The 55,903-nt window shown below is 66.9% G+C and carries 53 protein-coding genes; 20 read left to right on the forward strand and 33 right to left on the reverse strand.

Annotated features, from left to right (window positions below; genetic code table 11):
• Positions 1 to 141: 141 nt before the first annotated feature.
• Both yedA and rarD read left to right on the forward strand, forming a co-directional pair.
• Entirely contained in the window at positions 142 to 1,047 is a 906-nt protein-coding gene (gene yedA / locus AB4Y98_RS06580) for a drug/metabolite exporter YedA (protein WP_442244022.1), read from the forward strand.
• Positions 1,044 to 1,943 carry an EamA family transporter RarD gene (gene rarD, locus AB4Y98_RS06585; protein ID WP_025878342.1) on the forward strand — a complete coding sequence of 300 codons (900 nt, stop codon included), beginning with the start codon at positions 1,044 to 1,046 and terminating at the stop codon, positions 1,941 to 1,943. Before yedA ends, rarD begins: the two co-directional genes overlap by 4 nt.
• A 136-nt stretch (positions 1,944 to 2,079) precedes the next feature.
• Here the strand turns inward: rarD and AB4Y98_RS06590 are convergent, their stop codons facing one another.
• The 5 genes from AB4Y98_RS06590 to AB4Y98_RS06610 form a co-directional block, all read right to left on the reverse strand.
• Positions 2,080 to 4,938, reverse strand: a complete 2,859-nt coding sequence (locus AB4Y98_RS06590; RefSeq protein WP_442244023.1) for a TonB-dependent receptor plug domain-containing protein — start codon at positions 4,936 to 4,938, stop codon at positions 2,080 to 2,082.
• Between the two features lie 425 nt (positions 4,939 to 5,363).
• Complete coding sequence (locus tag AB4Y98_RS06595; protein ID WP_442244024.1) at positions 5,364 to 6,680, reverse strand: ABC transporter permease; 1,317 nt, start codon at positions 6,678 to 6,680, stop codon at positions 5,364 to 5,366.
• 13 nt (positions 6,681 to 6,693) lie between these two features.
• A complete protein-coding gene (locus AB4Y98_RS06600; protein WP_032978283.1) occupies positions 6,694 to 7,851 on the reverse strand; it encodes an ABC transporter permease in 1,158 nt (385 codons plus the stop codon).
• A 14-nt stretch (positions 7,852 to 7,865) separates the two neighbouring features.
• On the reverse strand, positions 7,866 to 8,555 hold the full coding sequence (locus AB4Y98_RS06605) for an ABC transporter ATP-binding protein (protein WP_025878346.1): 690 nt from the start codon (positions 8,553 to 8,555) through the stop codon (positions 7,866 to 7,868).
• A gap of 117 nt (positions 8,556 to 8,672) precedes the next feature.
• Entirely contained in the window at positions 8,673 to 9,920 is a 1,248-nt protein-coding gene (locus tag AB4Y98_RS06610) for an efflux RND transporter periplasmic adaptor subunit (RefSeq protein ID WP_442244025.1), read from the reverse strand.
• Between the two features lie 202 nt (positions 9,921 to 10,122).
• Here AB4Y98_RS06610 and AB4Y98_RS06615 point away from each other — a divergent pair, with 202 nt between their 5' ends.
• From AB4Y98_RS06615 to AB4Y98_RS06625, 3 genes are read left to right on the forward strand one after another with little or no spacing between them, the layout of a single operon-like run.
• Complete coding sequence (locus tag AB4Y98_RS06615; RefSeq protein ID WP_301868676.1) at positions 10,123 to 10,458, forward strand: ATP-binding cassette domain-containing protein; 336 nt, start codon at positions 10,123 to 10,125, stop codon at positions 10,456 to 10,458.
• Positions 10,459 to 10,464: 6 nt separating this feature from the next.
• The gene (locus AB4Y98_RS06620; protein ID WP_442244026.1) at positions 10,465 to 11,679 is read left to right on the forward strand and encodes a sensor histidine kinase; all 1,215 of its coding nucleotides are present in this window, start codon (positions 10,465 to 10,467) and stop codon (positions 11,677 to 11,679) included.
• A complete protein-coding gene (locus AB4Y98_RS06625; protein ID WP_442244027.1) occupies positions 11,676 to 12,278 on the forward strand; it encodes a response regulator transcription factor in 603 nt (200 codons plus the stop codon). Before AB4Y98_RS06620 ends, AB4Y98_RS06625 begins: the two co-directional genes overlap by 4 nt.
• Positions 12,279 to 12,859: 581 nt before the next feature.
• Here the strand turns inward: AB4Y98_RS06625 and AB4Y98_RS06630 are convergent.
• The 10 genes from AB4Y98_RS06630 to AB4Y98_RS06675 form a co-directional block, all read right to left on the reverse strand.
• A complete protein-coding gene (locus tag AB4Y98_RS06630) occupies positions 12,860 to 13,396 on the reverse strand; it encodes a cytochrome b (protein ID WP_025878352.1) in 537 nt (178 codons plus the stop codon).
• On the reverse strand, positions 13,393 to 14,499 hold the full coding sequence (locus tag AB4Y98_RS06635) for a catalase family peroxidase (protein WP_442244028.1): 1,107 nt from the start codon (positions 14,497 to 14,499) through the stop codon (positions 13,393 to 13,395). The genes AB4Y98_RS06630 and AB4Y98_RS06635 overlap by 4 nt, the downstream gene beginning before the upstream one ends.
• A 168-nt stretch (positions 14,500 to 14,667) precedes the next feature.
• Positions 14,668 to 16,035: a leucyl aminopeptidase family protein gene (locus AB4Y98_RS06640; protein WP_223497514.1), complete on the reverse strand. Its 1,368-nt coding sequence runs from the start codon at positions 16,033 to 16,035 to the stop codon at positions 14,668 to 14,670.
• A 3-nt stretch (positions 16,036 to 16,038) separates the two neighbouring features.
• Positions 16,039 to 16,767: an HAD family hydrolase gene (locus AB4Y98_RS06645; protein ID WP_025878355.1), complete on the reverse strand. Its 729-nt coding sequence runs from the start codon at positions 16,765 to 16,767 to the stop codon at positions 16,039 to 16,041.
• 69 nt (positions 16,768 to 16,836) lie between these two features.
• Positions 16,837 to 17,304 carry a hypothetical protein gene (locus AB4Y98_RS06650; RefSeq protein ID WP_442244029.1) on the reverse strand — a complete coding sequence of 156 codons (468 nt, stop codon included), beginning with the start codon at positions 17,302 to 17,304 and terminating at the stop codon, positions 16,837 to 16,839.
• Between the two features lie 70 nt (positions 17,305 to 17,374).
• Positions 17,375 to 18,481, reverse strand: coding sequence for an AI-2E family transporter (locus AB4Y98_RS06655; protein ID WP_442244030.1), 1,107 nt, complete (start codon positions 18,479 to 18,481; stop codon positions 17,375 to 17,377).
• Between the two features lie 67 nt (positions 18,482 to 18,548).
• Positions 18,549 to 18,986 carry a protein sip-5 gene (locus AB4Y98_RS06660; protein WP_363734339.1) on the reverse strand — a complete coding sequence of 146 codons (438 nt, stop codon included), beginning with the start codon at positions 18,984 to 18,986 and terminating at the stop codon, positions 18,549 to 18,551.
• Complete coding sequence (locus AB4Y98_RS06665) at positions 18,983 to 19,453, reverse strand: phage holin family protein (RefSeq protein ID WP_025878358.1); 471 nt, start codon at positions 19,451 to 19,453, stop codon at positions 18,983 to 18,985. The genes AB4Y98_RS06660 and AB4Y98_RS06665 overlap by 4 nt, the downstream gene beginning before the upstream one ends.
• Before the next feature lie 8 nt (positions 19,454 to 19,461).
• Positions 19,462 to 19,824, reverse strand: coding sequence for a hypothetical protein (locus AB4Y98_RS06670; RefSeq protein ID WP_025878359.1), 363 nt, complete (start codon positions 19,822 to 19,824; stop codon positions 19,462 to 19,464).
• Between the two features lie 104 nt (positions 19,825 to 19,928).
• Positions 19,929 to 21,362, reverse strand: a complete 1,434-nt coding sequence (locus AB4Y98_RS06675) for a Do family serine endopeptidase (protein WP_025878360.1) — start codon at positions 21,360 to 21,362, stop codon at positions 19,929 to 19,931.
• 489 nt (positions 21,363 to 21,851) lie between these two features.
• Between AB4Y98_RS06675 and AB4Y98_RS06680 the strand changes: the two genes are divergently transcribed.
• Both AB4Y98_RS06680 and AB4Y98_RS06685 read left to right on the forward strand, forming a co-directional pair.
• On the forward strand, positions 21,852 to 22,766 hold the full coding sequence (locus tag AB4Y98_RS06680; RefSeq protein ID WP_363734342.1) for a histone: 915 nt from the start codon (positions 21,852 to 21,854) through the stop codon (positions 22,764 to 22,766).
• Between the two features lie 137 nt (positions 22,767 to 22,903).
• Positions 22,904 to 23,593 (forward strand): hypothetical protein, encoded by a 690-nt coding sequence (locus AB4Y98_RS06685; protein ID WP_394196843.1) that lies wholly within the window; start codon positions 22,904 to 22,906, stop codon positions 23,591 to 23,593.
• A 15-nt stretch (positions 23,594 to 23,608) separates the two neighbouring features.
• Here the strand turns inward: AB4Y98_RS06685 and AB4Y98_RS06690 are convergent, their stop codons facing one another.
• On the reverse strand, positions 23,609 to 23,968 hold the full coding sequence (locus AB4Y98_RS06690) for a DUF1428 domain-containing protein (protein ID WP_223497518.1): 360 nt from the start codon (positions 23,966 to 23,968) through the stop codon (positions 23,609 to 23,611).
• A 279-nt stretch (positions 23,969 to 24,247) separates the two neighbouring features.
• Here AB4Y98_RS06690 and AB4Y98_RS06695 point away from each other — a divergent pair, with 279 nt between their 5' ends.
• Positions 24,248 to 24,820 carry an OmpO family porin gene (locus AB4Y98_RS06695; protein WP_025878364.1) on the forward strand — a complete coding sequence of 191 codons (573 nt, stop codon included), beginning with the start codon at positions 24,248 to 24,250 and terminating at the stop codon, positions 24,818 to 24,820.
• Between the two features lie 191 nt (positions 24,821 to 25,011).
• Positions 25,012 to 25,689, forward strand: coding sequence for a response regulator transcription factor (locus AB4Y98_RS06700; RefSeq protein WP_223497519.1), 678 nt, complete (start codon positions 25,012 to 25,014; stop codon positions 25,687 to 25,689).
• 5 nt (positions 25,690 to 25,694) lie between these two features.
• On the opposite strand, the gene AB4Y98_RS06705 is transcribed toward AB4Y98_RS06700, so the two are convergent.
• Positions 25,695 to 26,084, reverse strand: a complete 390-nt coding sequence (locus AB4Y98_RS06705; protein ID WP_223497520.1) for a DUF6165 family protein — start codon at positions 26,082 to 26,084, stop codon at positions 25,695 to 25,697.
• Positions 26,085 to 26,249: 165 nt separating this feature from the next.
• Between AB4Y98_RS06705 and AB4Y98_RS06710 the strand changes: the two genes are divergently transcribed.
• On the forward strand, positions 26,250 to 26,948 hold the full coding sequence (locus AB4Y98_RS06710; RefSeq protein ID WP_363734345.1) for a TorF family putative porin: 699 nt from the start codon (positions 26,250 to 26,252) through the stop codon (positions 26,946 to 26,948).
• Here the strand turns inward: AB4Y98_RS06710 and AB4Y98_RS06715 are convergent.
• Positions 26,945 to 28,093, reverse strand: coding sequence for an MFS transporter (locus tag AB4Y98_RS06715; RefSeq protein WP_394196932.1), 1,149 nt, complete (start codon positions 28,091 to 28,093; stop codon positions 26,945 to 26,947). The two genes, AB4Y98_RS06710 and AB4Y98_RS06715, sit on opposite strands and share 4 nt — an antisense overlap.
• A 144-nt stretch (positions 28,094 to 28,237) precedes the next feature.
• Between AB4Y98_RS06715 and AB4Y98_RS06720 the strand changes: the two genes are divergently transcribed.
• Positions 28,238 to 29,125 (forward strand): LysR family transcriptional regulator, encoded by an 888-nt coding sequence (locus tag AB4Y98_RS06720; protein ID WP_442244031.1) that lies wholly within the window; start codon positions 28,238 to 28,240, stop codon positions 29,123 to 29,125.
• Here the strand turns inward: AB4Y98_RS06720 and AB4Y98_RS06725 are convergent.
• A complete protein-coding gene (locus AB4Y98_RS06725) occupies positions 29,094 to 29,561 on the reverse strand; it encodes a DUF1456 family protein (protein WP_033832824.1) in 468 nt (155 codons plus the stop codon). The two genes, AB4Y98_RS06720 and AB4Y98_RS06725, sit on opposite strands and share 32 nt — an antisense overlap.
• A gap of 85 nt (positions 29,562 to 29,646) precedes the next feature.
• Here AB4Y98_RS06725 and AB4Y98_RS06730 point away from each other — a divergent pair, with 85 nt between their 5' ends.
• Positions 29,647 to 30,141: a hypothetical protein gene (locus AB4Y98_RS06730; protein WP_312786446.1), complete on the forward strand. Its 495-nt coding sequence runs from the start codon at positions 29,647 to 29,649 to the stop codon at positions 30,139 to 30,141.
• Between the two features lie 88 nt (positions 30,142 to 30,229).
• Positions 30,230 to 30,982, forward strand: coding sequence for an SDR family NAD(P)-dependent oxidoreductase (locus AB4Y98_RS06735; protein ID WP_442244032.1), 753 nt, complete (start codon positions 30,230 to 30,232; stop codon positions 30,980 to 30,982).
• 86 nt (positions 30,983 to 31,068) lie between these two features.
• Here AB4Y98_RS06735 and AB4Y98_RS06740 read toward each other — a convergent pair whose 3' ends face one another.
• From AB4Y98_RS06740 to AB4Y98_RS06755, 4 genes are all read right to left on the reverse strand, one after another.
• A complete protein-coding gene (locus AB4Y98_RS06740) occupies positions 31,069 to 31,962 on the reverse strand; it encodes an SPOR domain-containing protein (RefSeq protein WP_442244033.1) in 894 nt (297 codons plus the stop codon).
• A 21-nt stretch (positions 31,963 to 31,983) separates the two neighbouring features.
• On the reverse strand, positions 31,984 to 33,672 hold the full coding sequence (gene argS / locus AB4Y98_RS06745) for an arginine--tRNA ligase (RefSeq protein ID WP_442244034.1): 1,689 nt from the start codon (positions 33,670 to 33,672) through the stop codon (positions 31,984 to 31,986).
• Between the two features lie 114 nt (positions 33,673 to 33,786).
• Complete coding sequence (gene radC / locus AB4Y98_RS06750) at positions 33,787 to 34,491, reverse strand: RadC family protein (protein ID WP_312111696.1); 705 nt, start codon at positions 34,489 to 34,491, stop codon at positions 33,787 to 33,789.
• 71 nt (positions 34,492 to 34,562) lie between these two features.
• Positions 34,563 to 35,189, reverse strand: a complete 627-nt coding sequence (locus AB4Y98_RS06755; RefSeq protein ID WP_313251263.1) for a response regulator transcription factor — start codon at positions 35,187 to 35,189, stop codon at positions 34,563 to 34,565.
• Positions 35,190 to 35,414: 225 nt separating this feature from the next.
• Between AB4Y98_RS06755 and coaBC the strand changes: the two genes are divergently transcribed.
• From coaBC to AB4Y98_RS06770, 3 genes are read left to right on the forward strand one after another with little or no spacing between them, the layout of a single operon-like run.
• Positions 35,415 to 36,680 (forward strand): bifunctional phosphopantothenoylcysteine decarboxylase/phosphopantothenate--cysteine ligase CoaBC, encoded by a 1,266-nt coding sequence (gene coaBC, locus AB4Y98_RS06760; RefSeq protein ID WP_313251261.1) that lies wholly within the window; start codon positions 35,415 to 35,417, stop codon positions 36,678 to 36,680.
• Complete coding sequence (gene dut / locus AB4Y98_RS06765) at positions 36,677 to 37,165, forward strand: dUTP diphosphatase (protein ID WP_442244035.1); 489 nt, start codon at positions 36,677 to 36,679, stop codon at positions 37,163 to 37,165. Before coaBC ends, dut begins: the two co-directional genes overlap by 4 nt.
• 12 nt (positions 37,166 to 37,177) lie before the next feature.
• A complete protein-coding gene (locus AB4Y98_RS06770; RefSeq protein WP_394196825.1) occupies positions 37,178 to 39,526 on the forward strand; it encodes a phosphomannomutase/phosphoglucomutase in 2,349 nt (782 codons plus the stop codon).
• A 195-nt stretch (positions 39,527 to 39,721) separates the two neighbouring features.
• On the opposite strand, the gene AB4Y98_RS06775 is transcribed toward AB4Y98_RS06770, so the two are convergent.
• The 8 genes from AB4Y98_RS06775 to pyrE form a co-directional block, all read right to left on the reverse strand.
• A complete protein-coding gene (locus tag AB4Y98_RS06775; RefSeq protein WP_080150427.1) occupies positions 39,722 to 40,435 on the reverse strand; it encodes a response regulator transcription factor in 714 nt (237 codons plus the stop codon).
• Entirely contained in the window at positions 40,416 to 43,076 is a 2,661-nt protein-coding gene (locus tag AB4Y98_RS06780) for an ATP-binding protein (RefSeq protein WP_442244036.1), read from the reverse strand. The genes AB4Y98_RS06775 and AB4Y98_RS06780 overlap by 20 nt, the downstream gene beginning before the upstream one ends.
• A 51-nt stretch (positions 43,077 to 43,127) precedes the next feature.
• The gene (kdpC, locus tag AB4Y98_RS06785) at positions 43,128 to 43,772 is read right to left on the reverse strand and encodes a potassium-transporting ATPase subunit KdpC (protein ID WP_223497533.1); all 645 of its coding nucleotides are present in this window, start codon (positions 43,770 to 43,772) and stop codon (positions 43,128 to 43,130) included.
• The gene (kdpB, locus tag AB4Y98_RS06790) at positions 43,769 to 45,829 is read right to left on the reverse strand and encodes a potassium-transporting ATPase subunit KdpB (protein ID WP_025879421.1); all 2,061 of its coding nucleotides are present in this window, start codon (positions 45,827 to 45,829) and stop codon (positions 43,769 to 43,771) included. The genes kdpC and kdpB overlap by 4 nt, the downstream gene beginning before the upstream one ends.
• A gap of 9 nt (positions 45,830 to 45,838) precedes the next feature.
• Positions 45,839 to 47,548: a potassium-transporting ATPase subunit KdpA gene (gene kdpA / locus AB4Y98_RS06795; protein ID WP_223497535.1), complete on the reverse strand. Its 1,710-nt coding sequence runs from the start codon at positions 47,546 to 47,548 to the stop codon at positions 45,839 to 45,841.
• A gap of 12 nt (positions 47,549 to 47,560) precedes the next feature.
• A complete protein-coding gene (locus AB4Y98_RS06800; protein ID WP_005407770.1) occupies positions 47,561 to 47,653 on the reverse strand; it encodes a potassium-transporting ATPase subunit F in 93 nt (30 codons plus the stop codon).
• A 174-nt stretch (positions 47,654 to 47,827) separates the two neighbouring features.
• A complete protein-coding gene (locus tag AB4Y98_RS06805; RefSeq protein ID WP_442244037.1) occupies positions 47,828 to 48,502 on the reverse strand; it encodes a hypothetical protein in 675 nt (224 codons plus the stop codon).
• Positions 48,503 to 48,521: 19 nt separating this feature from the next.
• Positions 48,522 to 49,181 (reverse strand): orotate phosphoribosyltransferase, encoded by a 660-nt coding sequence (gene pyrE, locus AB4Y98_RS06810; protein WP_089241329.1) that lies wholly within the window; start codon positions 49,179 to 49,181, stop codon positions 48,522 to 48,524.
• Between the two features lie 163 nt (positions 49,182 to 49,344).
• Between pyrE and AB4Y98_RS06815 the strand changes: the two genes are divergently transcribed.
• From AB4Y98_RS06815 to AB4Y98_RS06825, 3 genes are all read left to right on the forward strand, one after another.
• On the forward strand, positions 49,345 to 50,145 hold the full coding sequence (locus AB4Y98_RS06815; RefSeq protein WP_312108738.1) for an exodeoxyribonuclease III: 801 nt from the start codon (positions 49,345 to 49,347) through the stop codon (positions 50,143 to 50,145).
• Positions 50,142 to 51,446, forward strand: coding sequence for an AmpG family muropeptide MFS transporter (locus tag AB4Y98_RS06820; RefSeq protein ID WP_428704059.1), 1,305 nt, complete (start codon positions 50,142 to 50,144; stop codon positions 51,444 to 51,446). Before AB4Y98_RS06815 ends, AB4Y98_RS06820 begins: the two co-directional genes overlap by 4 nt.
• Before the next feature lie 77 nt (positions 51,447 to 51,523).
• Entirely contained in the window at positions 51,524 to 51,754 is a 231-nt protein-coding gene (locus AB4Y98_RS06825; RefSeq protein WP_223497538.1) for a hypothetical protein, read from the forward strand.
• A 55-nt stretch (positions 51,755 to 51,809) separates the two neighbouring features.
• Here AB4Y98_RS06825 and AB4Y98_RS06830 read toward each other — a convergent pair whose 3' ends face one another.
• Both AB4Y98_RS06830 and AB4Y98_RS06835 read right to left on the reverse strand, forming a co-directional pair.
• Positions 51,810 to 52,937, reverse strand: coding sequence for an anhydro-N-acetylmuramic acid kinase (locus AB4Y98_RS06830; RefSeq protein ID WP_312108734.1), 1,128 nt, complete (start codon positions 52,935 to 52,937; stop codon positions 51,810 to 51,812).
• A gap of 64 nt (positions 52,938 to 53,001) precedes the next feature.
• A complete protein-coding gene (locus AB4Y98_RS06835; protein ID WP_223497540.1) occupies positions 53,002 to 54,471 on the reverse strand; it encodes a M23 family metallopeptidase in 1,470 nt (489 codons plus the stop codon).
• A 167-nt stretch (positions 54,472 to 54,638) separates the two neighbouring features.
• Between AB4Y98_RS06835 and tyrS the strand changes: the two genes are divergently transcribed.
• Entirely contained in the window at positions 54,639 to 55,847 is a 1,209-nt protein-coding gene (gene tyrS / locus AB4Y98_RS06840; RefSeq protein WP_032977018.1) for a tyrosine--tRNA ligase, read from the forward strand.
• Positions 55,848 to 55,903 lie beyond the last annotated feature (56 nt).

The following is a 55,903-nucleotide window of genomic DNA, read 5'->3' on the forward strand; positions in this document are numbered from 1 at the left end:
CTTGGTACTGCAACCCACGTCAACGCCGGGTGCCGGAAGGGCGGGCGGGGCATGGATGGATGACAGCGTGCCACTACATGGGCTGCCGGACCATAACCAAAACGTCCTAAAATCCGTGTTCCCCCAGCTCCCTGGTGTGTCATGTCGGCTCCCCCCGTTCCGTCTGCGGCTGCCCCACGGGGCGGCCTTGTCGTGCTGGCACTGCTGCTGGTCTACGTGGTCTGGGGCTCGACCTACCTGGGTATCGCCAAGGCCCTGCATGGCGGCGCGCTGCCACTGACGATGGTCTCCGGCAGCCGGTTCATCATTGCCGGCGGCCTGATGTACCTGGCGCTGCGCCTGTTCTGGAAGATGCCCAGACCCACCCTGCGGCAGTGGCGCAACCTGGTCATCATGGGCGTGACCATGCTGGTGCTGGGCAACGGCATGGTGGTGCTGGCCGAACGCGAGGTGTCATCCGGCCTGGCCGCTACCGCGGTGGCCTCGGTACCGCTGTGGATGGCGCTGTTCTCGGCCCTGCGCGGGCAGCATGCCAGCAAGGGTGAATGGCTGGGCATCGCCGTTGGCTTCGTCGGCGTGGTCTGGCTCAACGCCGGCAGCAGCCTGACCGCATCGCCCACCGGGCTGGTGTTGCTGCTGATCGCGCCGGTCGGCTGGGCGTTCGGCTCGGTGTGGGCACGCGGGCAGGACCTGCCGGGACCGTTCATGACGGCCGCCGGGCAGATGATCTGCGGTGGCGTGCTGCTGGTGGTGATCGGTCTGGTCGTCGGCGAGCGCCCCACCACGCTGCCCGATAGCGGTGGCCTGCTGGCGATGGCCTACCTGTGCGTGTTCGGTTCGCTCGTGGCGTTCACCGCCTACGTCTGGCTGCTGCAGAACGTGCGCCCGGCGCTGGCCGGCAGCTATGCCTACGTCAATCCGGTGATTGCTGTCCTGTTGGGGGCTGCATTGAATGGTGAACGCTTTGGTTGGCGCGACTTCCTGGCCATGGCGGTGATACTTCTGGGTGTGGTGGTACTGACGATGGCAAGGACACGCAAGCGATGAGCATGGACGAGAAAGAACAGCGACGGGGCCTGTTGATCACTGCCTCCACCTTCGTGCTGTGGGGGTTGGTGCCGGTCTACTGGCATCTGCTGAACGAAGTGCCGTCGTTCCAGATCATCGCCCACCGCATCATCTGGAGCACCGTGCTGGTGGTGGCCTGGCTGCTGATCGCATCACGGCTGGGCTGGTGGAAGAAGATCGCCGCGCAACCGCGCGCGCTGCCGATCCTGGCAGTATCGAGCCTGACCATCGCCTTCAACTGGGGCCTGTACATCTGGGCGATCAACGCAGGGCATGTGATCGAAACCAGCCTGGGCTACTTCATCAACCCGCTGGTGAACGTGCTGCTGGGCGTGCTCGTGCTGAAGGAGCGCCTGCGCCGCGTGCAGTGGCTGGCAGTGGCCATCGCAGCGGTGGGCGTGGCCTGGCTGACCATCGATGCGGGCACGCCGCCGTGGATCGCGCTGGGCCTGGCGTGCTCGTTCGGCCTGTACGGCCTGCTGCGCAAACTGGTGTCGGTCGATCCGGTGGCCGGGCTGGGCGTGGAAAGCCTGTACCTGTTCCTGCCCGCGCTGGGCTTCGCGCTTTGGTCGGAAAACGGCCATGGCGGTGGCTTCTTCGGTGGCTGGGGCTGGGCCAACGACCTGATGCTGATCTTCGGCGGGGTGATCACGGCGGTGCCGCTGATCGGCTTCGCCTACGGAGTGAAGCGCATTCCGCTGTCGCTGGTCGGCATCCTGCAGTACATCGCGCCGAGCCTGCAGCTGCTGCTGGGCGTGTTCTTCTTCCACGAGGCCTTCGACACCGGCAAGGCGATTGGTTTTGCGGCGATCTGGGCCGGGTTGGTCCTGTACGTCGGTGACAACGTACGGGCGATGCGCGGCGCGAAACGATAGCGCCTCCGGGGTCAGATCGCTTCGCGATGCGAAGGGAGCCGATCTTGTAAAAAAAGAACGGCGCCCCGAGGGGCACCGTTCTGCTTCCATCCACGGCCAGGAGAGAGTTGGCCGGGGCGGGAACGCGGTTGCAGGCTTAGAAGCGCTGCTGGTACTTCATGTACATGAAACGACCGATGTCGAAGCCACCGTAGTAGGTGAAGCTGCTGTTCGGCTGGCTGTACATGATCGGACCCTGGTGGTCGAACACGTTGTTCAGGCCCAGCGACACGGTGCCATCCCACGGCAGGCTGTAACGCACCTGCAGGTCGTGGAAGGTGTTGGAACCCACCTTGCGGCTCGGCTGTGCATCGGTATACGGCGAAACGAAGTCGGCCATGTTGCAGTCCGGGCCACCGCCCAGGTCGTACGAGCAGGCTTCCTTCATGCCCGAGTAGTAACGGGCGGTCCAGCCGATGCCCAGATTGCCGTACTGCCAATCCAGGTTGAAGGTCGAACGTACGCGGAAGTCACCGGCCCAGCCCACGCGCTGCTCCACCGGGGTGGTGGCGGCGCTGTCGTTGCGCTGCTCCAGGTAGTCGGTGTAGGTGGTGTTCCAGTTGATGGCGAACTTGCCGTATGCGGTTTCCGGCAGGCGGTAACGCACACCGATGTCATAGCCGGCGGTTTCGCGGTAGCCGGCGTTGACCAGCGAACGATCCAGCGCCGAAACCTGGCCGCGGGTGGCCGCAGCAGTGGAACGGGTGAAGCGACCGCATGCCGAATCCACGCCCTGCACGTAGCACTGGTTGAGGATGTCGGTAGCCGACTCGCCCACGATGGCGTTGTCGATGCGGATCTTCCACCAGTCCAGGCTGACGTCCAGGCCCTGCACGAATTCCGGGCTGTAGACCAGGCCGACGGTCCAGGTCTTGGCGGTTTCCGGCTTCAGTTCCGCGTTGGAACCGGAGTTGAAATCGGAGGTGGCCTGCTGGCCCGGGCGGTTGRCAAGGTTGCCATCCGAACCGGTCTGCTGACGGAAGTTGGCGGGCACGTTCAGCGCCTGGCAGCGTGCTGCCACGGTCGGGCTGCTGGCGGCGATGCCGAACTTCGTATCGCACGGATCGGTGAACGAATCGCGGCTGGAAACCGCGCCGCCGTAGAGATCGTCCACGGTCGGTGCACGGAAGCCGGTGCCGTAGGTGGCGCGCACCAGCAGGCTGTCGATCGGCTTCCACTTCAGGCCGAACTTGCTGTTGGTGGTCGAACCGAAGGTGTTGTAATCGGTGTAGCGACCGGCCAGGTCCAGCGACAGCTCGCGGGCGAAGGCCATGTCGGCCAGCAGCGGCACCTGCATTTCCAGGTAGACCTCGTTGAGCGAGTAGTCGCCACGGGTCGGCTGGCCGGTGGTGCCGGCGATCTGGCCCTTCTGCACCATCAGGTCCGGGGTGTAGCTGGCTTCTTCGCTGCGGTGCTCAAAGCCCATCGCGCCCATGATGTCGCCGGCCGGCAGGGTGAACAGCGAGCCGGAGATGTTGGCGCTGGCGACCTTGGTGGTGCTGCGCATCTTGTCGACGAAGCGGGTGAACAGGTAGTCCTGCACGTCCTGGTTGCCCAGCGAGCCCGGGCCGGTGTAGCCCATCGGCGCAGCCGGATTCCACGGCACGCAGCCGGCGATCACCGCACCCGGCGTACCGCAGCGGGCCACGTCGCCGTCCATGAAGGACGGGCCGACGGCGAGGTTGACGTTCGGCTGGTACATGCTGCCGGTGCCAACGCGCTCGCCTTCATTGCGGTTGTACATGTAGCTGACGTTCCAGTCCCAGTAGCGCGAACCGGTTTCGAAGCTGCCTTCCAGGCCGAGGCTGGCACGCTTGGTTTCCAGCGTGTTCTCGGTACCGCGCGGCAGCTCTTCGGTGCGGTGCGAGAACAGCACGTCCTGGCCCCACTTGTTGAAGGTGCTGTCCTTGGACAGCGCAGCGCGCGTGCCGTTGCGCGACTGCGCAGCCGAGACCGAGTACGGGTAGCCGGCCAGGTGCTTGGTCGACTCGCGCTTGCTGTACAGCGCGTCGGCGACGATGCGCAGGTTGTCGGTGATCGAGAAGCCGCCGTTGGCGAACACCGAGGTGCGCTCCAGGCCGCTCAGCAGGCTCATGTTGGTCTTGGCGTTGGCGCCGTCAGCCGGATCCGGCGTGTGGAAGTTGCCGGCGCTGCTCGGGTCGCCGCCCGGGCCCACGGTCAGCGGCTTGCCACCGACGGTGACCGTGCCCCACTGGGTGGTCGGGCTCAGCGCGTCGACGTCGTCGGCATGGCGCGGGCCACCCGGGTAGCGGCTGAACTCGCGCGCATCGCCGAGGATCTCGTCTTCCTTGGTGCGCTCGGCGCCGACGCTGAACCAGCCGCGGTCGAAGGTCTTGCCGAAGGTGGCGCTGTAGGAGCGCTTCTGGCCGTCGCCTTCACCGTACTGGCCGACATAGACGCTGGCTTCGCCACCGTCGAAGTTCTTGCGGGTGATGATGTTGACCACGCCGGCGATGGCGTCCGAGCCGTACAGCGCCGAGGCGCCATCGGTCAGCACTTCCACGCGTTCCACGATCGCCGACGGAATCGAGGCCAGGTCGGAGTAACCGCCGGCGCTGACGCCCATGCGGCGGCCGTCGATCAGCACCAGGCTGCGTTCCGGGCCGAGGTTGCGCAGGCTGACATACATGCCGCCGAAATCGCGCGAGGAGCTCAGCGAGGACGAACGGCTCAGGCTCGGTGCGCCGGCTGCCGTGACGTCCTGCAGGATGTCGGCGACGTTGACGTAGCCCTTCTTCTCGATGTCGGCGCGGTTGAGTGCCACCACCGGCTGCGCGGTCTCGACACTGGCCTGGCGGATGCGCGAGCCGGTGATCTCGATGCGGTCGAGGTTGGTGGGGGTATCGCCGGCTTCCTGTGCGAAAGCGGGCGTGGTGCAGCTGGCGGCCAGCGCGATGACGATCGCGTTGCGCAGCGGGGTGGTCTTCAGGGACATCCGTGAAATCTCGTGTTTCAGAAAAAACATGCGTCCGTTCTATGGACGCGTGGGGTGCTGCAAACCAACGTGGGGGCCGGATTCTAGAGTGTTTTCATCGGTAACTGTTTGCCCGCGCGCGCTGTAACGCCGCGAAAATGAATCGCAACCAACAATCCACAGGTGCACTGTGCGCAACGTCACGCGCGATGCGTTTGCGATGGGCAGAGGCACCAATAGCGGCGGTGTTTGCGCAATCTGTAATCGTTGTTGCGTGCGTACACGCATCCATCCACGCATGGCGTGGATCTACTGCAACAACGTCGGCGTCCACACCATGCGGATGGGCCAGTAGATCCACGCCATGCGTGGATGACGTGCAAAGAAAAAGGGACGGAGCCTTCGCTCCGTCCCTGCAGGGTGCGCGTTGTATCGCTGCGTGATGCTCAGGTCTCGCGCAGCGCCGTGGTGATTGGCAGCCGCGCGGCGCGCAGCGCCGGGAACAACCCACCCACCAGGCCGATGCCCAGCGCCCACTTCAACCCACTCCACAGCAGTTCCGGCGATACATGGAACTTGAACACCACCGCGCTGAAGTTGCTGCCGATGGTGGACACGCTGTAGCCGTTGAACAGCAGCCACGCCACCGCACATCCCAGCAGTCCACCGAGCAGCGCCAGCAGCATGGTTTCCAGCATCACTGCAGTCACCACCGGCAGGCCACGGAAGCCGATCGCACGCATGGTGGCGATCTCGCGTGCGCGTGTGGCCACGGCGGCATACATGGTGTTGAGCGCACCGAACACGGCGCCCACTGCCATGATGGTGCCGATCACCTTGCCGAGGATGTCGATCAGCTTGGTCAACCCACCACCCTGCTTGCTGTAGTAGACGCGGGTGGTTTCCACGTCCAGCTTCAGGCGCGGATCGGCGGCCACGGCGGCTTTGAACTGCTCGAAGCCAGCCTTGCCGTCGGTGCGCACGCTGATCGATTGCCAGGCACTGCGCTGGTAGGTGGTGGCCAGCGTGTCGGCGTCGGTCCACAGTTCCGAGTCATGCGCATCGCCGGTAGCGAACACGCCCACGACCGTCCAGGTCTGGTTGCCCAGGGTGAGCGTTTTGCCAACATCCATGTCGCGGAACTGGCTCCTGGCGCCCTGGCCGACCACGATCTCGCGCAGGCCGGCGGCGAACCGGCGACCTTCGACGATCTTGACCTTGTCATGCACGGCCCACGCCTGCGGGCCGACACCGCGGAACTGCGCGTTGACGTCGGTGCCATCGGCCTTGGACACCAGGTTGACCACCTGCGAGAGTTCCGGCGACAGCAGCGGCCGCCCCTGCGCATCGCGGGTGATGCCGGGCAGAGTGGACAGCGTCGGGACCTGTTCGCGGGTGATGACCGAGTTGGTCTCGGCCTGCGAACCGCCGCGCAGCACGATCGCGGTGGTGTCATCGCCGGTGTTGTTGAGCGTGGCCTGGAAGCCTTCGCCCATCGCCAGCATCGCCACCAGTACGCCAACCACGCCGGCGATGCCGACCACGATCACCGAGGAGGCACCCCAGCGCTGCGGCAGGCTGGCGATGCCGATACGGGTGGCGGCCAGGGCCAGCCGACCACTGCGGGTGAGCGCCAGCCACAGCCCCAGCAGTACCGCGATGGCGGCTACGCCGATCCACGGCAGGCCGATCCAAACCACCAGGCCAACGGCCAGCAGCACCACGGTCACCGCGTTTCCCAGCCACTTCTTGAGCTTGTTCATGTCGGTGTCCTCTTCAGCGGCCGGCGAGCGCGTCGACGATCTTCAGGCGCTTGGCGCGCAGTGCGGGCAGCAGCCCGACCACGATGCCGATCACCACGATCAGGACGATGCCCACCAGCCAGGTCGGCGTCGGTACGTGCGGCGGCAGCATGCCCATGCTCTTGGGGCTGATGGCCGGCAGGATCAGCGCCGCCAGGCCCATGCCGATCAGCCCACCGAGGCCGATCAGCAGCACCGATTCGACCATCACCAGGGTCAGCACCGTGCTGTCCTTGAAGCCCAGCGTCTTCAGTGTGGCCAGTTCCGGAACGCGCTCGCGCACCGCCTGGGCCATGGTGTTGCCGGTCAACAGCAGCAGGGTGAAGAACACCGCGCCCATGATCGAGGTGACGATCATGCCGATGTCGGCGAACTGTTTCACGAACGCCTGCTGGAACGCCGATTCGGTCTGGGTCTTGGTTTCGTGGTCGGAGTTGGCCGAGATCGCATCGATGGCCTGCGCCACCCTTGATGACTGCTCCGGGTTGTCCAGCGTCACCGTGTACCAGCTGACCTGGTTCTTGATGTAGTCGTTGGACTCATCGAAGTACTTCCAGTTCATCATCAACTGGCGTTCTTCATTGGCCGCCAGTGCGCGATCCTTCGAGCGGTAGATGCCCTTCAGTTCCAGCGGCCAGTCGTTGCTGCCGCCACGTGGGAAGATGGTGGCTTGCAGCGGGATGGTGTCGCCGATCTTCCAGCCGAACTGCTTGGCCAGCGTCTCGCCGACGATCGCGCCGGTACGGGTCTGCTGCCAGTCCTGCAGCTGCGCCGGGTCGATCTGCAGCTCGCGGTAGACATCGAAGTAGTTGGGCGCCACCGAGAAGTTGGGGAAGAAGTTCTTCGGGTCCTGGTAGATGCCGCCGAACCACATGCCGTAGGTGACATCGCGCACGCCGCTGACCTGGCGGATCTGCGTTTCCAGGCGGATCGGCAGCGACTGGGTGATCGACAGGCGCGAAGCCACCACCAACCGGTTGGCACCTTCCACACTGCCACCGGACGAGAACGCCACGCGCACCGAGTCGAGCATGCCGAACAGCAGGAACGCGGCCACCACCGACAGCAGGGTCAACAGGGTGCGGGTGCGGCTGCGGAACAGCTGCGCCCAGACCAACGAGAAGTATTTCATCGCTGTGGCCTCCGTCAGTGGGCCAGCGGCGCGTCGGCCAGCTCGCCCTTGTCCAGGTGCACCGTGTGGGTGGCGTACTCGGCGGCCTTCGGGTCATGGGTGACCATGATGATGGTCTTGCCGTGTTCGCGGTTGAGCTGCTGCAGCAGGCCCAGGATCTCTTCGGCGGACTGGCGGTCAAGATCGCCGGTAGGTTCGTCGCAGATCAGGAAGGTCGGGTCGGAGACGATCGCGCGGGCGATCGCCACGCGCTGCTGCTGGCCGCCGGACAGTTCGTTGGGGCGATGGCTGCGGCGGTCTGCCAGGCCGACCAGGGTCAGCGCGATCTCGGCATTGCGCTTGCGCTGCGCCGCGCTGAGGTGGGTCAGCAGCAACGGCAGTTCCACGTTCTTCTGTGCGGTCAGCATCGGCATCAGGTTGTAGAACTGGAACACGAAGCCGACATGGTGGCTGCGCCACGTCGACAGCTGGCCGCCGCTCATCTGGTCGATGCGCTCGCCTTCGATGCTGATCTCACCGCCGGTGGGGTTGTCCAGCCCGCCGATCAGGTTGAGCAGGGTGGTCTTGCCGGAACCGGACGGGCCCATCAGCGCGACGAAATCGCCGCTGGCGATATCCAGGTCGATGCCGTGCAGTACCTGCACCTTTTCGGGGCCACGCTGGTAGGTCTTGGTGATGTTGCGCAGTGAAACCAGGGTCGACATGGGTGGTTCTCCACGAAAGGCGGGAAACGGGGATGCGTCCCGGCCAACGGCCGGCACGCGTCGAACAGTGGTGCATTCCAGCGGTACTGCCGGTGGCGCCATGCGGGCGCCGGGCCGTTACTGCGCTTGCTTCTGCTTGACCCTGGTGCCGTCGCGCAGGGTGTCCGGCGGGTTGACCACCACCGACTCCCCTGCGCTCACGCCCTTGAGGATCTGGCGGTCCTTGCCCATCGCCTGGCCCGCCTCGACCGTGCGCTGCTGCACGCGGTTGTCATCGCCCAGTGCGAGGACCACCGACGCGCCCTCACGCTCGACCACCGCAGTGGCCGGAACGCGCACGCCCTGCGGCTTGGCTTCGGTCTGCGGCTTGGCCTGTTCCAGGAAGCTGACCCGCACGCCCATCTCCGGCACGATGCGCGGGTCTTTCACCTTCAGTGCCACCCGCACCTTCACCGTGGCCTTGCCGCGGTCAGCGGTGGGAACGATGGCGATCACCTCGGCCGGGATCTTCCAGTCCGGGTAGGCGTTGAGCGTGGCTTCCACCGGCATCTTCGGCTGCACGCGGCCGATGAACGCTTCGCCGACCTCGACTTCGATCTCCAGCGATTCCATGTCGACGATGGTGCCGATGCCGGTACGGGTGAAGCCACCACCGGCCGACAGCGGCGAGACGATTTCGCCGGGCTGCGCGGCCTTGGCGGTGACCACGCCGGAGAACGGCGCGCGCACGATGTTGTTGTCCACGCCAAGGTCGGCGATGGACAGCTGGTCGTTGGCAACCTTGACGTTGCGTCGTGCGGTTTCCAGCTGCGCACGCAGGTTGTCACGCTGGGCCACTGCCTGGTCGTACTGCGAACGCGAGACCAGCTGCTGGCCGACCAGCGCCTGCAGGCGGCTGGCTTCAGCGGCGGCCTGCTTCTGCTGTGCTTCCAGGCCGACCACCTGGCTGCGTGCGGCCTGCAGCTGCGAGGCGTACAGGTTGCGCTGCGCGTCGGCATCGATCGGGTCCAGGGTGGCCATGATCTGCCCCTGTTCCACCCGCATGCCTTCTTCGATCATCACCTCACGCACCTTGCCGGTGATCTTGGCCGACACCGTGGCCATGCGCCGGGCGACCACGTAGCCGCTGGCGTCGAGCACCGAACTGCTGGCGCTGCCCTGCTGGATGGCCACCGCCGGTGCGGTGTCCACTTCCACGGTGGGCGCGCGGCCGAACAGTGCGAATGCACCACCGGCCAGCAGCACGATGATCACGGCCACGGCGATCCACAGCCAGCGGCGGCCACCACTGCCGCCACTGGAGGCGGGCGGCGGCGACTTGCGGTCGATACGGAGTTCCTTCAACAGCTCGGCAGAAGCGTTCATTCGTTCCATCACAGGCGTTCGGGCGGGTGTGACCGGAAGGGCAGGCAGCGGCGGTTCCGGCGGTGGAGCGTGCGGCACAGCATGAAGGCAGGTGCATCGGCGATGGCAGTGACAGCTGTCATCCGATGTCATTGACGGCGGCAACTGCGAAATGTGACCACGGCGGCACAGGATGGCAACGTCCCCGCTACCGGTACCGCACATGGATACGATCGCCCCGTCGCTGGCCCGCCTGCAGCAGGTGCAGGTGCGTTACCGCGACCATACCGCCCTGCACGGCATCGACCTGCAGGTGCGCGCTGGCCAGGTACTGGCCCTGCTAGGCCGCAACGGTGCGGGCAAGAGTACCGCGATCAGCGTGCTGTTGGGTTTGCGCCGTGCCGACGCCGGCCAGGTCGAGCTGCTGGGTGGTGATCCGCAGCAGCGCGATCATCGGCTCGGCCTTGGCGTGATGCTGCAGAGCACCAGCCTGCCGCCAATGCTGCAGGTGGATGAACTGGTGGCGCAGGCGCGTCGCCGCCTGCGCCGGGTCGGCTGAACTGGCATGATCGGCAGCGATCGTCCCCGCCTGGAATCTTCCGTGCCACCGAGCTGGCTTGCGTCCCTGCTGCGCCCTGCCCCGGATTCGGCGGTGGCCGAACTGCTGCGGCGTGGCAAGTCGCCCTGGAGTGGTGCGATCCACCTGCTGTGGTCGGTCTGGATCTTCCTCACTCCAGTGCTCGGGAACGGCTTCACGCTGCGCTGGCTGCTGCTGACCCTGGCCAGCTATCCGTTGTTCCTGCTGTTCTATGCCAGGGTGATGCTGGCGCCACGGCACCACGCCTGGCGCTACGCCCTGGGCATGATCGTGATGGCCCTGGTGCTGCTGCCGTGGTATCCGTCGGGACTGAGCTACTTCGTGTTCGGCTGCGTGATGATCCGCATGAGCAGCCGCGGCGGCTGGTGGGTGTACCTGTTGCAGCTCACTGGCCTGAATCTCCTGTTCTGCAGCACCGCGCTCTACTTCGGTTATCCGTGGCAGGCCATGGTGTGGATGCCGGCGGTGTCGTTCATTGTCGGGCTGGTGGTGAACGTGGAGGCCTTGAGCCATCAGCGCGACGTCGCCCTGCAGCTGTCCCAGGATGAGGTGCGGCGCCTGGCAACCACCGCCGAGCGCGAGCGCATTGGCCGTGATCTGCATGACCTGCTGGGCCACACGCTGTCGCTGATCACGCTGAAGCTGGAACTGGCGCGCAAGCTGTACGACCGCGATGACGCGCGTGCACGGCAGGAGATCGGTGAAGCCGAGGCCATCGCCCGCGAAGCGCTGGCACAGGTACGCAGTGCGGTGACCGGCATCCGTGCCAGCGATCTGGCCGGCGAACTGGCATCGGCGCGGCTGCTGTTGGAATGCCAGCAGGTGCACCTGCAGTACATGCCGCCGCCGCCGATGCCAGTGGAAGTAGAGCGTGGGCTGGCACTGGTGCTGCGCGAGGCGGCGACCAACATCGTGCGCCACGCGCAGGCGACCCGGGTGCAGGTGGATTTCATGCTTGAGGACCGACAGTTGGTAATGCAGATACGCGATGACGGCCGTGGTGGCGTGCAGGCCGAGGGCAACGGATTGTCTGGCATGCGTGAGCGGGCAGCAGCGCTGGGTGGCCAGTTGACGCTGCAGTCGCCGCGCGGGGAAGGCACGCTGCTGACCGTGCGCGTGCCCCTGGTGGCCGCGACTACGCCGCTGTCGCCGGCATCGCTGGCACAGGGAGGCGCGGCATGATCCGCATCCTGCTGGCCGAGGATCAGGCGATGGTGCGTGGCGCATTGTCGGCGTTGCTGGGCCTGGAACCGGATATCGAGGTACTGGGCAGTGCTGCCGACGGCGAAGCCGCCTGGCGCATGCTGCAGCAGTTGCAGCCGGACATCCTGGTCACCGACATTGAGATGCCGGGGCTGAGCGGGCTGGAACTCGCCCAGCGCATCGCCCGTCATGAACTGCCGATCAAGGTGGTGATCGTGACCACCTTCGCCCGTGCCGGTTTCCTGCGCCGCGCGCTGGAAGCGGGCGTACTGGGCTATCTGTTGAAGGATGCACCGGCCGAGAAACTGGCCGAAGCGCTGCGCAAGGTGAAGCAGGGCATCCGCGCGATCGATCCGCAGCTGGCGCTGGATGCGTGGTCGCAGGCCGACCCGCTGACCGACCGCGAGCGCCGCGTACTGCGCCTGGCGGGCGAGGGCCGCACCGCCAGCGAGATCGCCGAGCAGCTGGGGCTGTCGCATGGCACGGTGCGCAATTACCTGTCCGAATGCATCGGCAAGCTGGGCGTGGCCAACCGGATCGAGGCGTACCGGCTGGCGCGGCAGAAGGGGTGGTTGTAGGGGGGCGTCACTTTTCTTTTCGCGCGAAAAGAAAAGTAACCAAAAGAAACGCGCCGCCAGCCGCGAGCCGGTGCTGCGCACCGGTGCCCTGTGCTCCTCGGTCCGTCGAGGGAGGGCGCGGGAACTCGCTGCGCTCAGACACCCGCGCCTCTTCGCCCTCGCCGGACCTGTGGTGCTCGGCTCGCTCAAGGCGGAATGGAAGGTCAAGATCAACGGCAAAGGCATCCACGCATGGCGTGGATCTACTGGGTGCAGCTGCGGCTTTTGACGTTGGGTCCGCCTTGTAGCGAGCCGAGCATCGCGGGGGAATCAGGGGCGAAGAGGCGCCGATGTCTGAGCGCAGCGAGTTCGGCGCCGTCCCCTGATTCACCGAGAAGCGCAGGGTACCGGTGCGCAGCACCGGCTCGCGGCCGGCGGCGTGTTTCTTTGGTTACTTTCTTGATGGCGCACATCCATGTGCGCCACCCTACGGGCCGGCTACGCCGTTCCGCGCTGCTCCTGCAGCGCGGTGCACGAGCAAAGAAAGCGACACCCCTCCGCGGTCGCGGAAAAGGGCAGCCGGGAACCCCCGGCGAACCCATTCAATCCTTCCCGCGTGCCATCGCCTGGAACACGCCATCGCGGCGCACCCACAGGTGGAACAGGGCCGCACCCACGTGCATCAGCACCGTGGCGAACAATACGTAGGCCAGCAGGCTGTGCGCATTGCGCAGCGCGGCGTATAGCGCTGGCGTGTGCGGCACGATCGGCGGCAGGTGCAGGCCACCGCCCAGCACGATCGGGTAGCCGCCGGCCGACAGCATCGCCCAGCCGATCAACGGCATCGCCAGCATCAACGCGTACAGCATCCAGTGCGAAGCCTTCGCCGCCAGCACCTGCCACGCGGGAAGGTCCGCTGGCAGCGGCGGTGGGCGATGGCGCAGGCGGTTGTACAGGCGCAGCACCGCCAGCAGCAGGATGGCGATACCCAGCGGCCGGTGCAGGTCGATCAGCATGGGGCGCAGGTGCAGCGAGGCGACCATGGTCACGCCGATGAACAGCATGGCGATGATCATCAGCGCCATGGACCAGTGCAGCACCCGGGCGAGCAGGTTGAAGTGGCCGTTGCCGGTGCTCATCGTGCCTCCCCCTTCGTTTGTGCCGCCGCACCGCTGGCGCGCTCGCGCTCGCGGCGGTTGAACGACTGCGAATACACCGCCGAGCGCGCAGCCAGGATCGGGTCATCGCTGCCGCGTACGCCGCTGGGCACGATCAGCGGATCGAAGTTGAGCTGGCCGCAGGCGCCTTCTTCCTGCGACTGCATGCGGTCGAGGCTGAGCACGCCGGCCACCACCTGTTCGCGCGATTCAGGCCACGGCACCGAGGGATCATCGATGGCATCGCCCGGCGCGGCCAGGCTGACCACCAGGTTCCAGCGCACCGGGCCGGTGGCTAGGCGCTGCCGCAGTTCCTGGCTGAGGAAATCGACATTGGCCTGCTTGCGTGCCTCTGCATCCATCTCCACCAGCGGCGCCTGCGGCTGCCAGCGCCAGCGCACCGCGCGTTTCTGTCCCTGCGCGTTGGTGAACCAGAAACTGTTGACGCTGTTGAACGTGGTGTTGGCCCAGCTGCTGGTCCACGGTGCGCTCTTGGCCCATTGCTGGAAGGCCTGTGCGCTGGGGTACCTGGCCAGCACGGCCGCCATCTTCTGCGGGTCGGGCTTGCCGGTGGCCGGGTCCGGAATCTGCGCGCGGGTCTGCTCGTAGAACGCCTCGGCGGTGGGCACGGCGAAGAACGGGAAGCTGTTCATCGCCATCCGCCATTCCTGCCCGTCATCGCTCACCAGCTGCACGGCGATGCTGCGCACGCGCGCGCTGCCATCGGCGCCGTGCGGATCACCACCGCCGATCGACAGCCGGCCCAGCACCGGAACCTTCGCCTGCGAGAACACCCGCGCGCTGGACAGCGTGGGCGCCTGCGCGCTGGGTTCGAACCAGCCGCTCACGCACACGCCTTTGCTGTGCGCGCGGCGGAAGCCGGGATGCGCAGGGCCGGTGGCCTCGATGGTGTCGGTGAAACGCTGTGCGGTCAGCCGGTCGCGCCCGATCCAGCCGGCCAGCCAAGCGAAGGCGAGGGCGACGATGCCCAGGATCAGTGCGATCAGCGCGATCCAGGGCAAGGGTGAATGCCGGCGCGGCGCGCCCGGCTCCTGGCCGGCGCGGGTGTAGCGGAAGAGCGACATGGTCGGATTCCTGCCTTCACGGATGTGTGGGTGGGCGACCACCACATCCTCGCAGAACCCGACCGGGGCCGAAATTCAATTTTTCGTCAGATTTGCAGGGTGATGCAGTGCCGACCAAGGTCGGCACCCACTGGCATGGGTGGCGCCGGGCCATGCCCGGCAGCTCCATCAGCCGTAACGTGCCTTCAGCATCGTCCAGGCCGAACGCAGGGCCAGGGCTTCGCCACCGGCCGGGCGGCCCGGGCGCTCGCCATCGTTCCAGGCATACACGTCAAGATGTGCCCAGCGCTGTCCGTCTTCCAGGAAGCGTTCCAGGTACAGCGCGGCGGTGACCGAGCCGGCCATGCGCGAACCGGCATTGGCCAGGTCGGCGATACCGCTGCTCAGGTAACGCAGGTACGGACGCCACAGCGGCATGCGCCACACCGGATCACGGGTGGCATCGCCGGCCTGCAGCCACTGCTGGGCCACCGTGTCATCGTTGCTGAACAGCGCCGGCAGATCCGGACCCAGCGCGATGCGCGCCGCGCCCGTCAGGGTAGCGAAGTCCAGCACAAGGTCCGGCTTCTGCTCACCGGCGAACGTCAGCGCGTCGCACAGGATCACCCGACCTTCGGCATCGGTGTTGTCGATCTCCACGCTCAGGCCCTTGCGGGTGGCGATCACTTCGCCCGGACGGAAGGCATCCGGGCCGATCGCATTTTCCACGGCCGGTACCAGCAGGGTCAGGCGCACCGGCAGCTGCTGGGCCATCACCAGCCCGGCCAGGGCCAGCGCGTGGGCGGCGCCGCCCATGTCCTTCTTCATGTTGCGCATGCCATCGGCCGGCTTGATGTCCAGGCCGCCGGTATCGAAGCACACGCCCTTGCCGACCAGCGCCAGCGCCGGGTCGGTCTCCTTGCCCCAGCGCAGCACGATCAGCCGCGGCGCACGGTGCGAGGCACGGCCCACCGCATGGATGGCCGGGAAGTTCTGCGCCAGCAGTTCGTCGCCGGTGATGGCTTCCACCTGCGCGCCATGCGCTTCAGCCAGGGCACGCGCGGCGTCTTCCAGCTGCTGCGGGCCCATGTCTTCGGTCGGCGTGTTGACCCAGTCACGCACGCGCAGGCTGGCGGCGATCAGGTCGGCCACCTCACCGGTCGGTGCGGCAACAAGCTGGGCCGGCGCGCGGTTGCGCTTGCGGTAGCGGTCGAAGCGGTAGCTGCCCAGGCCCCAGCCCAGCTGCAGCAGTGCCTGCTCGGCGGCCGGCAGTTCGCTGGCCAACTGCCACACGCTGCCTTCCGGCAGGGCATGTGGTGCATGGGCGTAGCTGTAGGCATCGGCACGATCGCCAACGCCGATCACCGCGCCAGCCAGGCCATCGGCGCCGGGCAGCAGCGCAACCGAATGCGCGCCCGCAGTGAAGCCCTGCGACTTCAACCACGCCTGGGTGGCAGCGGATTGGCTGTTCTTCCACGCCTCGAACTGGCTGCGGTCCAGCACGTGCAACGGCAGCGCGGCGGTGGTGTCGGCGGTGAAACCAGTGATCTCGCTCATGCGTCAGGTACTCCGGGATGCGTCAGCGTCGGCGGCGTCGAGGTTGGCATCGAGCCAATCGGCCAGGCCGGTGAGGGTGTCGAACTGCAGGTCAGGCTGCAGCTGCGGATGGTTCCAGGTGGCCGCTTCACGGTTGATCCAGCAGCCGCGCAGGCCGGCAGCCATCGCGCCGGCCACGTCCATCTCGACGTGGTCGCCCACGTGCAGCACCTGCGCCGGGGCGACGCCCAAGCGGTCGCAGGCAGCGTGGAAAATGCTCGCTTCCGGCTTGGCCGCGCCATGCTCGCGCGCGCCCAGCTGGAAGCTGAAGTGATGGGCCAGGCCGATCCGTTCCAGATCGGCGTTGCCGTTGCTCAACGCGGCCACCGGCACCCGCGCGGCGATACGCGCCAGTGCGTCGAGCGCATCGGGGTAGCACTCCACCTGATTGCGGGCGGCGTAGAACACTTCATATGCCGGTTCCAGAAGGTCCAGGCTGGCGCCGCTGTTTTCCAGCGCCTCCTGGATCGTCAGCCGGCGCAGCGCGCTCAGGTCGAAATGCAGGTGGGGGTTGTCGCGGAACGAGCGCTCGCGCAGTTCGCGCATGGCCGCCACCGGATACATCGCGGCGGTGGCGGGGCTGTGTTCACGCATCCAGTCGAACAGGACCTGGTCGATGCGGGCGCCGATCGGAGCGAACGGCCACAGCGTATCGTCGAGGTCGAGGGTGATGGCTAGGACAGGAAATTTCACCCCGCCATTCTACGCCTGCCCGCGCGGGCTTTCATGCGCCGCGGCGGGCTTGGGTCACTGCAGGGTGCGTCAGCGCAGGTCGTAGGAGCAGCCAATGGTGGTCTGGCCGTCGAACCGCTGCACATCCAGGTTGTGCCGGCCCACTTCCCGCGAATAGGTACCTGCCACCGGATTGGACAGCTTCGCCAGTGCCGCGATCTGTTCGACGCTGGCAGTGCTGAAGTACGCGGTGAAACTGTCGACGCCATCCTCGCCGCTGTCGCCGTCGTACACCTGCAGGCGGGTCACGGGCTGGCCCAGCACCATCAGTGGCGTGGTCAACCGGAACTCGCCGCTGGACTCGCCGTTTTCCGCCCGCAGCGGGGGCGGCGCCAGCAGCTGCGCCATGGCTTCGAACTGCTTGGGGGTGAGGTGGCGCTTGCAGGTGACTGCTTCGACCAGCTGGGTACGCGCCTGGTCGGCAGCCGGTGGCGTCGCGGCGAAAGCAGGGGTGGCAAGGCAGGCGAGGGCGAGGCAGCGTGTGGCGAACGAGGTCATCCGAACGGATCCATCCGAAAAAAGGGGGAGTATTCTGCCAGTTCTTCCCTTGTTTCCGGTCCTGGCCCGCTCACTCCAGCAGGCGCGCCCAGCCCTGCATGCCCTCCAGTCGTGCCAGCACCAGCTTGATGCAGACCAGCAGTGGCACCGCCAGCAGCAGGCCGATCATGCCCCAGGCCCAGCCGAACACCATCAGCGCCAGGATCAGCACCAGCGGTGACAGTTTCATCTGCCGGCCAAGCACGATCGGGGTCACCAGCTGCCCTTCCAGGGTATGCAGGGTCAGGTAGGCGGCCGCAGGCAGCAGCGCCTGCAGCGGGTCGCGGAACTCGACGAAGCCCATCAGCAGCATCAACGCGACGCCGAGCAGCGGGCCGACATAGGGAGCGAAATTCAGCAGCGCCGCCACGGTTCCCCACAGCAGCGCCTCCTGCAGGCCGATGCCCAGCAGCATCAGCACCCCGGCCAACAGCAGGCCGACCACGGTGTTGATCACGCTGATGGTCAATACGTAGCGCGATACCTCATGCTCGATCGAGCGCAGGATGTCACTGGTGAAGCGCTGCTGCTGCCGGTTCGGGAACAGCGCGATCGCTGCACGCTGCAGGCTCTGGCCGTAGATCATGAAGAACAGCGTCAGCAGCACGACGGCCAGCACCGAGGCGGCCAAGCGCGGCGCACGGGTGAGCATGCGGTAGGGGTCGTCCAGCTGGGTGCGGATCACCTGCACCTTGCGGTTACCGTCGCCGCCGGCCACGCGCGCGAAATTCTCTGCGGCCTGGTTGGCCTGCTGCACCGGCTTGGTCAGGTCCTGCACTTGGCGGGCGACTTTGCGTAGCTGCTGCGGTGCTTCCTGTGCCCAGTCCATCGCCGGGCCGATCAGCTGCACCGCCAGCGCACCGGTCACGCCCAAGCCGGCGCCCAGCACCAGCAGGGCGCCGAGCGCGCGCGGAATCCACAGTTTCTGCAGCAGGCGCAGGATGGGGTTGCCGACCAGGGCGAAGAACATCGCCAGCAGGACCGGCAGGATGATGTCCTGCGCCGCCCACAGGGTGAACGCCACGGCCAAGGTCGCCAGGATCACCAGCGACATCGGGCCACGTGGGCGCGAGGGGGGCGGCAGGGGTGCGGACTCGTCCGGCGCAGGCGACGACGGGGACAACAGGGACTCGCTCATCGACGCACCGACCAGAAAGAGAAGCCCATTATCGGCCCGCCGCGATCAACGCGGCGGGTAAGGTTCGTCAACGTTCGGACAACTCGGTCGCCGCTTCGGCGGGACGGGGCTCATGCAGCTCGGGCTCGGCCACCGGGCGTGCTGCCGGTCGTGCCGCGGCAGCGGATGGCGGCCCGGCCGCTTCATCCACCTGGTCGGCGGCATCGTCTGCGGTTTCCGCCGCCTGCGCCGCCACCACCGAAGCAAACGCGGCCTGGGCGCTGGCGAACAGGCTGGACACCGAACCGACCATCTGCAGCCAACGCGCTCCGTTGACCTTGCCCGGAACCTCCAGCTTGCCGGCGATGAACCCGCCGGCCAGACCCACCACCACGATGCGCAGTGGCGACCAGCCCTGTCGCCAGACCTGGCTGAGCACGTTCCAGTGGTCCTGGGTCTCGCCGAGGCGCACGGCCATCACCTGTTCGCAACGTTTCACACGCCGCTGCAGTGCACCGAACTTCATGGCTTGCCCTCCGGGATCTGCACGCCGGCATCGGGATCATCATCGGTGGGCTCATCGAACAGGCCCAACCGGGACAACTGACGCCGGGTGGCGTGCATGCCGGTGTGGTGGAAGAAGTACGAAACGCGCCAGATCGCATAGCCGGTAACGGCCAGGCTCAGCAACGAGGTGATCAGCAGGGCCTGCAGCCAGCTCAGGCCGAAGCTCTGCAGCAGGGCGATGAGGGTAGCGGCCAGCAGCAGCCAGGCCGACGCACCGAACACGATGGCGACGCCGGCCCAGGCCAATGCGCGGCCGAATGCGCTGCGCGCCAGCGCGAAGTCCGCCGACGCCAATCGGCGCAGCGAACGCAGCGAGTGCTTGGCCGAATCGGCAGTCGCCCGGCCGGCTGCGCCGACCTGGCGGATGCTTTCGTCCAACGGCGGCGTGGCCGCCGGATCAGGACGTTGCGTGGTGTCTTCGCTCACGCCGCAGCTTACTTGTCGCTGCCGCGGGCCAGCTTGGCGATGATCCAGCCGGTAGCGAAGGCCACGCCGAACGAGGCCAGCGGACGTTCGCGGATCAGCTCAGCAGCGCTGTCGATCAGGTCCTTGCCCTTGTCCATCAGCGCGTCGACCTGTTCCTTGGCGGCGGCACCACCGAACTCGGCAGCAGCCAGGCCCGACAGCGCGCTGTCGGAAAGTTCAGCCTTGACGTTGGCCTTGCCGATGCGCAGTTCATCGGTCGCGGCGCCGGTAGCGCCCTTGATCGCACCGCCGGCAGCGCTGGCGGCCTGCTTCAGGTGGGAACCGGCTTCACCCAGGTGGTCCTTCAGGTTCTCGGTATTGGTGGGGCTCATCGAATCACTCCTGTTGCGATGGGGGAACGGGCGATCGGCGCTTGGCCGACCTGGACGTACAGCAATAGCATCACGTGGGTATAGGGGGCGTTACGGCCAGGCGATCAGCGCATCACCAACTGGCCCTGCTGCTGCCCATTGTTGCGCAGCACGCGCAGCACCAGGGTGGGCGGGCGCTGCTGGAAATTGGCGCGCCAGCTGGCCAGGTCGGCGAACTCGCCCACCGTGGCATCGGTGATGATGTCGCCCTGCTGCAGGCCGTTGGTCGCAGCGCGGCTGCCGCGCTTGACCTCGCTGACCAGCACGCCGCCCACCCCGGACTGGCGCAGCGATTCCGGCAGGTCGACGAAGCTGGCACCGGTCAGGCGCGGGTCCAGGCTCTCGCCGCTGACCACGCGTGCCTGTTCCTTCAGCGTTGCCTTGATCTGCAGCGGCTTGCCTTCGCGGCGAACGTCCAGGGTCAGCACGCTGCCCACCGCCGCCAGGCCTTCCACGTTGTGCAGTGCTTCGGCACTGTCCACACGCTGGCCGTTGGCCGAGACCACCACGTCGCCCGGTTTCAATCCCGCAGCGGCACCGGCCGAACCGGCCAGCACGCGGGTTACCAGGGCGCCACGGGTTTCGCCCAGGCCCAGGCCCTGCGCGATCTGCGCGCTCAGGTTCTGGCTTTCGATGCCCAGCGTGCCGCGCACCACCACGCCATGCTTGACCAGCTGGTCCACCACGCTGCGGGCCAGGTTCGAGGGAATGGCCAGGCCCAGGCCGATGTTGCCGGCCATGCTGCCCTGCGGATTGAAGCTGGCGGTGTTGATGCCCACCAGCTGGCCCTGCAGGTTGACCAGCGCGCCACCGGAATTTCCCGGGTTGATCGATGCATCGGTCTGGATGAAGTTCTGGTAGCCCAGCCCGCGGATGCCACTGCGGCCCACCGCCGAGACGATGCCCGAGGTGACCGTCTGGCTGAAACCGAACGGATTGCCGATGGCAACCACGAAGTCGCCCACCCGCAGCTGGTCGCTGTTGCCCAGCTTGATGTCGGTCAGGTTCTGCGCCGGAATGCGGATCAGCGCGATGTCGGTGTCGCGGTCCGAGCCGAGGAACTCTGCCTTTACCGTGCGCCCATCCGCCAGTGTCACCTGCACGTCATCGGCATTGTCGATGACATGGTGGTTGGTCAGCACCAGCCCTTCGGTGGCATCGATGATGACGCCCGAACCGAGTGACTCGTTGATCCGCTCCTGCGGGATGTCCGGGAACAGGCGTCGGAAGAACGGGTCGTTGAAGAACGGGTTGCGTACCCGCACCACCTGCTTGGTGTTGACGCTGACCACCGCCGGCATCGCTTTTTCCAGCATCGGTGCAAGCGAAGGCACCGCCTGCCCGGCGACTGCGGCCGGCAGCGCTGCGGACGTGGGCAGTACCGCCGGCAGCGGAGCGGCGTCGGCACGGTTGTCCAGGTGCGCATTGAGGCCGGTGGCAACGAAGCCGCCGAAGGCAGCGGCGATTGCGAGCGTAAGCAGGGTGGGAAGCGGTCGCATGGGAGTCGGTTCGCAGGCTGAGGTAGGGGCCATTGACGCATACGGTAGAACAAGCTGAATGAGTGTGTCGCGATCTGGATAAATGCCCCATGAAAATCCGACCCGCGCCGAGGGCGCCGGACAGCCGACGCGCGCACCACAACGCTGTTCGCGACAGCCGCGATCGCGCGCCGTCAGGCATGCCGGCAGCGCCTTGATACACCGTGACACTTGCGCAGTTCCGCGCATCCCGACCTTGCGATGACGCTCAGTGCTACGCGGATGTGTGGCTGCCGCCAGTGCCTGCATCGGTACCCCAGCAACCGGCAGGCTGTGCAGCACACTGCTTAAAAAAAGGGATTTCCTGACTGCGGGGCGCGTCAGCGGCCGCCATCGCTTACATCAGTTGCGTCGCACCGGATGCGATTGACCAGGCGTGCCCGTTCCACGATAGCCATTGTCGGTATAGCATCGCCCCGTTTTGACAATCCAGGCCCCTAGGAGGGCAACATGAGCAACGGTAATGGTGTGTCGGTCGTGACCGACGCCGTCGAGAACGTGAAAGAAACCGCCACCAACGTCGGCGAGACCATCGCCCACGCCGCCGAAGACGCAGTGAAGTCGGTCAAGAAGACCGTCAAGCGCGCCCGCAAGGCTGCCACCACCCGCGTCGCCAAGGCCAAGAAGGTCGTGGCCAAGGTCGAGAAGACCGTTGCCAAGAAGGCCGAGAAGGCCGCCAAGTCGGTCGGCAAGACCGTCGCCAACGCCAAGAAGAAGCTGGAAGCGGCCAAGAAGAACGCCAAGGCCGAAGCTGCTGCCCTGAAGAAGGAAGTGGCCAAGAAGAAGGCGGCTGCCGGCAAGACCGTGACCAAGAAGGCTGCTGCTGCCAAGAAGACCACCAAGGCTGCCGGCAAGAAGGTCGCCACCGTGAAGAAGGCCGCCACCAAGAAGGTTGCGACCGCCAAGAAGGCTGTGGCCAAGAAGACCGCTGCTGCCAAGAAGGTTGTCGGCAAGAAGGTCGCTACCGCCAAGAAGGCTGTAGCCAAGAAGACCGTGGCCGCCAAGAAGGTTGCCGGCAAGAAGGTCGCTACCGCCAAGAAGGCTGTGGCCAAGAAGACTGTCGCTGCCAAGAAGGTCGTCGGCAAGAAGACCGCTGCTGCCAAGAAGGTTGTCGGCAAGAAGACCGTCGCTGCCAAGAAGGTTGTCGGCAAGAAGACCGTCGCTGCCAAGAAGGTCGTCGGCAAGAAGACCGCCGCTGCCAAGAAGGTTGTCGGCAAGAAGACCGCCGTCGCCAAGAAGGTTGTCGGCAAGAAGGTCGCCGCTACCCGCAAGACCGTCGCCAAGAAGGCTGCACCGCTGAAGAAGGCTGTGGCCAAGAAGGCTCCGGCCAAGAAGGCCGTGCGCAAGGCTGCCAAGCGCAAGTAATCGCGCGTGGTTCGAAGGCCCTTCCGCTCATCGGGCGGGAGGGCCTTCTGCGTTTTCGGGGGCGCTCATCCGCGCCTGACGTGGATCTGCGGCAGCAGGCTGGGGCAAGATGAAGGTCTTCCGCAGGAGCTGTAACCATGGGCGGTATCGATTTCAGTTCCTGGCAGGGCGTGCTGTCCACCCTGGCCGGGTTGGTCCTGATCACCCTGCTCGGCGTGGGTATCCGCCTGCTGGTGATGCAGACCCTGCAGCAGCGCCGCGAACGCGAGAACCGCCAGATCAACGAGCGGCTGCGTACCTTGATGGCGGCCTACAAGACGCTGGGCGGCTCCTTCACCGGTGAGCTGGGGGTCGATCCAACCCACCTGCGCGACCTGCGCCAGCGGGCCCACGAAGAAGGCATCGCCGAGCCGGGCTCGGATCGGGCCCGGCGCATCCGCGATGCGGTCGAAGCGGCCTTGTCGGACATCCTGCTGCTGGGCACCGACGAGCAGGTACGGCTGGCCGCGCGCGCTGCCAGTGAACTGGCACAGGGGCGTGCGGTGCACACATACGAACTGGTGATCTCGCTGCGCGACTTCGTCCGCGAGGCGCTGGACCTTGCGCCGGTACCGGCCGACCTGGAGATCCCGCGCCAGGGGCCTACCCGCCCTGCGGGCAGCGGTGGCGGAAGTGGCAAGGGCCGCAACGAGGGCGAAGCCAAGGGCGGTCGCACCGGTGGAGGTGGCGGCGGCATGGGTGCCGGAATGGGCGGGCTGGGTGTTGGTGCAGGTGCTGCGCTGGGTGCCGGCCACGCGGCCGGTGAGGATGAAGCGGGCGCCCGCTGAGGACGCCCGCGCGGGTCAGCGCTTGAGTTCGAAGATCGGTTCGAATCCGCCGTAGATCATCCGTGCACCGTCGAACGGCATGGGATTCTTCGACGGGTCCAACCGCGGGTCTTCCATCATTTTCTGCATGCCTGCATCGCGGGTGGCCTTGTCCGGCCACTCGATCCAGGAAAACACCACTGTTTCCTCCGCCGTGGCTTTCACCGCGCCGAAGAAGTCGGTGGTCTTGCCGTGCGGCACGTCATCGCCCCAGCACTCGACCACGCGCAGTGCCCCATATTCCAGGAACACCACGTCGCCGGTACGGGCGTGGGCGAGGAATTTCTCCTTGTTGGCGGTCGGCACCGCCAGTACGAAACCATCGATGTAGCTCATCGCTTGCCTCCGGAATGGACCGTGCCAGGTGCACGGCCTTCATTGAGTCGACGCTTCACGGTGCGGCAAATCGACATCGGCTGCCGTCTCGTTGATATCGAAGCGCGTGCGCGTACCGCGCGCGTATGCCTGAGCCTTGCTGAATCAATGCAAAAAATTCAGCAATGCGAAGACTGCTGTTTTCAGGGAGCGTTGTGGCGAATAACGGAGAATTTACATTCCCGATGCGATGGCGCCCTGGCGCTGCTGCACACCATAAGAAAGTAAAGGTGTACCCCCATGAAGAATTCGCTGATTGCTCTGGCTCTGGCCGCTGCCCTGCCGTTCACCGCTTCGGCCGCCGAGAACCTGTCCTACAACTACGCCGAGGCCGACTACGCCAAGACCGACGTTGACGGCATCAAGGCTGATGGCTGGGGCGTGAAGGGTTCCTACGGCTTCCTGCCGAACTTCCACGCTTTCGGCGAATACAGCCGTCAGGAAGTCGACCACACCAACATCAAGGTTGACCAGTGGAAGGTCGGTGCCGGCTACAACGTCGAAATCGCTCCGTCGACCGACTTCGTTGCCCGCGTCGCCTACCAGAAGTTCGACCAGAAGCACGGCCTGGATTTCAACGGCTACAGCGCTGAAGCCGGTATCCGTACCGCGTTCGGTGCCCACGCTGAGGTCTACGGCCTGGTCGGTTACGAAGATTATTCGAAGAAGCACGGCGTCGACATCGACAGCCAGTGGTACGGCCGTCTGGGTGGTCAGGTCAAGCTGAACCAGAACTGGGGCCTGAACGGCGAGCTGAAGATGAACCGCCACGGCGACAAGGAATACACCGTCGGCCCGCGCTTCAGCTGGTAATCGCACCGCGGCGCAGTCCTGCGCTGCTTGTGCCTCGACAGGCCCGGCTCATGCCGGGCCTGTTTCGTTGTGGGGAACTGGAATGCCATCTGACTGCCCGGTGCGGAAAGATGTTGCGTTGCAATAAATTGGATTCCGCTGCCTGCGATCCCGACCTACGGTGGGCTTTCCGTACATCCGGATCTGCCGCAATGCCGCTTGTCGTTCCCGCTCTGCTCCCTGACCAGCCTTGCCGCCTGGCACTGCTGGCCCCGCATCCGGTACTGCGATTGGGCGTGGAAGTGGTGCTGCGCCAGCACGGCGGCGTGCAGGTCTGCGGCAGCGTTGCCGACGAACGCGCGCTGCTGGACCTGCTGCAACGCAACCCGGGCGGCATCGACCTGCTGTTGATCGATGCACTGCTGCCCGGCGATGCCGGTGATGGGCTGGCCCTGCTGCGCAGGCTGTCGCAGCGCTGGCCGCTGCTGCCGGTGCTGGTGCTGTCCGGGCATTGCAACGCCAGCACGGTTACCACGGCAATGCAGGCCGGTGCGCGCGGATTCCTGTCCAAAGCGACATCGGCAGAGATGTTGTTGCGCGCGGTCGATGTCGTGGCAAGTGGAAGGCGCTTCGTGCCACCGGAATTGCGCGCGCAATTGAACAGGCCGCGCATGCGGCGCACGCCGGCACCCGTGCTGGCGCCGTTGAGCCGGCGCGAGCGCGAGGTACTCAGGCTGGTCCTGCAGGGCTGCAGTACCGGTGAAGTCGCATTGCGGTTCGGCCGTTCGGCCAGCACTGTCAGCACGCAGAAGCGCACGGCCTACCGGAAGCTCGGCATCCACAGCGATGGCGAGCTGTTCCGCATCCGCCACCTGCTTGAATGCGGCTGAGCGGTCTACTCGCCCTGGTACTGCTTTTCTTCCACCAGCGCCGAACCGGCGACGCGGTTGATCTCGTTCTTCACCTGCACGCGTTCGCCGTTGGTGCCGTACACGCCGCGCGCCAGCTGGATGAACGCTTCGTCGAACACCTGCGCCGCTTCCTTGTCGCGCAGCTGGTCCTGGATCTCCCACATGCGCTCGTTGATGGCCTTCAGCTGCGTCTTCATCGCGGCCAGTGCCGGCTGCGCGTCAAGCTGCTGCTGCAGCAGCGGCAGCAGGCCGTCAAGCTCGGTGCGCACGTTGGCCAGCTTGGTCGCATCGTCGATGCGCTCGGCCTTGATCTCGAGAATGGTGATCTTGTCGATCAGCTCGCCGATCGATACCGGGGTCAGGATGGCGTCCACGTGGTTGGTTCCTGGAAATAGGCCCGCATGATACCGCGCTCACCGTAGCGCGGATTTACGCTGAATTTGCGCTGGCACGGCAGCATCGCCATCGAACCGTTACGGCCATGCCATCGACACTGCCGTCCCGGCGGACAGACCGCCTTCGACGAGGAAGTGAGTGCAGTGAAGAGCAAGGGGATGATCGTGGCCAGCGCGGCCGCACTGGCGGGGCTGCTGTGCGCCGGCAGCGTGCAGGCGCAGGTGCAGGTGAGTGGCACGGCGGCATTGACCAGCGACTATGTCTGGCGCGGCAGCTCGCAGAGCGAGGGCGATCCGGCCGCGCAGGTGGGGGCAAAGGTGACGGTGGGTTCGGGCTGGTATGCCAGCGCCTGGGGCTCGAATGTCTCGTTCACGCCGGACAGCGGGGCACGCAGCGAGTTCGATCTCGTCGCCGGCTGGTCGGGCGCGCTGTCGCCGGACTGGAGCCTGGATGCGAACCTCACCCGGTATGTCTATCCGGGCACCGGCCGCGCACTGGACTGGACCGAACTCAATGTCACCACCACCTGGAAGCAACGCGCCTGGCTGCAGGTTGCCCACTCCAACGATGCGCTGGCCGGCGGCCGTCGCGGCACCTACGCGCAGCTGGGCGTGCGGGTGCCGTTGAGCGAGCGCGTGCGGTTGGAAGCGGCGGTGGGGCAGTACTGGCTGGCTACCGCGCAGGGGCCGGACTACCTGCATGGCCAGCTCAGTGCCATCGCCACGCTGACGCCGGCCTGGGAACTGCGCGCCACCGTGCATGACACCGACAGCGCCGCCAAGCGGCTGTTCCCGGGCAATTCCGGTGGACGCTGGGAACTGGCGCTGCAGGGCAGCTTCTAGTCGGCCGATGTTGCCTGGCGTGTGCGCCAGGCACTGGGCAGCCACACCAGCAGGGCCAGTACCGCCACCGCAGTACCGGCCACGCACACGCCGGTCCAGCCGAAACGCTGGTAGACCTGCGCCGACAGCAGCGAGCCCAGCGAGCCACCGATGAAATAGCCGGTCATGTAACCGGCATTGAGGCGGTTGCGTGCCTCCGGCTGCAGCGCGTAGATCAGGTTCTGGTTGCTGACATGCAGCAGCTGCGCGGCCAGGTCCAGCACCACCACGCCGACCAGTAGCGCCAGCAGCGAGTGCGCCGACAATCCCAGAGGCAGCCAGGACAGCAGCAACAGCACCAGCGCAATGGCCGTGGCCCGGCCGGTCTGGCCACGATCCGACATGCGCCCGGCCAGGCCGGCAGCCAGCGTACCGGCGGCACCGACCAGCCCGAACAGGCCGATGGTGGCGTCGCTGTAGGCATACGGCGGCTGCGCCAGCAGGAATGCCAGTGGCGTCCAGAAGATCGCGAACATCGCAAAGCTGCACGCGCCGAGCAGTGTGCGTTGGCGCAGCACCGGTTCCTGCAGGAACAGCGTGCCGATCGAGCGCAGCAACGCGAAGTAGCCGAGCCCGGCAGTGTGGTGGAAACGCGGCAGGCCGCGATGCAGGGCCAGCGCGGTCAGCACCAGCGTACCTGCAGCGATCGCGTAGACCAGGCGCCAGTCGCCCAGGCTCGACAGCAGCCCGGCCACGGTGCGTGCCAGCAGGATGCCCAGCAGCAGCCCGCTCATCAGCGTGCCGACCACGCGGCCGCGATGCTCCGGTGCGGCCAGGGTGGCGGCGAACGGCACCAGTACCTGCGCCACCACCGAGAACAACCCGGTGATCGCTGTACCGGCCAGCAGCCATGGCAACGACGGCGCGCACGCGCTGATCACCAGCCCGCTGGCTGACAACAAGGTCATCACCACGATCAGCCGGCGGCGCTCGAACAGATCACCCAACGGCACCAGCAGGATCAGGCCGGCCGCGTAGCTCAACTGCGCAGCGGTCACCACCATGCCGACCTGGCCGAAAGGCACGCCGAAGGCATCGGCGATGGTATGCAGCAACGGCTGCGCGTAGTAATTGCTGGCCACCGCGACGCCGGTGGCGACCGACATCAACAGGATCTGCCAGCGCTGCAGGGGAGGAAGGGAAGGGGACACGCGATGTTCCGTGAAGCAGGGCAGCACAGTGTCTGCCTGCTGCGGTCATGATGGAAATGAATCATCATCATCCCTGTCATCTGAAATTGAGATACCGGTGTGAACCTCAAGCAGCTCGAGTTCGCCGTGGCCCTGGCTGAAGAGGGCAACTTCACCCGTGCGGCCGCGCGCTGCCACGTCGTGCAGTCGGCCTTGAGCCACCAGATCGCCCATCTGGAGCAGGAGCTGGGCACGACGTTGTTCGAGCGGCTGCCGCGCCAGGTGCGCGCTACGGCCGCGGGCGAAGCGTTGCTGGTGCACGCCCGGCAGGTACTGGCCAGCCTGCGCCACCTGCGTGCCGACGTCGCTGCCGTCAGTGGTGAAGTGCGCGGCCTGCTGGCGATCGGGCAGATCTCGTCGCTGACCGGCATCGACGCGGTGGCCATGCTGGCTGCCTTCCAGCAGCAGCACCCGCAGGTCGAATTCCAGTTGCGGGTGGACAAGAGCGAAACCCTGCTGCAGCAGGTGCAGTCGCGTGCACTGGACGTGGCGCTGGTGGGGCTGGCGCCGTCGGCCGATCTTGAGGGCGTCTGCCACCAGATGCTGCAGGAAGAGGATCTGGTGGCCGTGCTGGCGCCGCAGCATCGGCTGGCCACGCGCCAGCGGCTGCCGTTGGCGGCGCTGCAGGATGAGGCCCTGGTCGATTTCCCGCGGGGGACCGGCGCGCGCCGGCAGACCGATGATGCGTTCGCCGCAGCGGGCCTGCCGCATCAGGTGCGTTTCGAGGTCAACCTGATGGAACTGGTCGAGCGCTTCGTCCGCCACGGCCTGGCGGTGGGCATCGTGCCGGTGCTGATCGCCGACGGTTTCGAAGGGGTGGTGCAGGTGCCGCTGCAACCGACCCCGACCCGGCGCGTACATCTGGTCTGGCAGCGCCTGCCGACGCCGGCCGCACGCGCCTTCGTCGATGCCGTGCTCAGCCGCGCAGGCGCAGGCTCAGGCCCTTGAGGAAGTTGCGCAGCATCTGGTCCAGGCAGCGCCGGTAGTTCTTGTGGCCGGGCTGGCGGAACAGCGCGCCGAGTTCGGATTTGGAGACATTGAAGCCGATGCTGGTGAAGATCTCCATCATGTCGACATCGCGCAGCTGGAAGGCCACGCGCAGCTTCTTCAACACCAGGTTGTTGTCGATGCGGGTTTCCACCGCGCGCGGCGCCTGGCCCTCATCGTGACCGCGCAGGTGCAGGATCAGGCCATCGAGGAAGTGCGCCAGCGCACTGTCGCTCATCGGCTGGAAACCCGGCTCGTCTTCACGCAGCAGCCAGGCCTTGGCCTGGTCGACATCCACTTCGAACGCCGGATCGGCCATCTGGCACAGGGTGACCACGTGGTGGTCGCCGAGGTCCAGGGAGTAGCGCACGCTGCGCAGTACATCATTATTGATCATGGCCCATTGTACCGGCCCTGCGGCTGTAACCGGACTGTCACCGGATTGCAGCATCGTGAGCGCTGTTCTGCAGGGATTCCCTCTGATGCGCCGGTACCTTCTCTCCATTCTTCTGGTCGCCAGCAGCTTCGCCGCCACCGCCCAGGACCGTTTCGTGCCCGTAGAGCAGCGTCTCAGCGCGGCCCAGCTGGCCGAAGTGGGCCTGGACACGACCCAGCTGCAGACCCTGAACCGTGTGCTGCGCGAGGCCGAGGCGTCGATGCCTGCCCCCGCCCGGGCGCCGGTTGCGGCCAACACCGGCGCGCCGTTGCCGGCCAACGTTCCCGCCCCGGCGGCGATGCACCTGGGCCTGGAAGAGGGCCCGGTCAGCGCCCGCGTGGTCGGCGACGTTGCCGGCTGGGAGCCGGGCACGGTGTTCACCCTCGACAACGGCCAGCAGTGGCAGGTGATGAAGGGCCAGATGAAGCTGCGCAAGACCCTGCAGGCACCGCAGATCGAGGTGATTCCGGGTATCGCCGGACGCTGGTTCCTGCAGGTCGACGAAGACCTGCCGAAGGCACGCGTGTTCCGCCTGCGCTGACCGCGCGCATCGCAGCAGGCCGATCAGGCAACGCAGCCGTGGACCGACGGTGCCAGAATGGCGGTCTGGTTTCCCACGGAGTTGTCTGATGACCCGAACCGTCCTGATTACCGGTGCCACTTCCGGCTTCGGCGCCGCTGCCGTACACCGCTTTGCCCAGGCGGGCTGGAAAGTGATCGCCACCGGCCGTCGCAGCGAACGCCTGCAGCCGCTGGTCGAGCGTTATGGCAAGGATGTGGTGCACGCGGCCGTGTTCGACGTGCGTGATCCGGTCGCGATGGAAGCGGCACTGCTGGCGCTGCCGCCGGCTTTCGGCGACATCGACCTGCTGGTCAACAATGCCGGTCTCGCCCAGGGCACCGCGCCGGCGCAGAGCGCCAGCCTGAAGGACTGGACGACGATGATCGACACCAACATCACCGCGCTGGTCACCCTGACCCATCGCCTGTTGCCGCAGCTGGTGGAGCGCAAGGGCGCCATCATCAACATTTCGTCGGTGGCCGGTGTCTATCCGTATCCGGGCGGCAACGCCTATGGCGGCACCAAGGCCTTCGTCAGCCAGTTCTCGCTGGGCCTGCGTTCGGACCTGCACGGTACCGGTGTACGCGTGACCACCATCGAACCGGGCATGGCCGAAACCGAGTTCACCGTGGTCCGCACCCATGGCGACCAGGTTGCGTCCGACAAGCTGTACACCGGCGCCAACCCGATGACCGCCGAAGACATCGCCGAGCATATCTTCTGGGTGGCGAGCCTGCCCCCGCACCTGAACATCAATCGCCTGGAACTGATGCCGGTCAGCCAGTCGTTCGCCGGTTTCCAGGTTGCCCGCGAGAGCTGATCCGCTGTCTGCAGCGTCGAGCCCGGCGCTGCACGGGCAAAAAAAAAGCCGGGCAATGCCCGGCTTTTTTCATCATGCCCGCACGCTTACTGCGCCTTGATCGCCATCGCCTGCAGGCCGGTGCCATCCAGCTTTTGCTTGGCTTCGGAAAGCTCACCGGCGGTGCCATAGGGCCCCATGCGTACGCGGTACACGGTCTTGCCGTTGATCTGCGCCGACTCCACGCGTGCTGCCAGGCCCATCATCGCCAGCTTGGCCTTGGTCGCTTCGGCATCGCCGGAAGCGCCGAATGCACCTGCCTGCAGGATGTAGCGGGCATTGTCGGCCGGTGCCGGGGCTGCTGCAGCGCTGGCGGTGGCCGGCGCGGTTTCGCTGCGTGCCGCAGGAGCGGCGGCAACGGTGCTGGCGCTGGCCGGCGCGGTGGTGGCGGCCGCTGGCGTGGCGGTCGTCGGACGTTCACTCACCGGCGTCGGCAGCGGACGGCTGGTGGCGGTCACCGGGGCGGTGCTGGCAACGCTTGCAGTCGCCGCAGGTGCCGTGGCCGCAACCGCCGGCACCGGCTTGCCTTCCAGTGCTGCCTGCGCGCGTTGCGCTTCGGCCTTGCTCCGGCGCTGTTCCTCGGCGCGCGCGCTGGCGGCCAGTTCGGCGTCGGACATCTCCACTTCCTTGCCAGGCAGCAGGGTGTAGAAATCGTACTGGGTGGCCGCCGGCTTTTCCGGCTCAGCCGGCTTCGGCGTGGCCGGCTGTGCAGCCGGCTGGGTGCCGACATCGCTTTCGCCATCGGCTACCGGCGCCGGCTGCGCGTTCGGGTTCGGCTGCGGACCGGCGCGCAGGAAGCCATCGCCCTCGCCCTTGAACAGGTTCGGCGCCGCCAGGAACACCACGGCGGCGATCGCCACGCCGGCAACCAGCCACACCCATCCGGGCGTGCCTTGGCTGCTGTTGCGCCGAGCCTGTGTCTTGCCGCGTCGTGCTGCCATGTCTACTGCGTCTCCTGAGACTTACATTTTTTCCGGGGCGGAAACGCCCAGGAGGTCGAGGCCATTGGCCAGTACCTGGCGCGCCGCGCAGGCCAGGGTCAACTTGGCATTGCGATCGGTCGCGTCATCCACCAGCACCGGTGTCCCGTGATACCACGTGTGGAACGCGTGCGCCAATTCGCGCAGGTACTGCGCGACCTGGTGCGGTTCCAGCGCCACACCGGCCGCTTCCACCACTTCCGGATAACGCGAGATCTCGTTCATCAGGGCCAGCGATGCGTCATCGGCCAGGCGGCCCAGGTTGGACAGACCGGTGCCCTGTTCGTAGACCAGGCCCTTCTCCTGCGCCTGGCGCAGCAGGCTGCAGACACGGGCATGCGCGTACTGCACGTAGAACACCGGGTTGTCGTTGCTCTGCTGACGGGCCAGATCGATGTCGAAGGTCAGCTGCGAATCGGGCTTGCGCGCGATCAGGAACCAGCGGGTCGCGTCGCGGCCGGCTTCTTCGATGAGGTCGCGCAGGGTGAAGTAGCTGCCGGCACGCTTGGACAGCTTCACTTCCTCGCCGCCGCGCATGACGGTGACCATCTGGTGCAGCACGTACTCCGGCCAGCCCTGCGGGATGCCCACTTCCATGGCCTGCAGGCCGGCACGCACGCGCGCCAGCGAACCGTGGTGGTCCGCGCCCAGCTCGGTGATCGCACGCTCATAGCCGCGCTGCCACTTCGACAGGTGGTAGGCCACGTCCGGCACGAAGTAGGTGAAGGTGCCGTCGGACTTGCGCATGACGCGGTCCTTGTCGTCACCGAAGTCGGTGCTGCGCAGCCACAGCGCACCGCCTTCTTCATAGGTATGGCCCGACGCCTGCAGCTTGGCCACCGCCTCGGCCACCTTGCCATCGGCGTACAGCGAGCTTTCCAGGAAGTAGATGTCGAAATCCACGCCGAACGCGGCCAGGTCCAGGTTCTGCTCGTTGCGCAGGTAGGCCACGGCGAAGCGACGGATCGCCTGCATGTCGTCCGGGTCCTTGGCGCCGACCACGAGGGTGCCTTCCAGGTCGACGCTGGCGCCGGTCATGTAGGCACGTGCCACATCGGCGATGTAGTCGCCGCGGTAGCCGCCTTCCGGCCAGCCTTCCTGGTCCGGAGCGATGCCCTTCACTCGTGCCTGGGTCGACAGCGCCAGGTTCTCGATCTGCACGCCGGCATCGTTGTAGTAGAACTCGCGCTTGGCGTTCCAGCCATTGACATCGAGTACGCGTGCCACGCAGTCGCCGATGGCCGCTGCGCGGCCGTGGCCGACATGCAACGGACCGGTCGGGTTGGCCGACACATACTCCACGCCCACCGTGCGGCCATTGCCGGACAGGTTGCGGCCGTAATCGGCGCCTTCCTTGATCACGGTGACGGCTTCACGCTGGTACGCGGCCGGTGCCAGGTGGAAATTGATGAAGCCCGGGCCGGCGATCTCGACCTTGCTGACGTCTTCGCTGCGCGGCAGCGCCTCGACAAGCGCCTGTGCCAATGCGCGCGGATTGCTGCGCGCGGCTTTGGCCAGCAGCATCGCGGCGTTGGTAGCGAAGTCGCCATGGTCGCGGGTCTTCGGGCGCTCGACCACGAAGTCCGGCGGCAGGGAGTCGACGGGCAGGGTGCCATTGGCGCGCAAGGCTTCGATGCCTTGGCTGATCAGGGCGCGGAGGAGATTTTTCACGAGGCCTGCTGTGAGAATGAGCGGCGGAATCGCCCATTTTAGCGCAGATGCCGGTCGCAACGCTGACCGAGGCCTGCCTGCCAGGGCACGCGGAGCCGCCTGCTGCTGCGGGGCTCATCGCATCGGTCGGGCTCGAAGCGGCGGTAGAAGACCCCGTTCAGCAAACGAAACGGGACGCCCCTCGCCCACCACGAAGTGGTCCAGCAGGCGGACGTCGACCAGTGCGAGGGCCCGTTGCAGCTCCTCGGTGATCTGCGCGTCGGCCGTCGACGGTTCCGGATCGCCGGAGGGATGGTTATGGCTGAGGATGACCGCGGCGGCGTTGTGCAGCAGCGCTCTGCGCACCACTTCGCGGGGATAGACCGGGGCTGCGTTTATCGTTCCGGCGAACAGTTCCTCGCAGGCGATCAGGCGGTGGCGGTTGTCCAGGAACAGCACCACGAACAGTTCGCGTGCCTGCCCGCGCAGGCGGTGCTGCAGGTAGCGGCCGACGGCGGCAGGGTTGTCGCCGACGGCTTCGCCCTGCTGCAGTTCAGCGGCCAGATAGCGGTGGGCCAGTTCCAGCCCCGCAGCCAGCGTGCAGCTGCGCGCCGGCCCCAAACCGGGAAGTCTCGACAGTTCGCGGGCGGGGCGGTCCAGCAGCACCCGCAGTGGACCGTGGGCGAGCAACAGGTCGCGCGCAGTCTGTACCGCGTCCCGGCCGCCAATGCCGGAACCCAGGAACAGGGCCAGCAGTTCGGCGTCGGACAGTGACGCGGGACCCCGGGCCAGCAGCTTCTCGCGGGGGCGCTCTTCTTCGGGCCATTCATGGATGGGCATGGCTCCCATCATGGCGATCCTCGCCGGCCGGCCCCATAAGCCCTTGCCGTGCCCGTGGGTCGGTCAAGTCCTCAGTCGCGGCGGGTCTGCAGGTAGTCGTAGAGCTCCTGGTTCGTCTGCAGGCCCAGTTTGCGCATGGCTTCGGCTTTCTGCCGGCTGATCGTCTTCGGGCTGCGCCCGCTGCGGTCGGCGATGGCATTGATGCTCAGGCCGTCGGTCAGCAGTTGAAGCACTTCCAGTTCGCGTGTCGACAACGCGGCCGGCGGGTGCGGAAACAGCAGATCGCGCGCCTGCAGGTGGCGCCGCAGGTGATGGGAGACGAATACCTGGCCTGCCATGGCCGCATGCAGAGCCTGGGCCAGCTCGGGGAAGTCGGCGCTCTTGTCGACCAGGCCGTGTACGCCATCGCGTAGCAGGCCATCGAGCAGCCCCGGGTGCCTGGCCCCGGTCAGCACCACCACGGGAAGGCCGGGGTGGCGTTCGCGCAGCACGGCCAGCAGTTCGGGACCATCCGGGCCGGGGCCGGGCATGGACAGGTCGGTGAGTACGGCATGGCAGGGCTCCTGTACCAGCAGCTGCAGCAGCCCGGCGCCGTCAGCGGCGGCTCCGGCTACATCCATCTGGTGACGCTCAAGCACGATTCGGATGCCGTGCAGGACGACCGGATGGTCGTCGGCAATGATGATGCGCGGTTGCACGGGGAACTCCTCGGAAATCGAACGGCACACCAGGGTGGCCAGTGACGATTCTGCAAAGCGTGGACGGGAAGAGGTATAGGAAAGTTCCGAAACGGCGTGCCGCAAACGCGGAAAACTCCCCGGACCACCGCCCATGTGCTGATAGCCGCCCGCTATGTGCTGCGTGCACCAGGACGTTGCTGGCCTTCGGGTAAGCTAACGCCCTCGTTTGCACAGGAATTCCAGGTGGCTGATTCTCCCAACGCTTCCCCGACGCGGATCCGCGCGCTGGAAGGCCAGAAACTGCTCTTGTGTGTCGGCGGCGGGATCGCGGCGTACAAGGCCCTGGAACTGGTCCGGCGCCTGCGTGATGCCGGTGCGCTGGTTCAGGTGGCGATGACGGCCGGCGCCCAGCAGTTCGTCACGCCGCTCAGCTTCCAGGCCCTTTCCGGCCAGCCGACCCGCACCACGTTGTGGGACAGCGCTGCCGAACAGGCCATGGGCCACATTGAACTGGCACGCTGGGCCGATCGCATCGTGATCGCGCCGGGCACGGCCGATCTGCTGGCACGCCTGGCCCAGGGCCACGCCGACGACCTCGTCAGCACTTTGTGCCTGGCCAGCACCGCGCCGCTGACCGTGTGCCCGGCGATGAACCATCGGATGTGGCTGCATCCGGCCACCCAGGCCAATATCGCCCTGCTGCGCCAGCGTGGCGCGCAGGTGATCGGTCCGGTCGATGGGCCGCTGGCCGAAGGCGAGTCCGGCCCTGGCCGTTTGGCCGAACCGGGCGACATCGTCGCCGCCCTGGTTGCCAACGGCAGCGCTGGACCGGCTGCTGGAGCGGCACCGGAAACGCGCGCCCTGCAGGGCCTGCGCCTGCTGATCAGCGCTGGCCCGACCTATGAAGACATCGATCCGGTGCGTTATGTGGGCAACCGCAGCAGCGGCAAGATGGGTTACGCCCTGGCCGCCGCCGCCGCCGGGCTGGGTGCCCAGGTGGTGCTGGTCAGTGGCCCGGTGCAGTTGCCGACGCCGGCCGGCGTGCAACGCATTGATGTGCGCTCTGCCGCGCAGATGCGCGAAGCGGTGCTGAATGCGCTGCCGGCCGACATCTATATTGGTGCTGCCGCCGTTTCCGATTACACCCCGCGCCAGGTCGCCGCGCAGAAGTTGAAGAAGACCGCCGACAGCCAGTCGCTGGTGATCGAGCTGGTGCGCACCCCGGACATCCTGGCCGAGGTTGCCGCGCAGACGCAGTCGTTGAAGCTGGTGGTCGGCTTTGCCGCCGAGACCCACGATGTGGAGAAGTACGCGCGCGGCAAACTGGTCGACAAGCGCCTGGATCTGGTGATCGCCAACCAGGTGGGCATCAGCGGCGGTGGTTTCGAAAGCGACAACAACGCCGCCACGGCCTTCTGGCAGGATGGCGAACAGGTATTCCCGGCTACTTCCAAGCGTGAGCTGGCCGAACAACTGCTGGCGCTGATCGCGCGGAGACTTCAGGCATGACCGAGGCAAACAACACCCACGGATTCTTCCCGCAACCGTTGCAGGTCAAGCTGCTCGACCCGCGCTTCGGCGACAGCTGGCCGCTGCCGGCCTATGCCACCGAAGCCAGCGCCGGCATGGATCTGCGCGCGGCGCTGGAAACCGCGCTGACCCTGCAGCCGGGCGATACCGCACTGGTCCCCAGCGGGCTGGCCATCCATATCGCCGACCCGCATCTGTGTGCGGTGATCCTGCCGCGTTCGGGCCTGGGCCACCGCCATGGCATCGTGCTTGGCAATGGCACCGGCCTGATCGACGCCGACTACCAGGGGCCGCTGCTGATCAGTGTCTGGAACCGTGGCCGCGAGGTCTTCACCATCGAGCCGGGCGATCGCATCGCGCAGTTGGTGGTCGTGCCGATTGCCCGCGTCAGCCTGCAGGTGGTGGATACTTTCACCGACAGCGTGCGGGGAACGGGTGGATTCGGCCATACCGGGGTGCGTTGACAGGGGACATCGATGAGCGGCATCGGGGAAGCACAGCGGGGAAAGTCGTTGGGACGGAGCGCGCCATTGCTGGGTGTGCTGCTGGTACTGCTGGCCGCTTGGTTCGGCTGGAGCGCGGTACAGCAGTGGCGGCAGGCGGCCAGCGGGGAAGCGCTGGAACAGGCGCGCGACCAGGCCGTGCAAGGGCTGCAGCAGGCTGCCGCTGGCCAGCTGCAGCAGCTGCAGCAGCAGTTGAAGGGCGACCGCGTCCAGCAGGCGCTGCAGGCCGGTGATGCGGCCGGTGCCGCGCTGGCGCTGCGGGAAAGCTGGACCGGCGTCGAACAAGTGGAAGTGCTGGGCGCTGACCTGGCCGCAGGCTATGCCGATGCGGCCACCTTTGGATACGCACGCCTGGCCCTGCTGGAATCGGCGCTGGCAGATGGCAAGCCGGCGCTGCGGGTGATCCGCGATGGCGGCGGCAACCGCCTGGGTCTGGCCGCGCCGGTACAGCTGGCTGGCGTCGGACCGGCGGTGGTCTATGTCCGCCAGCCGCTGCTGCGGTTGACCGCGCCGCTGGATCAGGTACACGCCCCCGGCAATGGTTTCCTGGCGCTGCGCCAGGGAGCGCACAACATCGTGGCGCAGGGTGATAGCGGCCTGTCCGAGAGCGCCGAGGCAATGGCGCGCCCGGTGGCCGGCACCCCGCTGCGACTGACCGCCGGGGTACCCAACGTGGAACCCGGTCCGCTGGGGCTGGGAGCCCTCGCCAGCGCGATTGTCGCCCTGCTGCTGGCTTTCATCGCGGTACTGCTGGTGGTAGGCCGTGGCCGATTGCCAACGTCGCTGCCGCTGCCCAGCCGCCGCAGCGCAGTGACCGACGCCGATCACGGCCCGACCCTGCGTGAAAGCCTGCAGATGGTCCCGCCGACGGTGCCCAGCGAGGCGCTGTCCGAGGCGGTGCCGCCTCCGCCGCCACCCGTCCCCGCCGAGGAGCTGGCTGCAGGCATCTTCCGCGCGTACGACATCCGCGGCGTGGTCGGCAGTGAGCTGACCGCGCGCACCGCCGCGCTGATYGGCCAGGCGATCGGCACCGTCGCCCTTGAGCAGGGCCTGCGCGAGGTGGTGATCGGCCGTGATGGCCGCCTGTCTGGTCCCGAGCTGTCAGCCGGGCTGGCCGAAGGCCTGCGGCGTGCCGGCTGTGCGGTCATCGATATCGGCCTGGCGCCGACCCCGGTGGTGTATTTCGCCGCCTTCCATCTGCGCACCGGTACCTGCGTAGCGGTCACCGGCAGCCACAATCCGCCGGACTACAACGGTTTCAAGATCGTCATCGGTGGTGAGACCTTGTCTGGTGATGCGATCACCGACCTCTACCAGCGCATTGTCGAAGGCCGTCTGGTGCAGGCTGCGGAACCGGGTGACTACCAGCAGCGCGAGGTCAGCGCCGACTACATCCAGCGTATTGCCGATGACGTGCAGCTGGACCGCCCACTGAAGGTCGTCGCCGATGCAGGCAACGGCGTGGCGGGTGCCTTCGCACCGCAGCTGCTGGAAGCGATCGGCGCCGAAGTCATTCCGTTGTACTGCGATGTCGACGGCACCTTCCCCAACCATCACCCCGATCCCAGCGAACCGGCCAACCTGGAAGACCTGGTGCAGACGGTCAAGCGCTTTGGCGCCGACCTCGGTGTGGCGTTCGATGGTGACGGTGATCGCCTTGGCGTGGTCACCGGTGAGGGCAAGATCATTTATGCCGACCGCCTGCTGATGCTGTTCGCCGCCGATGTGCTGATGCGCAACCCGGGCGCGATGGTGATCTACGACGTGAAGTGCACCGGCAAGTTGTCCGATCACGTGCTGCGCAATGGCGGCAGTCCGTTGATGTGGAAGACCGGGCACTCGCTGATGAAGGCGAAGATGCGCGAGACCGACGCCGAACTGGCGGGCGAGATGAGCGGCCACTTCTTCTTCAAGGAACGCTGGTTCGGCTTCGACGATGGCCTGTACGCCGCTGCGCGCCTGCTGGAGATCCTCGCCCAGCGCGAGGAAACGCCGGACGAGGTGCTGGCCGAGCTGCCGGAAATGGTAGCCACGCCGGAGCTGAAGGTGCCGGTGGCCGAGGGCACCCCGCATGCGTTGGTGGCGATGCTGGTGGCCGCTGCGCAGTCGCCTGACAACCCGTATGTCGGCGGTCGCCTGTCGACCATCGACGGCCTGCGGGTGGACTTCGCCGACGGCTGGGGCCTGGTTCGCGCGTCCAACACCACGCCGGTGCTGGTGCTGCGTTTCGAAGGCAACGACGAAGCAGCACTGGAGCGTATCCAGGCGCTGTTCCGCAGCCAGCTGCAGCCGGTGCTGGGCGACATCCCGCTGGGATTCTGAGGTGGCGCCGGGCTGCGCCCGGCACGCCCTGCTCGGCTGCTCTCGGTAGGTGTCGACCTTGGTCGACACGGTAGATCCACGCCATGCGTGGATGTTCTTCGATGAATTGTCGAAATTTTCGATTTCGATGGATGTCCATCCACGCATGGCGTGGATCTACTTGTCTGGTGGGTGCCGACCGTTGGTCGGCACGCCTCACCCCTTGAACCGCAATCCCACGCCCGGTTCGGTGAACAGGTAGCGTGAATCCAGTGCCGAGTCGCCCAGCTTGTGCCGCAGCTTGCCGACCAGGATGCGCAGGTAGTGGGTGTCGTGCTGGTGGGTGGGTCCCCAGATTTCCTGCAGGATCTGCGGTTGCGTCACCACCCGCCCGGCATTGCGCAGCAGCAGCGACAACAGCGCGTACTCCTTGCGGGTCAACGCCACCAGCTCGCCGTCGATCGCCACTTCACGGCGCACCAGATCCACGTGCAGGTGGCCATCGTCGAACACCGGCGGCGTGCCATCGGTCGGCACGCTGCGTGTGCGCAGCAGCGCCCGCACCCGCGCCATCAGCTCCTGGGTACCGAAGGGTTTGGTCACGTAGTCGTTGGCGCCGTTGTCCAGTGCACGCACCTTCTCGGTTTCGCCGGCACGCACGGTCAGCATGATCACCGGCACCTGGCTCCACTGCCGCAGCTGCTCCAGCACCTCGTGGCCTTCCATGTCCGGCAGGCCGATGTCCAGGATCACCAGGTCCATGTCCTCGCTGGCGGCCATCTGCAGGCCTTCCTGGCCGGTTGCGGCCTGGCGCACCTGGTAGCCCTGCGCGCGCAGGCTGATGTCCAGGAACCGGCGAATCTGGGTTTCATCGTCGATCACCAGCACGCGCGGGGCCGGCGTGCTGGCATCAGTCGGGGTCGGACTCATCGTGGGAGGCTGGCTTGAGCAGGGGCAGGGTGATGCGGATCAGGGTACCGCGACCGTCGCGCCCGGGCAGCGCCTGCACGCTGCCGCCGTGTGCGCCGATCATGCCCTGGCAGATGGTCAGGCCCAGGCCGGTGCCGTGGCGGCCGCGGTCGCCGCGTTCGACGCTGTAGAACATGTCGAAGATGCGCGCGCGCTCGTCGTCGGGAATGCCGGGGCCGGCATCGATCACGTCGATGCGCAGCTGACCGTCCAGTTCGCGCGCCAGCACCTGCACGGCGGCATCGGCTGGCGAGAACTTGGCGGCGTTCTCCATCACGTTGAACACCGCCTGTTCCACCAGCGCCGGATGCACCCAGATCGGTGCCAGCGTTGCCGGAATATCCAGCTCCAGCCGTACCTTCGGCTGGTAGCGCTGCAGGCGACGGGCGGCCGAACCGATCAGCTCGTCCACGCCTATCCAGTCGCGGTTGATCTTCAGGCCCTCGTGGCCCAACCGGGTCATGTCCAGCAGGTTCTGGATGTAGCGGTCCAGGCGCTCGCCTTCGACCAGGATGGTGTCCAGCAACGCGCGGCGGTCGGCCAGATCCATCGCCGTACCGTAGCTGGCCAGGCTGTCGGCCGAGCCGATCATCGCTGCCAGCGGCGAACGCAGGTCGTGCGACACCGAAGAAAGCAGGGCAGAGCGCAGCCGCTCGGTCTCGTTGCTCACATGCGCCTGTTCCAGCTCGGCCACCAGGCGCGTGCGCAACGCGGCCTGGGCGATGTCGTCGACCATCGCTTCGGCCAGCTGGCGCTGTTCGGGCAGCAGCCGCGCCTGCGCACCCGGCAGGTACAGGCCGGCCACGCCGATTGCACGGTCTTCGCCGTCCAGCAGCGGCAGGAACCACCACTGCGCACCTGCCAGGGTATCGGTGAAACGGCCACTGGGCTGGCCATGGCGCAGGGCCCAGTCGGCCGCCGCCAGATCGGTGTCACCGGGCAGGTGACGGCCACCGGCCGCGATATCGGCGCCGATCCGCAGCCATGCCGGAACATCCATGGCCTGTTCCAATGCCTGCCGCCCGGCCTGCGCCACTTCACCGTTGCCAGCCGCACTGGCCAGTTGCCGGCCCAACTGTTGACGCGCGCGCGCATGGCGGTTGGCCGCCCGCAGGGCGATCACCTGCATGCGCAGGCGCGAGGCCAGACGCCCGGCCACCAGCGCCGCCGCCAGGAACAGGAACACGGTGATCACGCCCTGTCGCGCGCCGATGGCGAAGGTGAAGCGCGGCGCGATGAACAGGAAGTTGTAGGCAAGGAAACACAGGATCGCCGCCATCACCGCGACGCTGGCACGGGTACGTGCAGCCACCAGCACCACCGCCACGATGAACACCATCGACAGATCGGCCATGCCCACCCAGCGTTCGACCAGCCATGCCACCGCGCAGGCGAGGGCGGTGGCGATCAGGGCCTGCAACGGTTCGTGGCTGACCCCGCGCATCGGTGGCAGCAGGCCCTCTCGACGGGAACGCGCACGCGCCTGCGGCGTGCTGATGATGGTGATCTCGTAGTGCGCGCCGCGCTGGATCAGCTGCTGGGTCAGGGTGCGGTTGAACATCCGCGCCAGCGGCCGTTCGCGGGTACGGCCCAGTACCAGCGTCGATACGCCGTTGTGCGCGGCGTGGTCGAGCAATGCATCGGCGATGCTTGAACCGTGCAGCAGCTCGGCTTCGCCGCCGAGGCGGCGGGCCAGCGCGAACGCAGCATCGATCTCGCGCCGGGTCGCTTCGTCCTGGCGGCGTCCCTGCACCGTCACTACCGTCCACGGTGCATCGCGGCGTTCGGCGATGCGTCGGGCCACCCGCACCAGGTATTCGCTCTGGCCACCGCCATCGATTGCCACCAGCACGCCACGCCGCAGCGGCAGATTGCTCTCGCCGCGCGCGGCGCGTGCTTCGCGCAGGCTGCTGTCGACACGGTCGGCGGCCTCCTGCATCGCCAGCTCGCGCAATGCAGTCAGATTGGCCGGGGAGAAGAACGCCTGCAGCGCCTGCGCGGCCTGCTCAGGCACGTACACCTTGCCCTGCTGCAGGCGCGCGATCAGTTCGCGCGGCGGCAGGTCGACCAGCACGATGTCATGCAGGCGGTCGAGTACGCCATCGGGCACGGTCTCGCTGACACGCACGCCGGTGATGCGCATCACCACATCGTTGAGGCTTTCCAGATGCTGGATGTTGACCGTGGTCCAGACGTCGATGCCGGCGTCCAGCAGTTCCATCACGTCCTGCCAGCGCCGTTCGTGGCGGCTGCCCGGCGCATTGCGATGGGCCAGCTCGTCCACCAGCACCAGCGCTGGTTTCCTCGCCAGCACGGCGTCCAGGTCCATCTCCTGCAGGTCGTGGCCATGGTAGGCCACGTCCTTCAGCGGCAGCCGTGGCAGGCCTTCCAGCAGGGCCTGGGTATCGGCACGGCCGTGGGTCTCCACCAGCCCGACCACCAGGTCCACGCCACGGCGCAGCTGTTCCTGCGCGCGGGTCAGCATGGCGTAGGTCTTGCCGACGCCGGGCGCAGCGCCCAGGAACACGGTGAGCTTGCCACCGGCTTCGCGTTGCAGTCCTTCCACCAGGGCGTTGGCCTGGCGGGTCCGCAGATCAGTCATGGGAGCCGCTGTCATGGCCGCCATTGTGCGCGCAGCGGGTGCAGCCCTGCATCACGGCGCGCGTGCCGCGTGGTCCAGCGCGAAGTTCAGCGTCACCACGTTCACCCGTGGCTGGCCGAATACGCCCCATTGCCGGCCCTGCGTGTTGGCCTTCACCAATGCCTGTACCTGCTCGACGGGCAGGCCACGTGCACGCGCCACCCGGGCCACCTGCAGCTGCGCTGCCGCCGGCGACAACTGCGGATCCAGGCCGCCGCCGGACTGGGTGACCAGATCGGCAGGAACCTGCGCGGGCGTTACGCCTTCGCGCGCGGCCACTGCTGCGGTGCTCGCCGCCACACGCTCGGCCAGCGCCGGGTTGCTGCGGGCAAGGTTGGAACCGGCTGCCGCCATCGGGTCGTAGTTGGCGGCCGACGGTCGCGCCTGGAAGTAGCCATCGCCGGTGAAGGGCTGCGACAGCCATGCCGACGCACGCACCTGACCGCTGCCATCGCGCAGCAGGCTGCCTTCGGCCTGCGCCGGGAAGGACAGGCCGGCAAAACCGGTGGCGATGCCGGCGTAGACCGCACCGGCCAGCAGCAGGGTGGCCACGCCCAGGCCGATGGCCGGGCGCCAGTTGGCGCCATCCTGCAGCGTGGCCACGCGTGCCTCGCGCTTCAGCTCGCGGGAAAGGGAAGGGGAGTCAGAACGGTTCATGCGCCGAATACCAGGACAAGAAGAAGGTCGATCAATTTGATCGCCGCGAACGGCAGCAGCACGCCACCCAGGCCGTACACCAGCATGTTCCGGCGCAGCAGCGCCGTTGCCGTGGCCGGGCGGAAGCGCACACCGCGCAGTGCCAGCGGGATCAGGGCGGGAATCACCAGGGCATTGAAGATCAGCGCCGCCAGTACCGCGTTGCGCGGGCTCGACAGCTGCATCACGTTCAGCGCGGCCATCGCAGGCACGGTGGCGGCAAACAACGCCGGCAGGATCGCGAAGTACTTGGACACATCGTTGGCCAGTGAGAACGTGGTCAGCGCGCCGCGGGTGATCAGCTGCTGCTTGCCCACCTCCACCACTGCCAGCAGCTTGGCCGGATCCGAATCCAGATCGACCATGTTGCCGGCTTCCTTGGCCGCCTGCGTACCCGAATTCATCGCCAGGCCGATGTCGGCCTGGGCCAGCGCCGGCGCATCGTTGGTACCGTCGCCGACCATCGCCACCAGGCGGCCACCGGCCTGCTCGGCACGGATGCGGGCCAGCTTGTCCTCGGGCCGTGCCTCGGCGATGTAGTCATCCACGCCGGCTTCGGCGGCGATCGCAGCAGCCGTCAGTGGGTTGTCGCCGGTGATCATCACCGTGCGGATGCCCATCGCCCGCAGCTGTGCGAACTTCTCGCGCATGCCGTGCTTGACCACGTCCGACAGCTCGATCACGCCCAGCACATGGCGACCCTCGGCCACCACCAGCGGCGTGGCACCGTTGCGTGCGACCTGGTCCACGCGCCCGGCCAGTTCGGCCGGTACGGTGCCGCCAAGTGCCTGCACATGGGCGCGGATCGCATCGGCAGCGCCCTTGCGGATCTGCCGGCCGTGCATCAGGTCGACACCGGACATGCGGGTCTGCGCACTGAAGGCCAGGTAGTCGGCCTGGTCCGGCTCGGCGGTGGTGCAGCCCTGCTCGCGGGCCAGGCGCACGATCGACTTGCCTTCCGGGGTCGGGTCGGCCAGCGATGACAGCAGTGCCGCCTCACGCAGCTGGTCGGCGTCGATCCCGGCCAATGCATGGAAGTGGCTGGCCTGGCGGTCGCCGTAGGTGATGGTGCCGGTCTTGTCGAGCAGCAGCACGTCGACGTCACCAGCCACTTCCACCGCCTTGCCCGACTTGGCCAGCACGTTGGCGGCCAGCGCACGGTTCATGCCAGCGATGCCGATGGCCGGCAGCAGGCCACCAATGGTGGTCGGGATCAGGCACACCAGCAGCGCGATCAGCAGCAGCGGATCCACCTTGACGCCCACCGAGGCACCGATCGCCGGCAGCGTCGCCACCACTACCAGGAAGGTCAGCGTCATTGCCGCCAGCAGCAGGGTCAGCGCGATCTCATTCGGCGTTTTCTGCCGGTTGGCGCCTTCCACCAGCGCGATCATGCGGTCCAGGAAGCTGTGCCCCGGCTCGGCGGTGATGCGTACGACGATCTGGTCGGACAGCACCTTGGTGCCGCCGATCACGCCGGAGCGATCAGTACCCGCCTCGCGCAGCACCGGTGCCGACTCGCCGGTTACCGCCGCTTCGTTGATGGTGGCCAGGCCCTGCACGATCTCGCCGTCGGCCGGCACCAGTTCGCCAGCACTGACGATCACGTGGTCACCGGGGCGCAGTTCCGCAGCGGGCACCTGGGTTTCGCTGGCACCGGCCTGCGCCGACGCCAGACGACGCGCCACCAGGTCCTGGCGGGCGCGGCGCAGCGAGGCGGCCTGGCCACGGCCACGTGCTTCGGCCACGGCCTCGGCGAAGTTGCCGAACAGCACGGTGACCAGCAGGATCGCGGTCACCGCCAGGCCGAAGCCCAGCGGCGCATTGCCGGTCAGGGTGATGATCGCGGCGACGATCGTGCCGGCCATCACCACCGCCATCACCGGGCTGCGCACCAGATGCATCGGCGACAGCTTGCGTACGGCCTCGATGAGCGCGCGGCGCAGGCCGGCGGCATCGAGCAGGGCCGGGCGGGAAGCCACGGAAGAGGAACGGTTTGCGGTTGCGTGACTACTCATGGGGTGTCCTCAGTGCAGTCCCAGGCTCAGGTGGTCGGCGATCGGGCCGAGTACCAGCGCCGGCATGAACTGCAGCACGGTCAGGATGACGATCACCGAGACCAGGGTCAGGGCGAACGTCGGGGTTTCGATCTGCAGGCTGCCGGCCGACTCAGGGGCCTGCCGCTTGGCGGCCAGCTGTGCGGCCACCACCAGCGGGATGATCAGCAGCGGGAAGCGGCCCAGCAGCAGCACCAGCGAGCAGCTCAGGTTCCACCAGGGCGTGGCGTCACCCAGTCCCTCGAAGCCCGAGCCGTTGTTGGCGTAGGCCGAGACGTACTCGTAGAACACCTGGCTGATGCCGTGGAAGCCGGGATTGGAGGTGCCGGCCAGACCGGGCACGGCCAGCGTGATCGCGGTGAACAGCAGCAGCGTGATCGGCTGCAGCAGCACCAGCAGGGCCAGCAGGCGCACCTGCGGCGTTTCCAGCTTGCGGCCGAACAGTTCCGGTGTACGGCCGGTCATCAGCCCGGCCAGGAACACACCCAGCAGCAGGTACACGATGAACTGCTGCAGGCCGCAGCCGATGCCGCCCCAGATCGCGCTGACCAGCATGTTGACCATCGCCAGGCCGCCAGACAGCGGGCTCAGCGAATCGTGCATGCCGTTGACCGAACCGTTGGAGACCTGGGTGGTCACCGCCGCCCACAGCGCGGTGCCATCGGCGCCGAAGCGTACTTCCTTGCCTTCCATCAGCAGCGGCGTGGCCGCGCTGGCGCTATGGCCCTCGCTCCACACCATCGCACCGGTGGACAGCAGCGACATGCCGAGCATGCAGCTGAACACCAGCGCGCCGAAACGACGGCGCCCGGTGAACGCGCCGATCATGAAGATCACCGCCATCGGCACCAGCAGGATGCCGATCACTTCCAGCATGTTCGACACCGGGGTCGGGTTCTCCAGCGGGAAGCTGCTGTTCGGGCCATACCAGCCGCCACCATTGGCACCCAACTGTTTGGCCGCGACCATCGCCGCAACCGGGCCCAGCGGCAGCTTCTGCTGCGCCATGCCGGCACTGGCATCGATCGGCGTGGCCTGCGGGCCACCGGCCATCGTGGAGGGCACGCCCTGGCTGGTCAGCAGCAGCGTCCAGACCAGGCACAGCGGCAGCAGGAAGCGCACGCACAGGCGCACGACGTCCGCGTAGTAATTGCCCACCGCCACCTGGCGGTCATCACCCGCAGCGGGCGCGGTGACGGACTTCGGTGCACGCGAGAACAATGCACGCAACGTGGCCACGGCCAGCGCCAGGCCCATCATCGGCGTCACTACCTGCAGGCCGGTGATGCCGGTCATCTGCGAGAAGTAGGACAGCTGTGCCTGGCCGGAATAGTGCTGCTGGTTGGTGTTGGTCAGGAACGAGATCATCGTGTGCAGCGCCGTATCCCAGCGCATGTTTGGGATCTGGTCCGGGTTCAACGGCAACCACGCCTGGGTCATGAATACGGCCTGGGTCAGCACCGCGATCACCACGTTGCTGAGCACGAACGCCAGCACGTAACCCCGCCAGGACATCGAACGTGACGGATCAACGCCGAGCACCTTGTACAGCGGCTTTTCGATCCAGTGGAACAGCACGTCGACCTTCATCGGCGTGCCGCGCATCACCCGGGCAAGGTACAGGCCCAGTGGCCATGCCAGCACCAGGCTGGCGGCAAGAATGATAAGAATTTCAGTCATGGCAGGCTCCGCTCAGAACGACTCGGGCCGCAGCACGACATAAAGAAGATAGGCGGCGGCAACCAGCACCAGCACGCCACACAGCAACGACAGCCAGGGGGACATGGAATTGAGACCTGGTGGAACCCCTCCACCTCAGGGCGTCATCGTCGTCCCCACCCCCATAAACGCACTACGCGACGGACAGGGCCGACGCGTAAAGAGTGCATAAATTTCAGGGTCCAGGCCGTAACCCGGCATGCGGTAGCGCCGGGCCATGCCCGGCGAGCAGCGCGCCTCTCAACCCGCCGGGGTCTGTGCCGGCACGTCCACCGGCGCCAATCCCTTCAGCTGCCGATAGCGTTGCAGGCTGCTTTCGATCTCGACTTTCAATGCCTGCTGCTGCTGTTCGAAACTGGCCAGCAGCCGTTGCTGCGACTGCAGCTGCGCATGGCGCTGGGCGATCGCCTGGGCCTGCTTGTCGGCCACCTTGCCGCCCGCCAGTTCGCGGTCGCCGGCGGCAGCAAGCAGGGCCACCAGCGATTCGCGCAGGCTGGCAACGTTGTACTGGGCGGTCTTGAGGTTGTTGTCGAGCACCTCCTGGCGCTCGGCGAACACGCGCCGCAGCGCATTCTCATCACCGTAGGTGGTCAGCATCGCCTGTTCGGTACGCTGCCGGGTCTCTTTGGCCATCTGGTCCAGCTGGACCTGCGCTGCCGCCGTGCTGGCGGCAGCGCGTTCCTCATCGCTCAACGCGCGCTGCACCTGCGCGTTGCGCAGGCCGCTGTTGGCGCTGAACTCATCGCGGGCGTGGTTGACCGCATCGGCCGGCAGCGCATCGCTGCAGATCCGCTCCTTGCCCTCGTTCCAGCAGTACAGCTTCTTGTCTGCGGCCTTGCCGACGGACTGTGCCAGCAGCGTCTGCGGCATCACCAGCAGCAGGCTGGCAGCAACGATGGCAGGAACTCGGAACATGCGACCTTCCCCCTGGTGGTCAGCGCGTGGAACGGACGCCGTACTGGGCGCGATAGGCCTCCAGCGGCTGCCGGTAGCCTACAAGTTCCGGATTTCCGGAAGCGAAATCAAGCAGGTCGGCCAGCGTCGCCACGGCGATCACCGGGATGCCGGCTTCTTCGGCCACGGCCTGTGCGGCGGAGCGATGGTCGGTGTCCGAGGCGATCTCCTGGCGGTCCAGGGCCACCACGATGCCGGCCGGAATACCGCCCGCAGCGCGGATGATCGCCAGCGCCTCGCGGATGGCGGTGCCGGCGGTGATCACGTCGTCGACGATCAGCACGCGCTTGCCGGTCATGTCGGCGCCGATCAGCTGGCCGCCTTCACCATGGTCCTTCACTTCCTTGCGGTTGAACGACAGCGGCAGGTCGCGGCCACGCTGGGCCAGCTCGCAGGCCATTGCGGTGGCCAGCGGAATGCCCTTGTAGGCCGGGCCGAACACCACGTCGTACTTGATCCCGGTGGCGTCGATGGCGTCGGAATAGCACGCCCCCAGCTGCGACAGCAGGGAACCGGAGTCGAAACGGCCGGCGTTGAAGAAATAGGGGCTCAGCCGGCCGGACTTGAGGGTGAACTGGCCGAAGCGCAGGGCATCGGCGGTCAGGGCCAGCTGCAGGAAACGGTGACGGTGGTCGCTCATCAAAACTCGATTCATCTTCATTTGGAGCGCAAATCCTAATCCAGCTGGGCTTTCTGCGCTCGTCCAGCCCCTTCACGCGGGTATCCGTGGCTGCCCCCGCGGGCTGCTCAGCCCGGCAGGCAACCGGTATGCTTGCCCGGTTTCCCGCCGTAGGTTCTTCCGCATGCGCATCATCAGTTTCAACGCCAATGGCATCCGCTCGGCCGCCACCAAGGGCTTCCTCGACTGGTTCCGTGGCCAGGACGCCGACGTCCTCTGCATCCAGGAGACCAAGGCCCAGGAAGACCAGCTGACCGACCCGATGTTCCGCCCGGACGGCCACCATTGCTTCTACCGCGATGCCATCACCAAGAAGGGCTACAGCGGCGTGGCGATCTACAGCAGGCGCGAACCGGACCAGGTCATCACCTCGCTGGGCTGGGCCCCGTTCGACGACGAAGGCCGTTACATCGAGGCCCGCTTCGGCAACCTCAGCGTGGTCTCCTTCTATATCCCGTCCGGCAGTTCGGGCGACCTGCGCCAGGGCTTCAAGTTCGAAGTGATGGAGTGGCTGCGGCCGATCCTCGAGGAATGGGCGCGCAGCGGCCGCGACTACGTGCTGTGTGGCGACTGGAACATCGTCCGCTCGGCACTGGACATCAAGAACTGGAAGTCCAACCAGAAGAACTCCGGCTGCCTGCCCGAGGAGCGCGACTGGCTCAATGCCCTGTGTGCCGACCACGGCCAGGCCACCGACGTGGCCACCGGTCGCGGCTGGGCCGACGCCTACCGCCTGCTCAACCCGACCGGCGAGGACTACACCTGGTGGAGCAACCGTGGCGCCGCTCGCGCCAACAACGTTGGTTGGCGCATCGACTACCAGTTCATCACCCCGGGCCTGCGTGACCGCCTGCGCAGCTGCTCGATCTACCGCGACCAGCGCTTCTCCGACCACGCGCCGTTCATCGTGGACTACGACCTGTGACCGAGGCTGCCAAGCCGGCCGGCTACAAGGGCTGGGCCGGCATCAAGCGTGCGTTCGGCACGCCCTCTGCGCTCACCATGGCCCTGCTGGGCTTCGGCAGCGGCCTGCCGTTCCTGCTGATCGCCTCGCAGACCCTGTCTACCCGCCTGCGCGATGTCGGCCTCGATCTGGGCAGCATCGGCCTGATCAGCCTGGCCAGCTTCTTCTACCTGCTCAAATTTGTCTGGGCGCCCCTGCTGGATCGCTACGCGTTTCCGTTGCTGGGATTCCTTGGCCGTCGCCGCTCGTGGCTGCTGGTCTCGCAGATCCTGGTACTGGTGGGCCTGGTGGCACTGGCGTTCGTGCGACCAGAGCAGGGCGTGTGGCCGCTGGTGGCATGGGTACTGGTGGCGTCGTTTGCAGGTGCCACCCAGGATTCGGTGGTCGACGCCTACCGCATCGAGATCGCCCCGCAGACCGCGCAGGCCGCGTTGGCCGCCACGTACACGCTGGGCTATCGCATCGGCCTGATCCTGGCCGGTGCCGGCGCCCTGTATCTCGCACAGTTCGAAGGCTGGATCATTGCCTACCTGGCCATGGCCGCACTGATGATCCTGCCGATCATCACCACCCTGTTCTGCCGCGAACCGGAGCGCCCGGCCAACGCCGTGCAGCGCCGCATCGACATTGCCGAAGCGTTCGTACAGCCGATCACCAGCTTCTTCACCCGCAACGGCATGGCACTGGCGCTGGCGTTGCTGGCGTTCGTCGGGTTCTTCAAGTTTCCCGACCAGGTCATCGGCGTGATGGCCGGACCTTTCTATCTGGATTCGGGCTTCGACAAGGCCGACATTGCCACCGTATCGAAGCTGTTCGGTGTGTGGATGGGCATTGGCGGCGCATTCCTCGGCGGTATCGCTGTCGCCGCTTTCGGTTTCCGCCGGATGCTGCTTGTCGCGGCGCTGGGCGTGGCCCTGTCGAACCTGGCGTTCCTGCTGATGGCGCACAACCCGGGGCAGTTGTGGGCGTTCTACGCCGCGCTCAGCGCCGACAACCTGTTCCAGGGCTTTGCCGGCACGGTGCTGGTGGCTTTCATGTCTTCGCTGACCGATCGCAACTTCACTGCCACCCAGTACGCCCTGCTGGTATCGCTGGCCAACCTGCCGGGCAAGTTCGTCGGCGGCGTTTCCGGTTACATCGTGGAGGCTACCTCGTACAGCACCTTCTTCATGCTCAGCGCCGTCACGGTGGTGCCCACCATGCTGCTGCTGGCCTGGCTGTGGCCACGCATCCTTGATCGTGGGCCGTCACCCGCGGCCTGATTGCCTGTGCGCGCTTACTGCGGGATGATCGCCCCGACGCGCCGAGGGGGCGGTGCCTTGCGAACGGGGAAGTGAGCATGGCCGACGTAGTGCTGCGGGACCTGGACCCGCTGCTGCTGGAACGCATCAAACGGGTTGCGGTTGCCCGTGGCTGGACCCACGAACAGACCTGCGAGGCGCTGCTGGAGCAGGGCCTGTTCAGCAGTGAACTGGAGGTCCGCTCCGGCTTCGGCGATCCCGAAGTCGACGCCCTGTCCGACGCGATCGCCGCACTGCAGGCGCTTCCCGCCGGCCAAGGCTTCGATTAGCCCCGCAGGGCCGGCTGCCTAGTAGATCCACGCCATGCGTGGATGGCGCCATTCCTCACGCCAGATGAATCGCTCCGAGAATCCGCGGCCCCTTCGCCCCGGTCACGCTCGGCAGGTTGCCCGGCAGCCCGTCCATCGTCCGTTGCGCCAGCCAGGCAAACCCCATCGCCTCCACATACTCCGGGTCCAGCCCGTGCAGCGCCGTGGACTCGACCACCACGCCCGGCAGGCGCGCTGCCAACCGCCGCATCAACTGCGCGTTGCGCACACCACCGCCACACACCAGAACGCGCCGGGTGTCGGGCTGCTGGGCCAGCAGCGCATCAACCACCGTCGCCGCGGTCAGCTCCAGCAGCGTCGCCTGAACATCGGCGGCGGCGAACTGGCCTTCCTCCATGTGTGCTTCGGCCCACGGCAGGTGGAACTGCTCGCGCCCGGTACTCTTGGGCGGTGGCAGCGCGAACCAAGGATCCGCGCGCCAGCCGGCCAGCAGGCTGTCATCCACCGCACCGCTGGCCGCGTAGGCGCCGTCAGCGTCGAAGCTGCGACCGGTGTGGCGTTGGCACCAGGCATCCATCAGTGCGTTGGCTGGGCCGGTATCGAAGCCACGCACGACGCCTTCGCGGGGAATCAGGGTCAGGTTGGCGATCCCGCCCAGGTTCAGCACCGCACGGTCCTCATCGGCCGCACCCAGCATGTCCAGGTGGAAAGCCGGCATCAGCGGTGCCCCATGGCCGCCGGCGGCAACGTCGCGGCGGCGGAAATCGCACACGGTGGTGATCCCGGTCAGCTCGGCGATGCGGTTGCCGTCACCCAGCTGCACGGTGAAGGCCGGGTCGGCCAACGGTCGATGGCGTACCGTCTGACCGTGCGAGCCAATGGCTCGTACCTGCGAACGGTCGACGCCGGCTTCTTCCAGCAGCTGGTTGGCGGCGGCGGCGAAGCTGATCGCAATCCGCGCGTCCAGCTCGCCCAACTCTTCCAGCGACTGCAACGGGCCGCCTTCGCCAAGGGTTACCAGCCTTGCCCGCAGCATCGGCTCCCAGCGGGCGGTCAGCCCATGCACGAAGCGGCATCCCCCGTCGGCCGGGAACTGCACCAGCGCGGCATCGATGCCGTCAGCGCTGGTGCCTGACATCAGGCCCAGGTAGAGGGGAAGGGACGGATCGGCAGTGGCGTTCATGGCGGGCATAAAAAAAGGACACGGCAAGCTTGTGCTGCCGTGTCCTCCTTCGTCAACGCAGGGCTCAGCCGCGCTTGCGGCCTGCCGGCACCTTGTCCTTGGCGCTGGCCACCTCGGTGCTCGCGCTTTCGGCAGCCGGCGCGGGGCTGGCGTCGGCGTAGATCAGCTTCTCCATGCCCTGGATGCGGGCCATCGCCGGCGCGGTCTGCGCCCGGAAGGCCACCAGCTCGGCGCCCTTCAGCGGCTCCGGCGGCGGCATCGTCACCGTCAGCGGGTTGCGGTGCTCGCCATTGACCCGGAATTCGTAGTGCAGGTGCGGGCCGGTCGCCAGGCCGGTCGAGCCGACGTAGCCGATCACCGTGCCCTGGGCCACGCGCTGGCCATTCTTGATCCCGGCAAAGCGCGACATATGGCCGTACAGGGTGGTGTGGCCACGGCCGTGGTCGAGGATCACCACGTTGCCATAACCGCGTTGCACGCCGACGAACTGCACCCGCGCGTCGCCGGCGGCCATGATCGGGGTACCGGTGCGCGCGGCGTAATCCACGCCCTTGTGCATGCGCATCTTGCCCAGCACCGGGTGCTTGCGCGCGCCGAAGGTCGAACTCAGCCGCGCGAACGGGATCGGCATGCGGATGAAGCTCTTCTTCAGCGAACGGCCGCTGATGTCGTAGTACTCGGACTTGCCGTTGCGGTCGAAGCGGAAGCCGGAGTAGGTCTTGCCGCCGGTGGTGAAGGTGGCCGCCAGGATCTTGCTGGTGTCGACCTTCTCGCCCTCGCGCCAGGTCTCATCCATCACCACGCTGAAGCGGTCGCCCGGCTGCAGGTCCTTGGAGAAGTCGATGTCGTACTTGAAGATGTCGTCGGTCATCGTCGCGATTGCCGATGGCGACAGTCCTGCACGGCGTGCAGCCGCATACAGCGAACTGGTGATCTCGCCGCTGGTGACCACCGTCCGCGTGGACGTCTCGCGCTTGGTCACCGTTTCCTTGATGTCATCACCGCTCAGGCTCAGTTCGACCCGGTTGTCGGCGTCGCGGTCGAAGCGGATGCTGCGCAGGTCACCGGACAGCGGCATGTCGAAGGCGATCTCGGCGCCCGGGCGCAACTTGGTCAGCGATTCGCGCGCACCCGGATGGTCCAGCACCCGGTGCAGGGTGGTCGCCGAGATGCCGGCCTTGTCGAACAGATCGCTCAGGGTCTGCCCGCGCTGTACCCGCAGCACCTGCCAGCTGTCACCGGGGATCTGCTGCTGGCGGGCCATTGCCAACGGGGGCAACGGCAGTGCCAGGCTGGTGTGGCTGTCGGCGTAGGGGGCATCGATGGTGTGCGAGAAGCCCGGCACGATCGTGGCCACCAATGCGCCGATGGTCACAAACAGGCTGGCGTGCATCCAATGGCGGCGCGTCCAGCGCTCATTGAACGCAGCGGGAAGGTGTTGCCTCAGCTTCCGGTGCAGGGCGTTGTCGTGCAGGACGTGGAGTCGTTCCTGGAAGCGCTGCTTGCGTGCGCGGCCTTGATCGGAATTGAGCATCAGATGTCGGTCTCTGGCTGACCCGGGAACGCGGGCCCAAACGCCGGTAACATAGACACCTAATAAATTCGCGTCAAACCCTTGTGCCTATTGGCTTTTGTGAAGCCGATCGGGTTAACTTCGCTTTAACACCCCACATAAGAAACGGCGTTGCCGGGAGTAGTCACGTGTCCTCGATTGAAGAAGCCCTTGCCCTGATCGGCCGCGGTGCCGACGAGATCCTCAAGCTCGAGGATCTGCGCGCGCGCCTGCAGGAAGGCCGCCCGCTGCGCATCAAGGCCGGCTTCGACCCCACCGCGCCTGACCTGCACCTGGGCCACACGGTGCTGCTGAACAAGATGCGTCAGTTCCAGGACCTTGGCCACCAGGTCATTTTCCTGATCGGCGACTTCACCGGCATGATCGGCGACCCCTCCGGCAAGAGCCTGACCCGCAAGCCGCTCAGCCGCGACGACGTGCTGGCCAACGCCCGTACCTACGAGGAACAGGTGTTCAAGGTGCTGGACCGCAGCCGCACCGAGGTCCGCTTCAATTCGGAGTGGTTCGGCAAGATGAGCGCGGCCGACATGATCCGCCTGGCCGGCCAGCACACCGTGGCACGCATGCTCGAGCGCGACGACTTCGCCAAGCGCTATGCCGCCCAGCAGTCCATCGCCATCCACGAATTCCTGTACCCGCTGGTGCAGGGCTACGACTCGGTGGCCCTGGAAGCGGACGTCGAGCTGGGTGGTACCGACCAGAAGTTCAACCTGCTGATGGGCCGTGGCCTGCAGGAACACCACGGCCAGAAGCCGCAGGTGGTGCTGACCATGCCGCTGCTGGAAGGCCTGGATGGCGTCAACAAGATGTCCAAGTCGCTGGGCAACTACATCGGCATCAGCGAGCCGGCCATCGACATCGTCACCAAGACCATGAAGGTCGATGACGCCCTGATGTGGCGTTGGATCGAGCTGCTGTCCTTCGATATCAGCCAGGCCGAAGCGGCCTCCCTGCGCGAACAGATCGCCGCGGGCCTGAATCCGCGCGTGGTGAAGCTGCGCCTGGCCCGTGAACTGGCTACCCGGTTCCACGATGCCGCAGCGGCCGAGCAGGCGATTGCCGGCTGGGAAGCTGCCGTTACCGGGCAGGGCGACATCACCCAGCTGCCGCTGCAGGATGTAGCCATCCCGGCCGAGGGCCTGCGCATCGCGGCCTTGCTGACCGCCGCCGGCCTGACCCCGAGCAACTCCGAGGCCAACCGCAAGCTCAAGGAGCGTGCGGTGAAGGTGGACGGCGAAGTGGTGGAAGACGGCCAGCAGGTCCTGCAGCCCGGTTTCGAGGGGCTGCTGCAGGTCGGCAAGCGCACCTTCGCCCGCGTGCGCCTGGTCGCTGCCTGACCGGAGGCAGGGGCCGGCGCAGCCGGCCCCTGCTTCTGCTCCTGCAGAGCGGCGCC

The sequence above is a fragment of the Stenotrophomonas sp. 2YAF26 genome (assembly GCF_052114625.1).
GTDB lineage: Bacteria > Pseudomonadota > Gammaproteobacteria > Xanthomonadales > Xanthomonadaceae > Stenotrophomonas > Stenotrophomonas indicatrix.

What these genes read in the sequence shown, in the direction of transcription:
- radC (WP_312111696.1), bottom strand. Translation starts at nt 34,491, where the DNA reads ATGCCCATCCATGAATGGCCCGAAGAAGAGCGCCCCCGCGAGAAGCTG.
- AB4Y98_RS06825 (WP_223497538.1), top strand. Translation starts at nt 51,524, where the DNA reads ATGGCCGACGTAGTGCTGCGGGACCTGGACCCGCTGCTGCTGGAACGC.
- AB4Y98_RS06630 (WP_025878352.1), bottom strand. Translation starts at nt 13,396, where the DNA reads ATGAGCACCGGCAACGGCCACTTCAACCTGCTCGCCCGGGTGCTGCAC.
- AB4Y98_RS06815 (WP_312108738.1), top strand. Translation starts at nt 49,345, where the DNA reads ATGCGCATCATCAGTTTCAACGCCAATGGCATCCGCTCGGCCGCCACC.
- kdpA (WP_223497535.1), bottom strand. Translation starts at nt 47,548, where the DNA reads ATGACTGAAATTCTTATCATTCTTGCCGCCAGCCTGGTGCTGGCATGG.
- AB4Y98_RS06685 (WP_394196843.1), top strand. Translation starts at nt 22,904, where the DNA reads ATGGGCGGTATCGATTTCAGTTCCTGGCAGGGCGTGCTGTCCACCCTG.
- AB4Y98_RS06835 (WP_223497540.1), bottom strand. Translation starts at nt 54,471, where the DNA reads ATGCTCAATTCCGATCAAGGCCGCGCACGCAAGCAGCGCTTCCAGGAA.
- AB4Y98_RS06695 (WP_025878364.1), top strand. Translation starts at nt 24,248, where the DNA reads ATGAAGAATTCGCTGATTGCTCTGGCTCTGGCCGCTGCCCTGCCGTTC.
- AB4Y98_RS06655 (WP_442244030.1), bottom strand. Translation starts at nt 18,481, where the DNA reads ATGAGCGAGTCCCTGTTGTCCCCGTCGTCGCCTGCGCCGGACGAGTCC.
- AB4Y98_RS06805 (WP_442244037.1), bottom strand. Translation starts at nt 48,502, where the DNA reads ATGTTCCGAGTTCCTGCCATCGTTGCTGCCAGCCTGCTGCTGGTGATG.
- AB4Y98_RS06735 (WP_442244032.1), top strand. Translation starts at nt 30,230, where the DNA reads ATGACCCGAACCGTCCTGATTACCGGTGCCACTTCCGGCTTCGGCGCC.
- AB4Y98_RS06800 (WP_005407770.1), bottom strand. Translation starts at nt 47,653, where the DNA reads ATGTCCCCCTGGCTGTCGTTGCTGTGTGGCGTGCTGGTGCTGGTTGCC.
- AB4Y98_RS06675 (WP_025878360.1), bottom strand. Translation starts at nt 21,362, where the DNA reads ATGCGACCGCTTCCCACCCTGCTTACGCTCGCAATCGCCGCTGCCTTC.
- AB4Y98_RS06605 (WP_025878346.1), bottom strand. Translation starts at nt 8,555, where the DNA reads ATGTCGACCCTGGTTTCACTGCGCAACATCACCAAGACCTACCAGCGT.
- AB4Y98_RS06730 (WP_312786446.1), top strand. Translation starts at nt 29,647, where the DNA reads ATGCGCCGGTACCTTCTCTCCATTCTTCTGGTCGCCAGCAGCTTCGCC.
- pyrE (WP_089241329.1), bottom strand. Translation starts at nt 49,181, where the DNA reads ATGAGCGACCACCGTCACCGTTTCCTGCAGCTGGCCCTGACCGCCGAT.
- AB4Y98_RS06620 (WP_442244026.1), top strand. Translation starts at nt 10,465, where the DNA reads ATGATCGGCAGCGATCGTCCCCGCCTGGAATCTTCCGTGCCACCGAGC.
- AB4Y98_RS06610 (WP_442244025.1), bottom strand. Translation starts at nt 9,920, where the DNA reads ATGAACGCTTCTGCCGAGCTGTTGAAGGAACTCCGTATCGACCGCAAG.
- AB4Y98_RS06715 (WP_394196932.1), bottom strand. Translation starts at nt 28,093, where the DNA reads ATGTCGGTCGCCACCGGCGTCGCGGTGGCCAGCAATTACTACGCGCAG.
- AB4Y98_RS06830 (WP_312108734.1), bottom strand. Translation starts at nt 52,937, where the DNA reads ATGAACGCCACTGCCGATCCGTCCCTTCCCCTCTACCTGGGCCTGATG.
- AB4Y98_RS06775 (WP_080150427.1), bottom strand. Translation starts at nt 40,435, where the DNA reads ATGAGTCCGACCCCGACTGATGCCAGCACGCCGGCCCCGCGCGTGCTG.
- AB4Y98_RS06780 (WP_442244036.1), bottom strand. Translation starts at nt 43,076, where the DNA reads ATGACTGATCTGCGGACCCGCCAGGCCAACGCCCTGGTGGAAGGACTG.
- AB4Y98_RS06690 (WP_223497518.1), bottom strand. Translation starts at nt 23,968, where the DNA reads ATGAGCTACATCGATGGTTTCGTACTGGCGGTGCCGACCGCCAACAAG.
- AB4Y98_RS06740 (WP_442244033.1), bottom strand. Translation starts at nt 31,962, where the DNA reads ATGGCAGCACGACGCGGCAAGACACAGGCTCGGCGCAACAGCAGCCAA.
- AB4Y98_RS06725 (WP_033832824.1), bottom strand. Translation starts at nt 29,561, where the DNA reads ATGATCAATAATGATGTACTGCGCAGCGTGCGCTACTCCCTGGACCTC.
- AB4Y98_RS06670 (WP_025878359.1), bottom strand. Translation starts at nt 19,824, where the DNA reads ATGAGCCCCACCAATACCGAGAACCTGAAGGACCACCTGGGTGAAGCC.
- AB4Y98_RS06615 (WP_301868676.1), top strand. Translation starts at nt 10,123, where the DNA reads ATGGATACGATCGCCCCGTCGCTGGCCCGCCTGCAGCAGGTGCAGGTG.
- AB4Y98_RS06680 (WP_363734342.1), top strand. Translation starts at nt 21,852, where the DNA reads ATGAGCAACGGTAATGGTGTGTCGGTCGTGACCGACGCCGTCGAGAAC.
- rarD (WP_025878342.1), top strand. Translation starts at nt 1,044, where the DNA reads ATGAGCATGGACGAGAAAGAACAGCGACGGGGCCTGTTGATCACTGCC.
- yedA (WP_442244022.1), top strand. Translation starts at nt 142, where the DNA reads ATGTCGGCTCCCCCCGTTCCGTCTGCGGCTGCCCCACGGGGCGGCCTT.
- dut (WP_442244035.1), top strand. Translation starts at nt 36,677, where the DNA reads ATGACCGAGGCAAACAACACCCACGGATTCTTCCCGCAACCGTTGCAG.
- AB4Y98_RS06595 (WP_442244024.1), bottom strand. Translation starts at nt 6,680, where the DNA reads ATGAACAAGCTCAAGAAGTGGCTGGGAAACGCGGTGACCGTGGTGCTG.
- kdpC (WP_223497533.1), bottom strand. Translation starts at nt 43,772, where the DNA reads ATGAACCGTTCTGACTCCCCTTCCCTTTCCCGCGAGCTGAAGCGCGAG.
- AB4Y98_RS06650 (WP_442244029.1), bottom strand. Translation starts at nt 17,304, where the DNA reads ATGACCTCGTTCGCCACACGCTGCCTCGCCCTCGCCTGCCTTGCCACC.
- AB4Y98_RS06700 (WP_223497519.1), top strand. Translation starts at nt 25,012, where the DNA reads ATGCCGCTTGTCGTTCCCGCTCTGCTCCCTGACCAGCCTTGCCGCCTG.
- AB4Y98_RS06600 (WP_032978283.1), bottom strand. Translation starts at nt 7,851, where the DNA reads ATGAAATACTTCTCGTTGGTCTGGGCGCAGCTGTTCCGCAGCCGCACC.
- AB4Y98_RS06635 (WP_442244028.1), bottom strand. Translation starts at nt 14,499, where the DNA reads ATGTCGCTCTTCCGCTACACCCGCGCCGGCCAGGAGCCGGGCGCGCCG.
- kdpB (WP_025879421.1), bottom strand. Translation starts at nt 45,829, where the DNA reads ATGAGTAGTCACGCAACCGCAAACCGTTCCTCTTCCGTGGCTTCCCGC.
- AB4Y98_RS06640 (WP_223497514.1), bottom strand. Translation starts at nt 16,035, where the DNA reads ATGAGCGAGATCACTGGTTTCACCGCCGACACCACCGCCGCGCTGCCG.
- AB4Y98_RS06660 (WP_363734339.1), bottom strand. Translation starts at nt 18,986, where the DNA reads ATGAAGTTCGGTGCACTGCAGCGGCGTGTGAAACGTTGCGAACAGGTG.
- AB4Y98_RS06625 (WP_442244027.1), top strand. Translation starts at nt 11,676, where the DNA reads ATGATCCGCATCCTGCTGGCCGAGGATCAGGCGATGGTGCGTGGCGCA.